General features: G+C 54.3%; 58 protein-coding genes, 12 pseudogenes and 1 other annotated feature (1 of these 71 only partly in view). Of the genes and pseudogenes, 31 read left to right on the top strand and 39 right to left on the bottom strand.

The window, feature by feature from the left end:
• Positions 1-160: 160 nt before the first annotated feature.
• From M2422_RS22555 to parM, 19 genes are all read right to left on the bottom strand, one after another.
• Positions 161-385 (bottom strand): hypothetical protein, encoded by a 225-nt coding sequence (locus M2422_RS22555; protein ID WP_004146150.1) that lies wholly within the window; start codon positions 383-385, stop codon positions 161-163.
• Positions 382-612, bottom strand: coding sequence for a hypothetical protein (locus M2422_RS22550; protein ID WP_032641239.1), 231 nt, complete (start codon positions 610-612; stop codon positions 382-384). The genes M2422_RS22555 and M2422_RS22550 overlap by 4 nt, the downstream gene beginning before the upstream one ends.
• On the bottom strand, positions 609-1340 hold the full coding sequence (locus M2422_RS22545) for a plasmid SOS inhibition protein A (protein ID WP_259142868.1): 732 nt from the start codon (positions 1338-1340) through the stop codon (positions 609-611). Before M2422_RS22545 ends, M2422_RS22550 begins: the two co-directional genes overlap by 4 nt.
• Positions 1337-1771, bottom strand: coding sequence for a conjugation system SOS inhibitor PsiB (gene psiB, locus M2422_RS22540; RefSeq protein ID WP_259142867.1), 435 nt, complete (start codon positions 1769-1771; stop codon positions 1337-1339). Before psiB ends, M2422_RS22545 begins: the two co-directional genes overlap by 4 nt.
• A gap of 37 nt (positions 1772-1808) precedes the next feature.
• Entirely contained in the window at positions 1809-3815 is a 2007-nt protein-coding gene (locus M2422_RS22535; protein WP_259142866.1) for a ParB N-terminal domain-containing protein, read from the bottom strand.
• 67 nt (positions 3816-3882) lie between these two features.
• Positions 3883-4248, bottom strand: a complete 366-nt coding sequence (locus M2422_RS22530) for a hypothetical protein (protein WP_127849891.1) — start codon at positions 4246-4248, stop codon at positions 3883-3885.
• Positions 4249-4291: 43 nt separating this feature from the next.
• A complete protein-coding gene (locus M2422_RS22525) occupies positions 4292-4564 on the bottom strand; it encodes a hypothetical protein (protein WP_023345468.1) in 273 nt (90 codons plus the stop codon).
• Between the two features lie 496 nt (positions 4565-5060).
• On the bottom strand, positions 5061-5234 hold the full coding sequence (locus tag M2422_RS22520) for a hypothetical protein (RefSeq protein WP_181008621.1): 174 nt from the start codon (positions 5232-5234) through the stop codon (positions 5061-5063).
• A gap of 133 nt (positions 5235-5367) precedes the next feature.
• Positions 5368-5565 carry a hypothetical protein gene (locus M2422_RS22515; RefSeq protein WP_023345621.1) on the bottom strand — a complete coding sequence of 66 codons (198 nt, stop codon included), beginning with the start codon at positions 5563-5565 and terminating at the stop codon, positions 5368-5370.
• A 50-nt stretch (positions 5566-5615) separates the two neighbouring features.
• The gene (locus M2422_RS22510; RefSeq protein ID WP_023327697.1) at positions 5616-6026 is read right to left on the bottom strand and encodes a DUF1380 family protein; all 411 of its coding nucleotides are present in this window, start codon (positions 6024-6026) and stop codon (positions 5616-5618) included.
• Between the two features lie 42 nt (positions 6027-6068).
• Positions 6069-6497, bottom strand: coding sequence for an antirestriction protein (locus tag M2422_RS22505; protein ID WP_259142857.1), 429 nt, complete (start codon positions 6495-6497; stop codon positions 6069-6071).
• 355 nt (positions 6498-6852) lie between these two features.
• The gene (locus M2422_RS22500; protein ID WP_259142856.1) at positions 6853-7275 is read right to left on the bottom strand and encodes a DUF1380 domain-containing protein; all 423 of its coding nucleotides are present in this window, start codon (positions 7273-7275) and stop codon (positions 6853-6855) included.
• A gap of 55 nt (positions 7276-7330) precedes the next feature.
• Positions 7331-7552 carry a hypothetical protein gene (locus M2422_RS22495; RefSeq protein ID WP_013087144.1) on the bottom strand — a complete coding sequence of 74 codons (222 nt, stop codon included), beginning with the start codon at positions 7550-7552 and terminating at the stop codon, positions 7331-7333.
• Positions 7549-8241 (bottom strand): DNA methylase, encoded by a 693-nt coding sequence (locus M2422_RS22490; protein WP_013087143.1) that lies wholly within the window; start codon positions 8239-8241, stop codon positions 7549-7551. Before M2422_RS22490 ends, M2422_RS22495 begins: the two co-directional genes overlap by 4 nt.
• Before the next feature lie 522 nt (positions 8242-8763).
• Positions 8764-8979: a hypothetical protein gene (locus tag M2422_RS22485; RefSeq protein WP_259142853.1), complete on the bottom strand. Its 216-nt coding sequence runs from the start codon at positions 8977-8979 to the stop codon at positions 8764-8766.
• Between the two features lie 615 nt (positions 8980-9594).
• Positions 9595-9798: a hypothetical protein gene (locus M2422_RS22480; RefSeq protein WP_013087140.1), complete on the bottom strand. Its 204-nt coding sequence runs from the start codon at positions 9796-9798 to the stop codon at positions 9595-9597.
• Positions 9799-9826: 28 nt separating this feature from the next.
• Positions 9827-10090, bottom strand: a complete 264-nt coding sequence (locus M2422_RS22475) for a hypothetical protein (protein ID WP_259142852.1) — start codon at positions 10088-10090, stop codon at positions 9827-9829.
• Positions 10091-10093: 3 nt separating this feature from the next.
• Entirely contained in the window at positions 10094-10756 is a 663-nt protein-coding gene (locus tag M2422_RS22470; RefSeq protein WP_259142850.1) for a plasmid partitioning/stability family protein, read from the bottom strand.
• 2 nt (positions 10757-10758) lie between these two features.
• Positions 10759-11730, bottom strand: a complete 972-nt coding sequence (parM, locus tag M2422_RS22465; protein WP_080336844.1) for a plasmid segregation protein ParM domain-containing protein — start codon at positions 11728-11730, stop codon at positions 10759-10761.
• Between the two features lie 231 nt (positions 11731-11961).
• Between parM and umuD the strand changes: the two genes are divergently transcribed.
• Positions 11962-12393 carry a translesion error-prone DNA polymerase V autoproteolytic subunit gene (gene umuD / locus M2422_RS22460; protein ID WP_259142848.1) on the top strand — a complete coding sequence of 144 codons (432 nt, stop codon included), beginning with the start codon at positions 11962-11964 and terminating at the stop codon, positions 12391-12393.
• Positions 12393-13664 (top strand): Y-family DNA polymerase, encoded by a 1272-nt coding sequence (locus M2422_RS22455; RefSeq protein WP_259142846.1) that lies wholly within the window; start codon positions 12393-12395, stop codon positions 13662-13664. The genes umuD and M2422_RS22455 overlap by 1 nt, the downstream gene beginning before the upstream one ends.
• A gap of 818 nt (positions 13665-14482) precedes the next feature.
• Here the strand turns inward: M2422_RS22455 and M2422_RS22450 are convergent.
• Both M2422_RS22450 and sopA read right to left on the bottom strand, forming a co-directional pair.
• The gene (locus M2422_RS22450; protein WP_095450892.1) at positions 14483-15457 is read right to left on the bottom strand and encodes a ParB/RepB/Spo0J family plasmid partition protein; all 975 of its coding nucleotides are present in this window, start codon (positions 15455-15457) and stop codon (positions 14483-14485) included.
• Positions 15457-16623 carry a plasmid-partitioning protein SopA gene (gene sopA, locus M2422_RS22445; protein WP_045325857.1) on the bottom strand — a complete coding sequence of 389 codons (1167 nt, stop codon included), beginning with the start codon at positions 16621-16623 and terminating at the stop codon, positions 15457-15459. The genes M2422_RS22450 and sopA overlap by 1 nt, the downstream gene beginning before the upstream one ends.
• A 739-nt stretch (positions 16624-17362) precedes the next feature.
• Here sopA and M2422_RS22440 point away from each other — a divergent pair.
• Positions 17363-18373, top strand: coding sequence for a RepB family plasmid replication initiator protein (locus tag M2422_RS22440; protein WP_063161595.1), 1011 nt, complete (start codon positions 17363-17365; stop codon positions 18371-18373).
• Positions 18374-18607: 234 nt separating this feature from the next.
• Here the strand turns inward: M2422_RS22440 and M2422_RS22435 are convergent.
• The 5 genes and pseudogenes from M2422_RS22435 to M2422_RS22415 form a co-directional block, all read right to left on the bottom strand.
• Positions 18608-18888: pseudogene (locus M2422_RS22435) on the bottom strand (site-specific integrase); the annotation flags it as partial.
• A 175-nt stretch (positions 18889-19063) separates the two neighbouring features.
• Entirely contained in the window at positions 19064-19840 is a 777-nt protein-coding gene (locus M2422_RS22430) for a site-specific integrase (protein WP_259142839.1), read from the bottom strand.
• Position 19841: 1 nt separating this feature from the next.
• The gene (locus tag M2422_RS22425) at positions 19842-19976 is read right to left on the bottom strand and encodes a hypothetical protein (RefSeq protein WP_255248831.1); all 135 of its coding nucleotides are present in this window, start codon (positions 19974-19976) and stop codon (positions 19842-19844) included.
• Between the two features lie 42 nt (positions 19977-20018).
• Positions 20019-20579, bottom strand: coding sequence for a hypothetical protein (locus tag M2422_RS22420; RefSeq protein WP_095450890.1), 561 nt, complete (start codon positions 20577-20579; stop codon positions 20019-20021).
• 115 nt (positions 20580-20694) lie between these two features.
• The gene (locus M2422_RS22415; protein WP_095450889.1) at positions 20695-21051 is read right to left on the bottom strand and encodes a hypothetical protein; all 357 of its coding nucleotides are present in this window, start codon (positions 21049-21051) and stop codon (positions 20695-20697) included.
• A 612-nt stretch (positions 21052-21663) separates the two neighbouring features.
• On the opposite strand from M2422_RS22415, the gene vapB reads away from it, so the two are divergent.
• Together vapB and M2422_RS22405 are read left to right on the top strand one after the other, a co-directional pair.
• On the top strand, positions 21664-21894 hold the full coding sequence (gene vapB / locus M2422_RS22410; RefSeq protein ID WP_259142833.1) for a type II toxin-antitoxin system VapB family antitoxin: 231 nt from the start codon (positions 21664-21666) through the stop codon (positions 21892-21894).
• On the top strand, positions 21891-22301 hold the full coding sequence (locus M2422_RS22405; RefSeq protein WP_259142831.1) for a PIN domain-containing protein: 411 nt from the start codon (positions 21891-21893) through the stop codon (positions 22299-22301). Before vapB ends, M2422_RS22405 begins: the two co-directional genes overlap by 4 nt.
• Positions 22302-22373: 72 nt before the next feature.
• Here the strand turns inward: M2422_RS22405 and M2422_RS22400 are convergent.
• A protein-coding gene (locus M2422_RS22400) for an IS3 family transposase (protein WP_404997319.1) occupies positions 22374-23587 on the bottom strand; the annotation gives its coding sequence in 2 pieces (ribosomal slippage) (positions 22374-23299 and positions 23299-23587; 1215 coding nt in all).
• Positions 23190-23306 (bottom strand) — a sequence feature (AL1L pseudoknot). It overlaps the preceding gene by 117 nt.
• 96 nt (positions 23588-23683) lie before the next feature.
• Between M2422_RS22400 and M2422_RS22395 the strand changes: the two are divergent.
• A pseudogene (locus tag M2422_RS22395) lies at positions 23684-23842 on the top strand (IS66 family transposase); the annotation flags it as partial.
• A 341-nt stretch (positions 23843-24183) separates the two neighbouring features.
• Here M2422_RS22395 and M2422_RS22390 read toward each other — a convergent pair.
• Together M2422_RS22390 and M2422_RS22385 are read right to left on the bottom strand one after the other, a co-directional pair.
• Positions 24184-24756 (bottom strand): annotated as a pseudogene (locus M2422_RS22390) (IS6 family transposase).
• Positions 24757-25313: 557 nt separating this feature from the next.
• Entirely contained in the window at positions 25314-26177 is an 864-nt protein-coding gene (locus M2422_RS22385) for a RepB family plasmid replication initiator protein (protein ID WP_259142907.1), read from the bottom strand.
• 733 nt (positions 26178-26910) lie between these two features.
• On the opposite strand from M2422_RS22385, the gene M2422_RS22380 reads away from it, so the two are divergent.
• From M2422_RS22380 to M2422_RS22345, 8 genes and pseudogenes are all read left to right on the top strand, one after another.
• Positions 26911-27618, top strand: a complete 708-nt coding sequence (locus M2422_RS22380) for a helix-turn-helix domain-containing protein (RefSeq protein ID WP_259142828.1) — start codon at positions 26911-26913, stop codon at positions 27616-27618.
• A gap of 140 nt (positions 27619-27758) precedes the next feature.
• A complete protein-coding gene (locus M2422_RS22375; protein WP_259142826.1) occupies positions 27759-28130 on the top strand; it encodes a hypothetical protein in 372 nt (123 codons plus the stop codon).
• Between the two features lie 610 nt (positions 28131-28740).
• Positions 28741-29403, top strand: coding sequence for a helix-turn-helix domain-containing protein (locus M2422_RS22370; protein WP_259142824.1), 663 nt, complete (start codon positions 28741-28743; stop codon positions 29401-29403).
• 83 nt (positions 29404-29486) lie between these two features.
• Positions 29487-29669: pseudogene (locus M2422_RS22365) on the top strand (molecular chaperone); the annotation flags it as partial.
• Between the two features lie 52 nt (positions 29670-29721).
• Entirely contained in the window at positions 29722-30324 is a 603-nt protein-coding gene (locus M2422_RS22360; protein WP_259142822.1) for a type 1 fimbrial protein, read from the top strand.
• Positions 30325-30334: 10 nt separating this feature from the next.
• Positions 30335-30736, top strand: a complete 402-nt coding sequence (locus tag M2422_RS22355) for a hypothetical protein (RefSeq protein ID WP_259142820.1) — start codon at positions 30335-30337, stop codon at positions 30734-30736.
• Positions 30737-32609: 1873 nt separating this feature from the next.
• A pseudogene (locus M2422_RS22350) lies at positions 32610-32853 on the top strand (hypothetical protein); the annotation flags it as partial.
• Positions 32849-33084: pseudogene (locus M2422_RS22345) on the top strand (transposase); the annotation flags it as partial. The pseudogenes M2422_RS22350 and M2422_RS22345, both read left to right, overlap by 5 nt.
• Positions 33085-33753: 669 nt before the next feature.
• Here the strand turns inward: M2422_RS22345 and M2422_RS22340 are convergent.
• A pseudogene (locus M2422_RS22340) lies at positions 33754-34177 on the bottom strand (transposase); the annotation flags it as partial.
• A gap of 332 nt (positions 34178-34509) precedes the next feature.
• Here M2422_RS22340 and M2422_RS22335 point away from each other — a divergent pair.
• From M2422_RS22335 to M2422_RS22310, 6 genes are all read left to right on the top strand, one after another.
• Positions 34510-35625 carry an Ig-like domain-containing protein gene (locus M2422_RS22335; protein WP_259142818.1) on the top strand — a complete coding sequence of 372 codons (1116 nt, stop codon included), beginning with the start codon at positions 34510-34512 and terminating at the stop codon, positions 35623-35625.
• Positions 35626-35710: 85 nt separating this feature from the next.
• Complete coding sequence (locus tag M2422_RS22330; RefSeq protein WP_259142816.1) at positions 35711-36202, top strand: hypothetical protein; 492 nt, start codon at positions 35711-35713, stop codon at positions 36200-36202.
• A 217-nt stretch (positions 36203-36419) separates the two neighbouring features.
• On the top strand, positions 36420-37025 hold the full coding sequence (tnpA, locus tag M2422_RS22325; protein ID WP_259142814.1) for an IS66-like element accessory protein TnpA: 606 nt from the start codon (positions 36420-36422) through the stop codon (positions 37023-37025).
• Complete coding sequence (gene tnpB / locus M2422_RS22320; protein WP_259142812.1) at positions 37022-37369, top strand: IS66 family insertion sequence element accessory protein TnpB; 348 nt, start codon at positions 37022-37024, stop codon at positions 37367-37369. The genes tnpA and tnpB overlap by 4 nt, the downstream gene beginning before the upstream one ends.
• 19 nt (positions 37370-37388) lie before the next feature.
• On the top strand, positions 37389-38711 hold the full coding sequence (tnpC, locus tag M2422_RS22315) for an IS66 family transposase (protein ID WP_259142811.1): 1323 nt from the start codon (positions 37389-37391) through the stop codon (positions 38709-38711).
• Position 38712: 1 nt separating this feature from the next.
• A complete protein-coding gene (locus tag M2422_RS22310) occupies positions 38713-38949 on the top strand; it encodes a hypothetical protein (RefSeq protein ID WP_259142808.1) in 237 nt (78 codons plus the stop codon).
• A 296-nt stretch (positions 38950-39245) separates the two neighbouring features.
• On the opposite strand, the gene M2422_RS22305 is transcribed toward M2422_RS22310, so the two are convergent.
• Positions 39246-39602: a DNA-binding protein gene (locus tag M2422_RS22305; protein ID WP_259142805.1), complete on the bottom strand. Its 357-nt coding sequence runs from the start codon at positions 39600-39602 to the stop codon at positions 39246-39248.
• Positions 39599-39934 (bottom strand): type II toxin-antitoxin system RelE/ParE family toxin, encoded by a 336-nt coding sequence (locus M2422_RS22300; protein WP_259142803.1) that lies wholly within the window; start codon positions 39932-39934, stop codon positions 39599-39601. Before M2422_RS22300 ends, M2422_RS22305 begins: the two co-directional genes overlap by 4 nt.
• Before the next feature lie 139 nt (positions 39935-40073).
• On the opposite strand from M2422_RS22300, the gene M2422_RS22295 reads away from it, so the two are divergent.
• The 3 genes and pseudogenes from M2422_RS22295 to M2422_RS22285 all read left to right on the top strand — a co-directional run bounded on the left by M2422_RS22295 (position 40074) and on the right by M2422_RS22285 (position 41463).
• Positions 40074-40253, top strand: a complete 180-nt coding sequence (locus M2422_RS22295) for a hypothetical protein (RefSeq protein WP_259142801.1) — start codon at positions 40074-40076, stop codon at positions 40251-40253.
• 8 nt (positions 40254-40261) lie between these two features.
• A pseudogene (locus tag M2422_RS22290) lies at positions 40262-40435 on the top strand (IS91 family transposase); the annotation flags it as partial.
• Between the two features lie 272 nt (positions 40436-40707).
• Complete coding sequence (locus M2422_RS22285; RefSeq protein ID WP_259142906.1) at positions 40708-41463, top strand: transporter substrate-binding domain-containing protein; 756 nt, start codon at positions 40708-40710, stop codon at positions 41461-41463.
• A gap of 232 nt (positions 41464-41695) precedes the next feature.
• Here the strand turns inward: M2422_RS22285 and M2422_RS22280 are convergent, their stop codons facing one another.
• Positions 41696-42910, bottom strand: a complete 1215-nt coding sequence (locus M2422_RS22280) for an IS91 family transposase (RefSeq protein WP_259142799.1) — start codon at positions 42908-42910, stop codon at positions 41696-41698.
• Between the two features lie 110 nt (positions 42911-43020).
• Between M2422_RS22280 and M2422_RS22275 the strand changes: the two genes are divergently transcribed.
• From M2422_RS22275 to M2422_RS22255, 5 genes and pseudogenes are all read left to right on the top strand, one after another.
• Entirely contained in the window at positions 43021-43293 is a 273-nt protein-coding gene (locus M2422_RS22275; RefSeq protein WP_259142722.1) for an arylsulfatase regulator, read from the top strand.
• A gap of 312 nt (positions 43294-43605) precedes the next feature.
• A complete protein-coding gene (locus M2422_RS22270; RefSeq protein ID WP_259142797.1) occupies positions 43606-46935 on the top strand; it encodes an inverse autotransporter beta domain-containing protein in 3330 nt (1109 codons plus the stop codon).
• Between the two features lie 87 nt (positions 46936-47022).
• Complete coding sequence (locus M2422_RS22265; protein ID WP_259142759.1) at positions 47023-47148, top strand: hypothetical protein; 126 nt, start codon at positions 47023-47025, stop codon at positions 47146-47148.
• Between the two features lie 42 nt (positions 47149-47190).
• Positions 47191-47552 (top strand): annotated as a pseudogene (locus tag M2422_RS22260) (IS1 family transposase).
• 115 nt (positions 47553-47667) lie between these two features.
• Positions 47668-48288 (top strand): hypothetical protein, encoded by a 621-nt coding sequence (locus tag M2422_RS22255; protein ID WP_259142795.1) that lies wholly within the window; start codon positions 47668-47670, stop codon positions 48286-48288.
• Between the two features lie 122 nt (positions 48289-48410).
• Here the strand turns inward: M2422_RS22255 and M2422_RS22250 are convergent.
• The 6 genes and pseudogenes from M2422_RS22250 to M2422_RS22225 all read right to left on the bottom strand — a co-directional run.
• Positions 48411-48647: pseudogene (locus M2422_RS22250) on the bottom strand (transposase domain-containing protein); the annotation flags it as partial.
• A 330-nt stretch (positions 48648-48977) separates the two neighbouring features.
• Positions 48978-50201 (bottom strand): annotated as a pseudogene (locus M2422_RS22245) (IS91 family transposase).
• A 91-nt stretch (positions 50202-50292) separates the two neighbouring features.
• Positions 50293-50649, bottom strand: a complete 357-nt coding sequence (locus M2422_RS22240; RefSeq protein ID WP_193405536.1) for a DNA-binding protein — start codon at positions 50647-50649, stop codon at positions 50293-50295.
• Positions 50646-50981: a type II toxin-antitoxin system RelE/ParE family toxin gene (locus tag M2422_RS22235; protein WP_001147119.1), complete on the bottom strand. Its 336-nt coding sequence runs from the start codon at positions 50979-50981 to the stop codon at positions 50646-50648. The genes M2422_RS22240 and M2422_RS22235 overlap by 4 nt, the downstream gene beginning before the upstream one ends.
• A 146-nt stretch (positions 50982-51127) precedes the next feature.
• Positions 51128-51307 (bottom strand): annotated as a pseudogene (locus M2422_RS22230) (IS21 family transposase); the annotation flags it as partial.
• A 207-nt stretch (positions 51308-51514) separates the two neighbouring features.
• The gene (locus M2422_RS22225) at positions 51515-51907 is read right to left on the bottom strand and encodes a hypothetical protein (protein WP_259142790.1); all 393 of its coding nucleotides are present in this window, start codon (positions 51905-51907) and stop codon (positions 51515-51517) included.
• A 92-nt stretch (positions 51908-51999) separates the two neighbouring features.
• Between M2422_RS22225 and M2422_RS22220 the strand changes: the two genes are divergently transcribed.
• The 3 genes from M2422_RS22220 to M2422_RS22210 all read left to right on the top strand — a co-directional run.
• Positions 52000-52863, top strand: a complete 864-nt coding sequence (locus M2422_RS22220; protein WP_259142787.1) for a transposase — start codon at positions 52000-52002, stop codon at positions 52861-52863.
• A gap of 523 nt (positions 52864-53386) precedes the next feature.
• Positions 53387-54127, top strand: a complete 741-nt coding sequence (gene rcsA / locus M2422_RS22215) for a transcriptional regulator RcsA (RefSeq protein ID WP_259142785.1) — start codon at positions 53387-53389, stop codon at positions 54125-54127.
• Between the two features lie 499 nt (positions 54128-54626).
• Positions 54627-56111, top strand: partial view of an inverse autotransporter beta domain-containing protein gene (locus tag M2422_RS22210; protein WP_259142780.1) — the 5' portion only. It continues 1236 nt past the right edge of the window; 1485 of the gene's 2721 nt are visible here — the first part of the coding sequence; its start codon is at positions 54627-54629; its stop codon lies beyond the right edge, outside the window.

Genomic DNA, 56111 nt, shown 5'->3' with positions numbered 1-56111 from the left:
CTACGGGGCTTTCTGCTTTCTGCCACACAACACGGTAACAAACCACCTTCACGTCATGAGGCAAAAAGCCTCAAGCGCCATCGCCATTATATCCCGTCGTCGATCATCTGCCCAGGAATAACAGTCTGAAAACTGTATAAATCCTCATCGTTTTTCTGCGTCATTCAGTTCCTGAAATCCCCAGAGCCTCACGAATTTCAGCGGCTCGCTGTTTGCTTCCGGCGGCCACGCCGGCGTTATAGACAAGGCTGATTATCGCCTGCACTATCTCCCAGTCATCCCGCTCCAGCCGGGCATCGAGACGATACATGATCTTCCCGCTTTCAGCATGGCGGAACACGGTTCCGGGTTCTTTTTTGTCGAACCTGCGACTGATGATGTTCAATATCCCTCCCGGTTATCCGTACCTTCTGACCATTCACGGATCTGGTCTTCGAGCGCCTCAAGGTGCCTGTCTATACTCTCAGCCAGCTGCTCGCTTTCGGTTTCCAGCCAGCCACTCAGTCCGTCCCACTCGCAACACATCTCTTTCAGCTTTGCGGACATGGTACGGAGCTTATTTCGCTGGCTGCGGGCGACCTTCAGCTCCGTTTTACAGGGGTTATTTCTCATTCTGCCCCCTGCTGATAACGCAGCTTGTTCGGTATCTGCCAGCGTTCAGCGACCCGGATGTGCTCAGGTGTTTCCCGGACAATAAACGGGATTTGGTACATGACTGAATACAGCGGGTCGCCGCTGATGCGAAGCCAGTCAAGTTCCTTCAGCGACGCGAACCGCGTCTGCCAGTTCCAGAACGGTGTGGCCAGCTCTGCCGCGTCAAACTCGTCGCTCCACCGGGTATACCAGGTGCAGACGGTTTCCGGTGACTGAAAATTCAGGTCGATTTTCGCCTGTTCCAGCAGGTTCTGGCGCAGTTTCCAGCGCTGTTCGTACTCACGGGACTGGCGGCGAAGCTGACGCGTAGTCTTAATGCCGGATCTGTGCAGCCGTCGACCCGTGCGGGTGTGCATGACTTCAGGGAATAGCTCGGCCTGAACGTCAATCGTGAGCGGCAGCGGGCAGGCTTCCCCTCCGGTGGCGATCATGGTGTTAAGCGTCTCCTCGACCTGTTTCAGGTTCGAATGGCGGTTGTTTGGCACCCAGTGCAGGCCAGGTATTTTATTGGCCACCGTGGCGTTGAGGCGACCGCTGCCCGTAAGAAGGCGCAGAAAGGTACGCACATACGGCATGGCGGGCAGTCGTGCGCCGCGTTCGCGGGCAGACTCAACATGGCTGATAGCCTGTATTGCTGCCTGACGGGCGGGCTTCAGGGAAACGAGCGCGTGTGAGGACGGGATCATGCTGTCACCTCCACATTCATCAGCTTCACCACGGTGCGGGCAGTGCAGTTAAAGCGGCGCATACCTGCCAGCTGCGCGATCAGCTGATTTATCCGGTCAGGCTGGAGCGTGTCGCTCTGGTAAAGGGTACGCACCACTTCACCGCCGGAGGAGAGCAGCACCAGAATCCAGTACGGCGAGACTTCGCCGGGGCTGCACACGCACAGATGCCAGTCATCGCTGCCGTCCGCGCTGAAGCGGCACTGGACGGGGAAGAAGCCGCCGAACTCGGTGCGGAACTCGGCGCAGACGCACCATCCTTCAGGTGTCGACAGAAGGCCGGTCACGGCATCGCTGAGGGCGCGGCGCGCGTCCTCGCCCTGCTGACGGATAAACTCCTGGTCGGATGCGGTCAGGGTGTTGATTCGGTTCAGGTCATATTGCATGGTCATGTCTGTTCCCGCCGCCCGAAGGCGGCGGCCTCCGGAATTAAGCAGCGTGGTCAGTGGTATCAGGGTCGGTTTCGGTGGCTTCTTCAGCCTCAGCGGCTGGCGCTGTGCGCACCATCCAGTCAGGCAGCCAGCCCTGAGCATTCAGATCCTGCTCGGCGGCCTTCGCCGCATCGCGGCGCTTGAGCTTCACAACTTCACCCGCACGGGCGCTGAGTCCGGCTTCTTCATAGGCTTTGCCAATCTGGGAAATCGTGAGCTTACCGAAGTAGCTCTCGGCATCCGGCTGCCACCATTTGCGCAGGTCAAAGTCCAGCGCTGCTTCCAGCCCGTCCAGTTCGCTTTTCTGCGTATGGTTGTACATACGCTCCTGAATACCGTTGATACCGTGCGCTGCACAGTATCCCAGCAGGGTGTTCACCTGCTCTGCTGACCATGACAGCAGCCAGGTGAAATCGAGATGCCAGTTTTCGGGCAGCGTTGCCTGAAGCGCCTCTTTCTGCGCTTTGAGCGCCGTCAGCGCCTTCCCTTCTTCACCGGATGGAGCCAGTGATGCAAGGTGATACTGATTCGAGGACACGGAGGCTTTCAGCGGTTCGCTGCGTTTACCGTAGCTGCGGTCAAACATACTGAGGCACAGTGTCCACGTCAGCAGCGCCACCGATACGTCGGGACGACCTGCCAGTTCGGCCTGAACGGCGAGAGTCCGTTCGGCTGACATAGCTTTTACCAGCGTTGCCGGATAGGCGTCGGCGGGAATTTCAGGCGTGGTGTGTCTGATCACATTGCTTTCACGCTCCTGACGCGCCTGTTCTTCAGCTACCCGGTCTTCGTCGGTCAGCTTGCGGATACCAGGCTGAACCTGAAAATTGCTACCGTCCCATGACACCCAGATTCCGTGCGCGGCGCGAAATTCCGGCGTGGCTTCGCGGTACTGCGCCTCGCAGTAAATGTCATCGATATCCTGCTGAAGCTCGTATTCGTCATCGTAGCTTTCAGTGGCTTCCATTTGTTCTTCCAGCTCACTGACGCGTTTCTGTTCTTCTTCCGTCAGGACAGCTTTCGGCATCGCAAAACGGTACTGTTCACCGTCCTCACCGCTGGCACGCAGTTCCGTCATACGGAACTCAGCCCAGCCCTGCTCCTGCTTAACGCGAGCGGCGAGCACGGTGAGCTTGCCAGCCAGCAGAGATTTCACCAGCGCCGCATCGGCAAAGGTGCTGTCCTTGTCGCTGAACAGGTCGGCGGTCAGCGTACCGCCAGCGGCGGTATAGGCTTCCTCACCCACATACTCAAACATCGGGTGACTGATGGCCATCTTGTCGTCGGTCACCATTTTGCGCAGAGTCTGTACAGCAGGATCGCGCCACTGTACAACAGCCTCTTTCCAGACCTGCTCCTGACGCTCATGGGTATCAGCAAGTGTCAGGACTTCACACTGTTCAAGGGAGATTTCATCCCGCGCCAGCGCATCCAGCAGGGAGGGGGCAAGATTCGCCAGCTTCAGGCAGCGCTGAACGTGGCGCGGGTGGTAGCCCATCAGTGCGCCGATCTGAGAGGCCGTTTTACCTTCCTGCTGAAGGGTACGAAAACCGATAATCTGCTCGGCGGGATGCATGTTTTTACGTCGACCGTTCTCGATCATCGAGGCCGCTACCGCCATCTCAACGGGCAGGACTTTCACCGGAACAAACGGCGTGTCCGCATCGAGCACACCGCGCATCACCAGAATGCCTGTGCCTCTGCGACGACCTTCCCCGCCGACAATGCCGATCGTACCGTCCGGCAGTTCTGCACCAATCAGGTTTTGCAGGATGCCCATTGCCTGAATGCTGTCTGCCATCTCTTCCACTTCCTGATCGGTATGCGGAATGATGCGCGTGTTTAAGTCAGTGCGTGACAGGCGGGAGTACGGGAAGATTTGCACGGGCGTATCAGCGAGCAGCTGGACGAGCTTCTGCTCGGTAGACTGCGCGATTTTTTCCGCAGATTTTGTCTGACGGGTGGTCTTGGCTGGTTTTTTTTCCGTAGAATTGGTGGCGACCATGATTTTTACCTCTCAGTGATAGTTGTGGTTAGCCGTGGCCGGATTGCCCTCCGGTCACGGCACTCGGTTAACCGGTAATGCGTTTCGGGTGTGCTGCCAGTGCTGCAAAGGACGGATAGGCATCAAGAACCTGCATCATGACTTTTGCCCCTTCCAGCATCGCTTTATCCGTTACGCTGCCGCTGTTTTCACACACGTTGATCGTTGCCACGATCCCCGATTTCACATCTGAAAAACGCTCATACATGCGGTTGCTGTACAGGACGCGTTTGCCTCCTGCCATCACCTGCCAGTTGTTGCAGTCATTAAATCGGGTGTCCACGTTGTCAAACTCGACCACGTGGGTGTCGCTGGCCTGAATGCGCAGCAGCTTCACGATTTCAGTGCTCTGCCCGACCTTACGGGTCGCCGGACGGGTGTTAAGGTTCTGCATGTTTCCTCCTTCTCTGGGTTAAGGCCGGACATCCGGCCTCCGGTTAAAGCTGCACGTATTGCAGATTGCGTTTCAGTTCCAAAAGAAAATCCGGGTCAAATGACCAGGCGCGCCAGTTAAGCGTTCCGTAGGTTCTGATCTCCACCTGAACGTCTCCGTATCGGGACACATCGGACAGGGTGACGGTGACACCATCTTTCAGCGAAGTGGCCTGAGCCACCCACTCCCGTGCGACAGAAACAGGGTTTTGTTCTTCCCCTATCTTCCTGGAAGATTCTTGAGCGGCGGTTTTGACGTTGACGTTTCGTGTGTGCATCCTGGTTTTCTCCTGTGGTGATGGTTGTCCATCTCCCTGGTGAGTTCTCTCGCGGCAAAGGGCAAAGGAGCAACGGCGAAGGGCGGAAGGAAAGGGGCGGAGACTAAAGTTTTTGCGGCACGCAAAAAGTTTTGGCGGAGTGCATTTCACCCCTTGGATGACGACCCGACGGTGCTACAAGCAGCCCTCCGCGTGAGGACACACGGGGGATGGCTTCACCGGGGGAACAGGATGCACACACCCGACACGTCGGAACGGCGTGGCGCCATTAAAGCGACGGCATCAGCCGGCGCGGTGAAGGCGTTCCGGACGGCACGGCCGGAGAAGCCGCAGCCTTTGACCTTCGCCATCAGACCCTAGCGTCAGCCCGAAACCCGCAGGGATTCGGCGGAGCCCGGCGGGTGCGCAGCAGCCGCCCTGGCGGAGTGGGGCTCGACGACCGGACAGCAGCGCTGGCCGGGAGCCGAAGGGGGCCAGAAGTAGGATTCAGGTGCTTTCAGAGGATTTGCTGATCGGGTTTCAGAGCCGGCAACTGCACCACGCCACGCCACGCCACGCCACGCCACGCCACGCCACGCCACGCCACGCCACGCCACGCCACGCCACGCCACGCCACGCCACGCCACGCAGGACCGTATCCGTGACAATTTGCCCTCACAATGCCTTTCATCTGCATCTCTCCGGGCTTACATCTGGGCGGTAGGGGGCAGCGCCGCAGGCGCTGGTCTTGCCGTACGTCAGCCCGAAGGGATGACAGGGTTTTCGCGCGCGAACAGGCGGCGCCTATGCCCCGCCCGGATTATTTACTTTCCATCCCCCTGACCGCCCTGGAGAATGAAGTGGCCGCAAAGATAGACGGCGCACTGGCGGGTAGCCGATTCGCAGATCTCATCCAGCACTTTCGCTGTGGTTACGGGGCTGAGTCCTGATTCGCGACGTCGCTCGTTGATGAGCGTTTTATACTGGCGCAGGATGCTGCGGGTTTCCGGTGACAGTTGCATGGTGTTCTCCTTTTGTTCTGTTTCCGGAGGCAATGCCTCCGGCTTTTCTGTCAGGCATCGAGCGCCTCGCGCAGGCGCATCATGACGTCGTTTTCTTCTTTCAGGGTTTCTTCAGCTGATCCGCCGCCATCCTCCGCGCATACTGCGATACGTTGCATCTCCCGTCCTGCAAGCTGCATGACTAAGGCCAGCGATTTCGCGGGAATAGTCACGGTTCGCTTCTCGCGTCGCTCATCGAGCATGGTTTCGACAATCGCCCGTATCTGGCCGATATCCGCGCCACTTTCAAGGCATGAACTTAGCCGACGCAGGACTTCATCCAGTTCCTCATCGGTTAAATCCCAGTCAAGGCAGACGCAACGAATGTCATTTCGATTCCAGCAGGCGAAAACGTATTTCTCGCCATCGAGGTCGGAATGTCTGAACATTTCAAGGGCAATTTCTCTTGCTGTACCAATCATGTTTTTCTCCTTTTATCGGGCGGCATCGCCGCCCGTGGTCAGTCAGTCAAGGGCACGCCAGATGGTGGCGCTTTCCGGATGGGTGTCAGCAAATGCCATAAGCTGCTCATAGCGACGGCAGAAGTGGCGGCACAGCTCTTCATGGTCATGGTTGCTGTGGTGCCAGCTCCGGTGATTCAGTACCAGCGCCGTGAGAATGATCCCCGCCACTTCCCCGCTGACAGTCTGCTCAAACCAGTTGTCCGGATTGCACAGGGTCAGGCTCTCCACGTCAGGCGCCATATATCCGCCACCTTCCGGCAGCCGGTAAAACTGCCAGAATCCCCCCTGATACTCAGGGCAGTAACGCTGGGCATAGGCGTACGCGGATGCCTCGGACGTCATAAAATCGCCGCCAAACAAATCAGGCAGGAAAGTCAGGCGCTGCGCACCCTCAAGACGAACAGCATCACAGGTCACGGTCTGGTTCATAGATCCTCCACGGTTAACATATTCTCGGTTCCGGCATCGCCGTGACGACACGACAGACCGGCGAAAAGCGGAGGACACAGGGGCGACGCCGCAAGCCGCAGCGCAAAGCCTTCACGGGCTGAATGCACCGTGAAGGGTGCGAACGGGTGAGGACGGAGGCGTCAGCGAACCCTTGTGGCCGATGCGGCCGGGCTACAGTGAAGTCACGGCGCATGCCGTCACCGCACGGAGCTTCAGGGGAGTTTCATTGTCCCGACGTTGCCCGGAGGGCAGCGGCGGATAGAAGCGGAAGGCACTGACATCCTTATTCGCAGTGGATGGCCACCGGTTGCCGGGGCGTTACCCCGGCGTTCTCTCAGGCGGCCAGCGCGTCCTGTAGGGCGCGAACGTTATTCAGCTCATCCCTGACAGATTCAGGCTCCTGCCGCCCGGCTTCCCAGGCCATACCGATCCGGTTTTCCAGCTCGCATTCATAGTTACGCAGGACGCGGGACAGGAGTACCGCCGGAACACTCACCTGACGGTTTGCCGCTTCGCGCTGACGGGCCAGGAGATCGCTGACAGTCTGATTATTTACCCCCTCCTGACGGTATTGCGTCATTTTCATTTCGCCGATCGCCTTCATCAGATTCCGGATTTCAGTCCCGTCCGGTTCTGGCCGGGCTTCACGGCAGGCCACGCTAATCCCCTCTTCCGTCCAGACCAGCAGGACCAGGGGTTCGTCAAAGGTGAACATGTTTTCAAGCTGTACACAAAGTTCTTCGCGGGTTCCGTACATCGTTTTTTCTCTCTTGTAAGGGGTTACATGCCGGGCATCAGCCCGGCAGGGTCAGTCAGTCCTGAAAGGTTTCGTCCAGCACCAGGGCTTCGCGGTAGGCTTCAAGAAGCAGGGTGTTGATCCGGCGCAGGGTCTGCGCTGCCATACGTTCGGTAAGCGTTGCCGCGTCGTGCCGGTGCTGCGATTCGAGGCGGTTCAGCAGCATCCGCACGTCACACATGGCATTGCTGAGCGCGGCCACGTCCGCGCGCAGGTGTTCAAGGCCCGGGTAGTTCATGCCGCCTCCGGCCAGTCAGGGTAAAACGCGCCGTCATTGGCCGCCGGCATCCTTCTCGCCCGTTCAACCTGTGCCAGACGTCGGACGCCGGCGGCGTGGTACTGCTCAAGCATCTCGATCCCGATATAGCGGCGGCTGGCTTCGGCGGCGGCCACGCAGGTGGAGCCGCTGCCGGCGAACGGGTCAAGGACTATGGCCCCCGGGCGCGTGAGCGATTCAATCAGCGGCCGCAGACTCTGCACCGGCTTCTCCGTCGGGTGATGTCGGTTGCCCGTGTATTTCCAGGGGATCACGTCCGGGATGGGACGGTCCGGGGTTTGCGGCCTTCCCTTCGCCAGCAGGTAGGCGCTCTCATGGGTGTAACCCACGAACGTCGATTTTGAGGCGTAGCTCTTGGCAAAGACGATATGGCCAACCACCCGGAAACCGGCCGTTTTCCACGCATTCAGAAACAGATCCGCGCGGTTCCAGGCATAGAAACTCACCATCAGGCTGTCATTTTTCAGCACGCGGTACATTTCATGACAGGCGGGCTGGAGCCATTCGGCAGAGTTGTCCCCGGCCAGGGTGCGGCCGGTACGGTCCTTATAGCCAACCAGGTACGGTGGATCGGTAAGAATAAAATCGACGGCACGCGCCGGAAAACGGGACATCACCTGCACGCAGTCACCCAGAATAAAACGGGACATAGACACACTCCTCTCTGATATGCGGCACCCTGTTGCGCCGTGCCGCCACAAAAACCCGGCGAAAAGCGGAGGGCGCAGGGGCGACGCCGCAAGCCGCAGCGCAAGCCTTTCACGGGCTGAATGCACCGTGAAAGGTGCGAACGGGTGAGGACGGAGACAACGTGAACCCTTGCGACCACAGCGGCCGGGTTAGCGTGAAGGCACGGCGTTGAACACGCCGCCGGCAGGCGGCAATAAGGCGGAGGGAACCGACATCCTTCGGTACCGGTTCTGGTAGCTGATGAGTACGTGAGTGTATGGCAGAATGCACACTGATAATGGATTCGCGCCGTTATCTGACATGTGTGCCTTTGATTTCAGGACGTCCCCGACCGGAGACGTTTTTTTTTTGAGTCGGATATATGGCAGGTGAAAGTGCGAAGTGATTATGTGATTATCAGCGCCGAAAACATCTTAAGGGTTTTCACCTGTAACGAATTGCATGGCTTCAGGACACCCCCTCCCCGGATGGTGTCCTTTTTTTCAGCGCCCCTTCACGTGGTCGATAGCGAACTGCAGCGTGTCCCAGTTAAAACCGATGCCTGCATCGTGGCGGTGGTCGCAGATACGCATGGCTTCTGCAATTTCCTCCTCCGACAGACTGCCATCGAGCGACAGAAAATCATCTTCCAGCCAGAACGTCCCCATACACAGTGCATCCGGTGGGTACTGCTTCAGCCTGGCGATGAGCCCTGCCACCGTCACATCATCACGACATGCAGGACGCGATCGGCGATGTCATTCCAGCACCAGTCATCGCACTCCGGTACGGGTTCCAGCAGGGTCTGTAATTCCACGCCCGGCAGCAGGGAGAGCAGCTCCAGAACCTCCCCCAGAGAAAGTCGCTCTCCGCTGGCATCTTCACTCCTCAGGTAATGGTGATTGATTTAGACGGCAAACTCGCCGTTATCGAGTTCAATACAGGTCAGTCTGAACATGTTGTGTCCTCAGCATCCGGCACTCTCTTGCGCCGTGCCGCCACAAAAACACGGCGTAAAGCGGAGGACGCCAGGGCGACGCCGAAGCCGCAGCGCAAGCCCTTCACGGGCTGAATGCACCGTGCAGGGCGCGAACGGGTGAGGACGGAGACAACGTGAACCCTTGCGACCGCAGCGGCCGGGTTAGCGTGAAGGCACGGCGGGTAATTTTTTACGGGAGATATAAAGCGGAGGAAAAATTTCACATTAAATTAAAATGTGATTTACATCACAAAATAATACATTATAATCGCCGAAAAATTAAGCGTTTAGTTTTGACGGCAGGGATGAGATGTCACCCTGCCGTTTTTTTCTGAAGTGTACGACGAGACCGGATTTAACGCGCAGGAGCTGCACCAATACGTCTCAGCGCATCCTCTACTTCACGCAGCCCAAAAATATCTTCCGGCGGCTGCTCTTTTCCGGACAGGCTACATACCGTGAAGACGGCATTTGATGCGGATAATCTCTCGCGGAACAACGCCTGCAGTGCCACAACGACCAGCGTACGTTCGTCTCCAGTCAGTTCTTCAAGCTGCATACTGTTTCCTTCCGGTTAATGTTCATATTCATCCCCGCCCCTCTGGTTTTTTCTCGTCAAACGCCAGGAGAACCCCGAGGCCGATCAGTGAGGCATAGCAGACCTGCATCGCGATTGTCACCGGTAGTGAGATGTTATCAACCAGAACGCCAGGAACCACGACGGCCACGCCTGCCAGTATCATTCCCCTGCCGGTCTTTTTGACCCGTTCCGGCCACTGAGATTCAGGCACGTTCCGGGCGCGCAGAAAGTTATGAATGTACTGCTCTGCCTTCTGTTTAATCACTGACATGTTTTAGTCTCCGAATGCCCGTCGCATATTTTTCTTTATGCTGGTCGCTTCAGCGGATACCGGTGCGGCAGGCTCCGCTGGTTTCTCCGGCACTGCAGCCATACTCACGTCAGCCGTACCAGCCATCTGCTGAACCAGAACCTGCAATTCGCTGACCGTGCCGGGCGGTACCGGCATGCTGGCCAGCAGACGCGGCAGCTCCGGTGCGGTCGTATGCAGGGCCAGACCGGTGATAATCAGGTTTCTCAGCAGCTCTCCGCGCAGGCGGGATGACACGCCCGTCAGCACACGCTCAACCCGTTCACTGCTCCGGTCATCCTGAAGCGTCAGGGTGTAACGCCGGCGCTGGTATTCCGTCTCCGGTGACATGGCCAGAGCCGCCACGCCACCGTCAGGCTCATCAGGAAGCCCTGAGAGTGAAGACCAGGTGCCGGATACCAGCGCCATCACGGCACAAAGCCGGATGGCGCTCAGATGTCCGTCAAAGAACACCGGGATCAGCGCCGGTAAACGGACATCCGTCTGGTACATCACCGCCCCGGCGGTGGCGGCGGTCCGGATGAAGTCACCGCGCAGGGGCTGTGAGATGGTGCTGATGGTCGCCATCGCCGCGATGTCGGTGCGATCGTCGCTGTGCAGATAGAAAGAATACTGGCCGTCCGGCACGTTTAGTCCTCTTTATTGTAAAGGGCAATCTCTCTGGCCAGCGCCAGCTGCGGATCGCCGATAACCTCGATACGGTCAGGAGCCAGAGGCCAGGCCTGACGGATAGCCTCTTCAATGAGGGATGCCCCTCCCCCGACCAGGAATACCCGGTTAACGTTCCTGAAGGCCGTCAGCTCACTGGTGACACGCGCCCCCAGGGAAGTGATTGCCTCTGTAATTTTGTTCAGAACATCGTCAATTTTTCCGGCATCGTTGATCACTCGCTGCAGATACTGACGATCATTGCGGTTGCGGATGACCGTGTCAGCAATAAGCGCGCTGGTTTCGCTGTCTGCAGCCCGCAGCGCGCCTGCAGCTGCGCGGGTGACCTGTGACACGCCGACAGACGGATTGCCGTGTACCGCACTGATATCATCAAACTGTCCGACAATCACGCCGGCATCGAGCGTGGTTCCGCCGAGATCGATAATCAGGGTGGTCTCAGCGGGTCCGGGCTTCAGCTCCGCGAGACGGGAGAACGCCGCCGGCAGTGATTCCGGCATCACCTTCACGTCCGTTACGGTAAATGCCCTGCCCTTATTCAGAACCAGCTCACGCATCAGGTTTTCTCGTTTGCGTCGGATGTTCTCCTCGTTCCGCTGGCAGTCCCCGTCATAATACTCGCTCAGGGGCAGCGTCACGGTCAGGCTCACCGGCTGCGGCTCAAGTCCGCTGTTCAGCAGGGCATGATGCACGGCCAGCAGGTTGAGATCACCGTACTGGTATTCCACGTTTGTTGTCGGGATGGCATCCCGGCTGACGCTGTCCCAGGTGTATTTCAGCGTGCCCACCTGATAGTTGAACGTTGCGGCACTGAATTCCGCCACTTTCCAGCCATGCCGGAAGGAGTTAGCTGAAACCCGGGTCTGCAGCTCGTTTCCTTCAAACCATGCCAGCTTAACATTAGTTGAACCATCATCGCAGTAAATATTCATCATTATGCTCCGTCAATCAAACTCAATTTGATACATATTATAAGAGCAAAATGACAAAATAAAAGCCATATTTCTCATTATGAGTAATTTAAATATCCCAGAATGATATTAAATAGCATTTTGAGTAACTTAGGTTACTCACCCTGTTCATGAAGCAGGTGATCTGGATTATCCTCACGCTGTTAAATATACTGTATGCATAACCAGTATATTTAGACGTCAGGAGGAAAGATGAAACTGCAGCTTTTCAGCACCGGGAAAGAATTCCCGCCACAGGCCCGTCCGTTGTTTGCAGACCTGGCCAGCTGCGGTTTTCCCAGCCCTGCAGCTGACTATGTCGAGTCCGACCTGGATCTGCATGATTACTGCATACGGCATCCGAGCGCGACTTACTATCTGCGTGCCAGCGGTGACAGTATGTCCGACGGCAGCCTTTACAATGGTGATCTGCTGGTTGTGGACAGTGCAGAGAAGCCCCGGCACGGCGATATTGTTGTGGCCAGCGTGCAGGGGGAGTTTATGGTTAAACGGCTCCTGCTGACGCCACGACTGACGCTGCAGCCCATGAACGCCGCCTGGTCGCCGATTTATCCCGACCCGGACGATCTGGATATCTTTGGCGTCGTCACGCACATCATCCACCGCCCGAGGGAGATGTACTGATGTTTGCCCTGGCCGATGTGAACAGCTTTTATGCCAGCTGCGAACGTGTTTTCCGCCCGGATTTGAAAGGAAAGCCGGTTGTGGTGCTCAGTAATAACGATGGCTGCGTCATCGCAAGAAGTGCCGAGGCAAAGCCCTGGATCAAAATGGGCACGCCGTGGTTTCAGATGAAAAACGAAACGTACCCGGAAAAAATATACGCGTTCTCAAGCAACTATGAACTTTATGCCTCGATGTCAGCGCGCGTGATGAGCTGCCTGGAGGAGCTGGCCCCAAGGGTGGAACAGTATTCGATTGACGAGATGTTCCTCGACCTGACCGGCGTTGAGCACTGCATGGACCTGGAGGACTTCGGCCGGCAGCTGCGTCAGCACGTGTATGACTGTACCCGTCTGACCATCGGCGTGGGTGCCGGGCCGACGAAAACTCTGGCAAAATCAGCCCAGTGGGCCTCAAAGGAGTGGAAACAGTTTCGTGGCGTGCTCGCCCTGACCCGGGGGAATCCTCAGCGAACGCGGAAACTGCTTTCACTGCAGCCGGTCGAAGAGATCTGGGGCGTGGGAAACCGTATTGCACGCAAGCTCAATGTCCTTGGCATCAGGACCGCGCTCGATCTGGCCCTGACGAACCCGGCCTTTATCCGGAAAAATTTCTCCGTCGTTCTCGAGCGAACAGTACGCGAACTGAACGGAGAAAGCTGCATGTCACTTGAGGAAGCCCCACCAACGAAACAGCAGATTGTCTGCAGCCGCAGTTTTGGAGAGAAAATCACGGAGTACGATTCGCTCCGCCAGGCTGTCTGTCAGTACGCAGAACTGGCCTCCGAAAAGCTGCGGAAAGAGCGCCAGTATTGCCGACATATTTCCGTTTTCATCAAAACGTCTCCGTTCGCCGTTAAAGAGCCTTACTACGGCAACGTGGCCACGGAGAAACTGCTTACCCCTACTCAGGACACCCGGGACATTATTGCAGCCGCCACAACGGCTCTGGAGCGTATCTGGAAGGACGGGCACCGGTATGCCAAAGCCGGTGTGATGCTGAATGACTTCACCGCCTCCGGCGTTTCGCAGCTGCAGCTGTTCGACGAACGTCCGCCACGTCCTCACAGCGCCGAGCTGATGAAGGTTCTCGATGGCATTAATCATTCCGGGCTGGGACAGGTCTGGTTTGCCGGACGAGGGATAGCGCCATCATGGCAAATGAAACGCAATATGCTCTCCCCTGCGTACACCACCCGCTGGAAAGATATTCCCGTTGCGAGGATCAGATAAATTCTGATTTTCAGAGAGAGCCAGTAGTGCTCGCCGCAGCCGAACGACAGGGCGAAGCCCGCGAGTGAACGAGGAAGCACCAGGGGAACAAAACAAACATAATCTTCTTACGCACCGAATACAGGAATCACTGTAACAATCTCAAAATCGGTAATGTGATAGAAACTACTGAACAGAGTGGGACCATGGTCCCAATTAAATCCGGCGTGTGGAATCGATATTCCCGGTGGGGTTTGACGGGTGAGTTCTGACACGCAAGCAGGAGGTGGGACCGTGGTCCCAGTTAAATCCGATGTGTGGAATCGACATTCCGGGCGGGGTTGACGCATGAGTTCTGACACGCAAGCAGGAGGTGGGACCGTGGTCCCAGTTAAATCCGATGTGTGGAATCGACATTCCGGGCGGGGTTGACGGGTGAGTTCTGACACGCAAGCAGGAGGTGGGACCGCGGTCCCAGTTAAATCCGATGTGTGGAATCGACATTCCGGGCGGGGTTGACGGGTGAGTTCTGACACGCAAGCAGGAGGTGGGACCGCGGTCCCAGTTAAATTCGATGTGTGAAATCAGTATTCCGGGATGGGGTTACCGTCTGAGTTCTGATATGCAGGTTGAGGGGTGAACCATGGAACAAGTTAAGAAAAAGTAGCAGGAACTAGATCTTAGATTGTGGTAACAATCAGGTTGGGAGAAGAAATCAGACCTTTTTTAACAACACAGGGCAATAGTGCAGAGAATAGCTGCTCCGGATGTATATATTCCGAAGCAGCATGTAACGCATTAAGGATATTGGAAATTAATGATAACGCTCGCTTGTATCATTAAACAGGCAGAACTTTCTGTAAGTCGCGCAATATGCTTTCTATCTTCTCGATACACCCGGCAGGCAAACGAGATTTATCGAGATTAAAAATCACCTTATCGCCTTTGTATAGGGCTGTAGCACCAGGTACAAATTGATGGCGGGTATTAAGGTTAACTTTTTTACCTGATGGCTCTTTCAAAATATCCGTCAGTAAGCCAATAACTTCCTCGGATTCAAAGATTACTCCCGCTTTCTTTTGCTCATGAAGCTGTTGTGTCCGTTGCAACAATAAAGCTTCTTTTCCCGAAAATGCTTTGTACAACGCCTCCCCAGAGCGGGCGGAAAGTTCACCAGGGTGAGTAAACAGGGCAACCACTGATTTTGGCAAATGGGACGTGTTGATGCAACGCGTGATGATTTTACGGGAAATATTCTCGGCTTCTGCCAGGGCGGAGACATTGCCGCTAAATTCATTTTCCAGCCGTAGTGAATAGCGCTTGCCCCGTTCATAAGCACTGACTGGGCGGTAATCATTACCTAACCTAGATAACGACATCATCTGTTCGTCATCGAGATCGCCCACGAGAACGCGATAATCCGATGATGTCATTATGGCAGCTTTACGGCGACGACTGCCATCTGCAATCTCAATTACACCTTCTACCCGTCGTCCGAACGCAGGCGTCTGCTGACCACTCAGGAGAAAAGAGGGGATCAGATCATCAAGCGCGTCTTCGGTCAGTAGTTCCTGGTCACGTTCATTACCTGACCAGACTCTTGATGCCGTTTCAACACTCTCGCCCGGGATGGCTTCTAGAACAAATTTCACTTCCCGGCCACAAACCGGAAGCAGAATGGTATTCCCGCGGGCCATAGCTCCCACCCGTGCAATTAATGAATCAACCATCGGTGCAGCGGGTGCCGCTGACGGTTCAGTTTCGGGGCGGATATCTTTTACGGTATGTTTTGGAATGACTGGTGCACGTTTCATTATCTGATCTCCCAGCGAGGTTTAATCAGACGATCAAAAATTTCATTACAGACAGGCTCCCAGATAGACAGCGCATTTCGCCAGGCTCCTGTAGATGAGCGCTGATCGATAGCCTGCTCAAACACCGTTCGCATACGGATCTGACCTTTACCGACTTCGTCGGTCTCGCGAACAACGTTTTTCAGTACCATGCTTCCCCAGGCATCGCGGATCTGTTCTTCCATCCAGGGTGACTGTGAGCCATTGTTATTGCTGTACTTGGTCAGAAGAATTCTGACGTCAGGTTCAAAACCCTGCAGGTCCACGTTTTTTAACAGATCGCGCAGCATGTCAAAAAACTGAAGGGCAGAGGTGTAATCAAATAACTCTGCTGGCGTTGGCACGATGAGTACATCAGCAGCACAGACTACATTGATGGTACCAATACCGAGGTTCGGTGCACTGTCGATAACAATGACATCATAATCATGAGCCACCGTTTCGATGGCCAGACGAAGCATCATATGAGGTTCTGTCGGCAGTTTCCCGTTGTCAAACCTTCCCATGAGCTCTGTCTCAATGCGATGCAGGGCCAAGCATGACGGAATGATGTCGAGACCCGGCCAGCAGGTAGGTTTGACAGCATAGGCTGCATCATCGCGCTCACCAAGATAAAATGGTAGCAGTGTGTCTTCGGCATGGATATGCAAATCAGGGACCCAACCGTGGTACATGGAGGCTGTGCCCTGTGGATCGTTCCCTTCGACAAGCAGTACCCGCAGCCCTTTCAGCGCCAGATCCTGTGCCAGGTGGACAGATACCGATGTCTTATAGACGCCCCCTTTATGTGCTGCCACTGCGATGACGGGCGGAACGCTGTCATCAGGACGGCGCAGACGGGTGCCAAATACATCCCGCATATGGTTAATTTGTTCAATGGTGTAGCCCACCCGCTGCTCCACACGTCCACGCATTTCCATATCAGGATGGGGAAGGCGTCCTGCTTTTTCTGCATCACGGATTGCCTGAGAAGAAACGCCAATCAGATCGGCGGCTTCACCCACACGCCAGCGACGGGTAATTTTCCTGGCTTCCGGGCTATCATCGTTAAACTGTGCAATCGCGATAGCTTTCGTCATTTCATGACCGGCCGTAATGCACTGGTCAAGAGTTTCCATCAGTCCCATTCTCAGTTCCTTGTTATCATCTTTGCATTAATCTATTAAATCTTGGTGAAAGGCGCAAAGCAACATTAAAATTGCAAACCATCTTAAAAATTGCAAAGCTGATCAAAATGTAGCCGCATTCAGTTTAGCATCCGCCTGAAGATTGCCGCATGCTTCAGTCAATATCATCCGCTCGCCGCAGAAGGCGTGCGCACGCAGGCGCATGCGTCGAGGAAGCGGAATTACTGCATACTAACAGGGTATGGCTGACGTTCTGAAGCTAACGAAGATTCACCGGATGGATCTGAATGGTGAGGAATTGACTACAGTATGCAGATTATTGACTGCGGTATGAAGCAGAACAGGAATAGAGAAGGGTAATGAAATGTATTTTTCTGCATATCACAGTCAAGATTATTGCCTTTCAGTGTGTTGTATTACCTGGTTGTTGTACCAAGATTCATATCGTGTCATGTCAGTCGTCAATATGTACGGGGTGCTGGCAGTTATTCCATATTTCGATCCAGTAATTGATCCTTAAGGAGATCATGGTGAGATCAAAAAGAGATCCCCGGATCGTGCAGCGCCCCGCTACGCCTGAGCCCGGAGACTGTCTTCATTAACTGTGGTGTGTGGTATGTTGACTGTTGTGTGCAGGATCACCTATTGCGGTATGCAATTGTATTAACTGGGGTATGTATTTCCGTTGACTGTGATATGCGTATATACTTTCCTTTGTGGATAACCGCGGGTTAATAAAATGGCTATGGAAAATAATGAGTTACCCCTGAATCTTCAGGAGGTCAACAAGACAACGGGCGAAGTTGTTAAGCTGGATGTCAACAGCGCCAGTACTGTTCAGCCTGTTGCACTCATGAGGCTTGGTCTGTTCGTTCCTACACTGAAATCGACCTCCAGGAGTAAGACGAACCGCAAAAACGTCACGGATGCGACTGAGGAGCTCGTACAGCTGTCTATTGCCCGGAGTGAAGGGTATACCGATGTCAGGATCACCGGATCGCGCCTCGATATGGATACGGACTTCAAAGTCTGGCTTGGGATCATCCGTTCAATGTATGATTTTGGCGTCAAGGATGACACGCTCAAGCTGTCTTTTGTTGAGTTCGTTAAAATGTGTGGCTTTGACTCCCGGCGCTCTAACAAGAAAATGCGCGACAGGATCAGCAACTCCCTGTTCAAGCTGGCATCCGTAACCCTCAAGTTTCAGAGTGAAACGAAAGGGTGGACTACGCACCTAGTTCAGTCTGCCTATTACGACATCACTGCTGATGTCGTGGAGATCAGGGCAGAGCCCAAGCTATTTGAGCTTTATCAGATGGATAGACGAGTCCTGTTGCGTCTGAAGGCCATCGATGCCCTGCAGCGCAAGGAGTCCGCACAGGCACTCTATACCTACATCGAAAGCCTGCCGCAGAATCCGGCCCCAATCTCCATGAAGCGTATGCGAGACAGACTCAACCTGACGTCTAACATCTACACGCAGAACCACACGGTGCGCAAAGCTATGGCGCAGTTGAAGGATATCGGCTATCTGGATTACACCGAATTCAAACGCGGCCGGGCCACCTACTTCAGCGTTCATTACCGTAATCCGAAACTCATCAGTAGCAAGGTCGTTGTTCCCCGTGAGCCGGAAGAAGAAGTTCCTGAGCAGAACTATGACGAAGTGATTAAAGCCTTGAAGGCTGCAGGTATTGATCCTCAGAAACTGGCAAAAGCGCTCGGCAGCGTGAAACCGGAAAATGACTGAGGTATGCCGTTTTAGGGTTTGTTGACTGTGGTATGCGTTCTGCATACCACAGTCAATTTATACTGATTCATCATCTCATTTATGTTTTGCCTGCCTTGACTGCGATATGCGGATACGCCTACCGGGGTATTGATATTGACTGCGGTGTGTGAAAGAGCGGGCAGTCTGATGAACATCTTCACTGCGATATGTGTCCCTTCATCACTCAGTCAATATTGTGCGTCAGGCCGGATGCCTTGAGCCCAGTACTTTCACAAAGGGTCTTAACCCGTCGAGATCAAAGGATTCCGGGGTCAGCGTCCGGAATTCACCGATCCGCACACCAGTGTTCCAGAAAGTGGAGAACAGCATGTAATGGCGCAGATCCGGCATATAGAAGAGCAGGGCTTTTACTTCGGAGGAGAGGAGGTACGCCGGGTGTCGCCGGTAAAGGTGGCCATCCTTCTGAGTGCGACCGCGGTCGCAAAGTTGGCCCCATGGGTTCTCGGCAACAGTGAAATGCGTTCTGGTGAAATGGGGTAATGCCAGGATGAACAGGATCGGAACGAAAAGGTAAATAATGAAGAAGAGGTAAAGTGCGCTACGTGAATTCCGGCCTAGTACCCTGCCAGTTTTCATGTAACGCAAGATTAATTTATTATTGAATAAGTGGGTTTCGTTACAACTGTCTGTAAATATAGAAAAATAAAGTTATCTGATTTTCAGCATTGCAACAGCATCAGCCCCTGCCATTGAAAATTGCACACGATGCCTTGCAGTAACATCGAGCGCAAATACCTTCGTATAGACTTCCGTCGAGCTGATCGACTTGTGTCCCATCAGGCTCTGCAGCACCTTCAGCGGAATTCCGGCATACAGCATGTGCATGGCGTAGGAGTGGCGGAACGTGTGTGGCGTTACCGGTACCGAAAACGTCACCCTGTCGGCGACTGCCGCTTCAACAGCTTCATTTATCCAGGTCCTCACCGTTCTGTCTGTGATTTCCCAGATGCGTGCCTTCTCGGTTCTGCCGGTGCGCTTATTCCGGCGTTCCTGCGGTATTTTCAGCGTGGCCACCATCATCTCCAGCTGGCTGACGTACTGGGGATCGGACAGAGGGACGAGTCGGTGAGGCTGATTTCCAGCGGGTGTCCGGCCTGCAGTTCTGGCCACTTTCTCCGTGCGCTGCTTGAGGGTTGCCAGCTGCACGAACGGGTAGGGCGGTGCCAGCGAAAAATCTCCCCTTGTCAGCGCCAGCGCTTCGTTAATACGGGCGCCGGTGTTCCACAGGGTGGCCAGCAGCATCTTGCGGTGAAGATCGGGCACGTAGTGGAGCAGGGCGCTCACTTCCGGCGCCAGCAGGTATTTCGGCAGTTCGTCCTGAACGAGTGCCATCTGGCGCAGTGCCAGCGCGGCCGGATAATCGATGGCCACCGGCAGCTGAGCAGAGGAAAAGGCCCCGGTCTGGCCTGGCATTGCTGGCATCATGTTATGTCACCATGGTCAGGTAAATACTTCGCGAGCAGATACTCCAGTTCGGTGCCGATTGCTGGCACAGATTGGTATCCTGTTCAGCCGTGGTGGTGACAAACGTCCCCGTATCAAACTGAAACGAATTTTCCATTCCTGATGTTCCTGTGTTGCTGGAAAAATGTGCCGTGCTGCGCTACTGCCATACCGGATGCTTTGCACAGGTCATCACATCCCGGATAGACTGTGGTCCTGTCACCGGTGTGACCGCCCCGTTCTGCTGATCCACTTTCCAGGTGCGCACATAGCATTGTCTGCCGTCGGGAGTGAGCTGGCTGCGCACCTCGTAGAGCACGCCTTTTTCCGGTTTAAACCACGGCGTCATCACGGAGCAAATCTGATGATCTGTGGTGAAAATGGCCGGACGGAGCTGAATATAATGGCCGGCCGGCAGTGTGACCTCCATGTAATCCAGGGGCGCGTTATCTTCCGGCACGTCGGCCTTTTTGTAACCCCGGTCTGACGCCTTTGATGGGTTCCGTTCCGGATGGTCAGGATCGCGGAGGCTGCCCAGGAAAAAGGCCTGCTCGCAGCTGTCGACGCGATACACCGTCGTGCTGTCGGTAAATCCACGCACCCTGAGTTTTGCGGTGTTTTCACCTGCAGATGGCTCCTGATAAAGATGAGCCGGTTGCGGTTTCGGCAGACAGCCGCTTAGCAGTACGGCGACGACAACCATCCCGGTACGTTTAATCATAATCTTTTCCCTTACGTTAAATTATACTTCCAGCGAAATGCCCCCCGCTGAATGACTGCCGCCGCACAGCTTACCGGTCTGACCGTTTTTCTTTACTGAGAAATCCCGCCCTTAGTTACCGTTGTTCGATTGCAGCAGCTTTGGCGATCTCATCCACCGCTTCTCTGACCGAAAAGGACAGTCTGTCCTTTGGTGAAAACTGGACCCAGTAGCACATATATGAGCCATAGTTCTGGTCGGTATGACGGGGGTCATAATCTACGCTGAAGGCGTAAATCTCCCGGTTACCTAGCTCCCATTTTGTAAGCTCACAATAGCGGGTATAGAGCTCTCTGAGATCTTCAAATAAATCCCCTTCGCGGATCGGGCCAGATTCCTTCACGACCCCGCACTGATCCATAAAATGACTGACGGCGGCTTTTTTGGATTTGAATTCCTTCTGACCAATCTTCACCGGTATTGAACGTCCCATCCTGATCTCCTTTCTGGTTTGCTGGTAAATAGTCACCAAGGGTAATCATGACGCGCAGCACAATGCGCTGCGCACAGGCCTGCGTCTGTCACAAGGATGATTTTTACGTGCCGTAATTATTAACATGATGATAATAAGTAGGCATATAGAAACTCCGTTAAATTACCGGACGACCGTATCGCTGAGATCCGACTTTCTGCATATTCACAGATTTCCGGAAGTGTACCACGGCGGAGAAATAAGCGCAGCGGCAGTAACCCCGGGGCGGGCCTGGCCGGATCCCCAGTGGCAGACTGCCGTTAAGCCCTCGTCATTCCTCAATATAGGTCATAAAACCGTTTCGTTTCACGGAAATTTTCGGGGGGATTTCTGAAGATCCGGAACTACCTTTTTTCGGATCTCCGCTGAAAAAGAGAGAACTGTGGATATGTGTGACATATCCATATGTCCGGCATCTGCATAGGCCTGACATACACATATCCGCACCATCTGCATATGTTGCATCTATACATATGCTGAGCATCTGCCTATACTGAACACATGCACACACCCGGTGCAATGAACAACATTCCAGATATGCATTACATATCCACACTTACCCGGGAGAGGATCATGAGAACCGTTTCCATTTTTAAAAACGGCAATAACCGCGCCATCCGTCTGCCCCGCGATCTGGATTTTGAGGGGGTGAGCGAGCTGGAGATCGTCCGGGAAGGGGACCGCATCATCCTGCGTCCCGTCCGGCCGACCTGGGGCTCGTTCGCACAGCCCGAAAAAGCCGATCCGGACTTTATGGCGGAGCGCGGGGACGTTGTCAGCGACGAAGGACGGGTTAACCTGTGAACAGGATCTATATGCTCGACACGAACATCTGCTCGTTCATCATGCGCGAGCAGCCTGAAGCGGTGCTGAAGCGCCTGGAGCAGGCGGTGCTTGCCGGCGATCGGATTGTGGTCCCGGCCATCACCTGGGCCGAGATTTCTCTGGCCGCCCGGGAGTCAGGACCAGCTGCTCAGCAGCTGGTGGATGCCTTCGCTGCCCGCCTCGATGCCATCCTGCCCTGGGACCGTGCCGCGGTGGACGCCACCACGGAGATTAGGGTGGCGCTGCACCTCGCCGGCACGCCGATCGGCCCGAATGACGCGGCGATCGCCGGGCACGCTATCGCGGCCGGCGCCGTGCTGGTGACGAATAATACAAGAGAGTTTGAGCGGGTGCCGGATCTGGTGCTTGAAGACTGGATGAAGTAACGGAGTCAGGCCATTATCCGGCGGCCTGACTGAACCGCCCCGGTTTTCCGGGAGAGTATTTTGGTTGGGAACTCAGGCTGCCAGATCCTTATTCCCGATGGAAGCATAATATGCCTGTTCGGCTTCTGCCGGTGGGATATGCCCCAGCCTTTCCAGCAACCGGCGATTGTTGTACCAGTCCACCCACGCCAGCGTCGCCAGCTCAACCTCTGCACGGCTTTTCCCGCTTTGCCTGTGTATCACCTCCGCTTTGTACAGGCCGTTGATGCTTTCGGCCATCGCGTTATCATAAGAGTCACCCGTGCTTCCCGTTGAAGCCAGAAGCTCCGCCTCCTGCAACCGCTGTGTGTATGCCAGCGACACGTACTGTGAACCTTTGTCGCTGTGATGGATGGTGCCTGATGGCCGGCGGGCCCACAGCGCCTGCTCCAGCGCATCCAGCACGAACGTGGTTTCCATCGATGACGACACCCGCCAGCCCACGATGGCTCCGGCGAACACGTCGATGATGAACGCCACATACGCGAAGCCCTGCCAGGTACTCACGTATGTGAAGTCTGCTACCCAAAGCTGATTGGGACGCTCTGCCACGAACTGACGGTTGACCCGGTCGCCTGCCGCAGCTTCTTTCCGGCTGACGGTGGTCCGGACCTTTTTGCCCCGGCGCACCCCGGCAAGCCCCATGGTTTTCATCAGTCGCGCGATGGTGCATCGGGCCACGCTGAAGCCCTCCCGCAGCAGCTGGCGCCAGACCTTGCGAACACTATAGACGCTGTGGTTTTCGTCGTACACGCGCTGTATCTCCTGCTTCAGTTGTTCATCACGCTGGTCGCGATGGCTGCGTCTGTCAGGATGCAGCTGATATCCACGGTGGCGGTAGTATGAAGACGGGGCGATATCCAGCTCATGGCATACCGGTCCGACCCCGTATTCATCGCTCAGGGTATCCACCAGGAGGGCTATTTTTTCCAGAGGCGGTCGAACTCCGCCTTCGCAAAATAAGCTGAGGCCTGTCGCAGGATATCATTGCTGCGCCGTAGCTCGCGGTTCTCCCGCTCCAGCTCTTTCAGACGCTGACGCTCAGTGGTGGTGAGGCCACCATCACCGCCACCGGCATCACGTTCATACTGACGCAGCCAGATACGCAGGGTCTCCGGCGTACAGCCGATTTTAGGGGCGATGGAACTGATGGCCGCCCACTGCGAGTCATAGTCATTCTGGCTTTCAATAACCATACGAACGGCCCGCTGACGAATCTCAGGGGAAAAGCGAGTATTTTTAGTCATCCTGTTTACCTCTCTCAAGGAGATTAGTCTCCAGGATTCCCGGGGCGGTTCAGACAGTAATTAAGCGATGTTATGCATATTCCTTCTGGTGCTAACAGTGATGCTTACCTCAACGAAGACGGGCGCATCATGGAAGCGGCCTGCATGGCGCGTGCCCGGCGAAAAATCCACGTCGTGGATGCCCGCACGCCGACCGACATCACAACCGAAGCCCTGAAGCGTACAGTAAAGCTGTCTACCATCGAGGCGGAGATATAACCGCAGCCGGTAGCCGGCACCTCTCTGCTCCGCTGACAGAACGCAAAAAGTATACGGGGACTCTCTGCTCCCCCGGACACCTGCGTCGTTCTTCAGGGAACACGCAGACAATGACAGAGAATATGTCGGTCTGTGGAGAGCGTTCTTAATGCCATTTCCAGGGAAAAAAAGAACCCCATTCGCCGGTATTTTGTTATATAGCTGTTTCTCAGTTTCTCGCAATCAAACGCATGGATAACGGGCAATGGACTATTTTCTTTTGTGATATAATACACAGACATCACCACTCCTTATGATTCAGGCTCAGCAGAGGGTTCTGCCGGTGGCAATCCATCCCCTTACTGATACTGTTCTTTGCGTATTATGTGGATTAACTCAATACCTGCCAGTATCGTCTGCAACCGGCGAAATAACGTAAATCCCGGCATCAGCTTTATCCGGCGTTTGATATTCCGGAGGTTCTGCTAAACCAGATTGTTCAGATATTTGCTTTGCCTGACGGTGAACATTTCTTCATCAGATTTACCGGCATTAAGTGTGACCAGCGCCGCCGTGTTGGCGCCGCTTTTATCAATGGTCACCACTTCAGGCTCATCGTGGTGTCGGATAGCCTTGCGAAAGAAACGCAGGCTGCTGCGACATCCCGCTTAGCCGTCAGCAGAAAGTCGATGGTCTGGCCTGCCGTATCGACTGCCCGGTACAGATATTTCCGCAGGCCTTTGATTTTGATACAGGTTTCGTCCATTAGCCAGCACCGTACGTGGAATACTCAACGATAATCTCACTCTCTGCGCCATTATCTTCTCCAGATTTTGCAGGCTGAGTGAGTAAGCCAGATACCAGCGAATATCCTGAGCAATAATATCAACAGGATAGTGCAGACGTTTGAAGGCTTTTCGGATCAGCTGCATAGTCAGGTAACCTCGAAAAAAGCAGCATGTTATCTGACGACTTCTTAATGCAGCAGAGCCGTTTCCGGATGACGACAACACACACCTTATCAGTCACAGCCCTGGCTATACTTCGCCACAACAGATGCTGGATCCAGACGTTTATCAAAGCGTTCAAACCGCGCAGCCCCAGCCAGAGTGAACTGAAGCCGAGATCCACTGCCGGTTTCCCTTTCCCCCCAGCGGGCGTGATTGTACCAATTAAATATCCGGCCTTCCCGACAATCAGTATCCACAAAAGGACACTCATTACAATCGGCATATTTCTGATGACTCAGACGCGTTTTCCATCCCGGGCCACTCGGGCATCCACCTCCTACGGAACAGGCTCAGACAGACGAGTGAGAGCGGCGAACCATGCCGGGAGCATGACGATAAAGGGTGCTGCGGCGGGATGTTCCCCCCAGAACAGGCCCCTCATACACGGTCGCGACCAGGGTCCTGTCAGGGGGGGAGAACCCTGCTCACACCCGCCGGGATATTTCTGTAAACGTCTGTCATATCATGGGCTGTGGTACTCATGGCTTCAGGTTCGGATTACGATGGAGTATCCGCAAAAAGGTTTCATATCCTTCTTTTTTAAGAAGATAATCAAGATATCCAATGGCTTTCAGCTTACTCAGAGCCCCTCTGATGACTTTATTCTGATCACTTATCCGGTTCGTTAACATCAGCCGGGCTCGCAGGCGGCTGAAAGAGACATCGGCGGGTTTTTCCGGCAGACTTGCCAGGTATGTATATAGCGCCTGTGCAGCTTCCTGCCGGGGGAGCGCATTGAGGGGTTTTTTGCGTAACAGCGTGAGATAGTCTGCCCGGTACAGCTCCCATAATTTACTGTCAGCCTCTAGCTCTACAGTATCGTCCCCGGCATTGAACCGGCCGGTTTTGAGCAGACCGGTCACATACACACTTTCTGAACCTATCGTGCTGAGCGTAATTGTCTTTCCGCGGATCCTGGTGAGCGAATCCCGGACGCTGACGCGCAGGCGGGAGTCGATGCGCTTCGACGAAATCTGGCAAAACGCGGCGAACTCCCGGAATGACAGCTGAACGGTATTGCCGACAAGACCATAACGGGAAAAGGCATGAATGACCCCCATCCAGACCTTCAGGTCTGTCGAAATATTCAGCCGGGGTCCCGTAATCATGATGTTTGTGTAACCCTCGGATCGGGACAGCTCCAGAGAAGATAATATCTCACTGGCATCAACGACTTCCTCTGGCTGACCGCATTTGTTTGCAGGCACGAAGATCCCCAGTCGCATTAATGCGGCAGGCTGAACACTTGAGCTTCCTGTTACTGTTAGTACTTTTCCATCACCCGTATCAGAACCAGAAATAACATCAGGCAGTAATAAATTGGTTTTATTCGTCTTTTTCATTTTATCCACAGTCATTTCTGTTGGTTTCCCGGGGCAACGGTTTTTCCCGCTACAGCTCCCTTTTCTGCCCGTTACAGCTCCCTTTTTCCCCGTTACAGCTCCCTTTTTTCCCGCTACAGCTCCCTTTTTTCCCGCTACAGCTCCCCGCGACCCGGTTCCAGGCCAGAGATGGCGCGGGCTGTAGCCGACGGGGATCTGTTGGGTTCTATAGGGATCTGTATGGGATCTCTCTGGGATCGGTTAAGCGTATATGTGGATAACTGTGTCTGTCGCCTTCATACCAGACAACAGACTGACGGGACCATATACCGGCGGTGAACAGACATAGCGATGAGTCTGCGCAGACTGAAAAAGGAGCCGGCGGGACGAGTTGATACAAATCAATTTTAATTAACCTTTAAAGAATGAAAATGGTTGATGCAGATCATGATAAACGGATAGATACGGGAATATTTCCGCACTTACTGATATTAGCCTGATATTTCTGTCATCCGGGGCTTTCACACAGACAGTCATATTTCCTGAAAGTCAGGCTACGGTCAGCATGCATAACGGTTCATTCACATTTTATGTTACAAGGGGGAAACAGTGTAAGTAAAAACAAAATCCGGAATAAAAATTATTGCGTATAGTAAAAAGATTATGGATAATTACGATCGCGTCCGTCAAGACCAAGACAGGTCCTTTATATAGGTTTCAGCACACCATGATTTTTATCATTAATGACATACTAATGTTTAATAGTGATACCGGGACACTGTCAACATCAGCCCCGGACAATGACGCCTCCCCGATTGTCCTGACGCTGACGGCATCTCGGCTATTACAACTACTGCTGACACATCAGGGAGAAATACTTTCCAGAGATTTTTTAATGGAAAATGCATGGACAAAATATAACTTTAAACCATCAAACGCCAGTCTGAACAATAACATCGCGATTTTACGAAAATCACTCAACAGCCTTGGTGCCGAAGATGATTTAATTATCACGCACCCTAAAATGGGTATAGAGTTACAGTGCAACATCAGTGTTATTGATGATACCCTCTGTCCCCCTGAAAGATCGAGCATTGCAGGAAGGATAACCCCGAGCGTTATCGTTATTTTTTGTCTTATCACTTTGCTTGCCATTGCAACCCTGTTCATCCGCAGCAAGCCCGGAGACGTCAGCCCTTACAAATCAATCGGAAGGATTGACAGTTGCTCGTTATATCTAATAAGAACATCCAGAGCAGTTTCTCTTGATTTTGTTAAAAAAAACATAGCGAATCTAAACATAAACTGTAAAAACACGATAAAAGATCTTTATTTCGATGTGGATGGCGTGGACCGGGCCAGAGCAAAAAACCTGTTTGTCTTTGCCTGCGTAAGAGCAGAAAAGGATAAGTATGTTTCATGTGAGAATTTTATTCTCTATACCGAGAGATCATCATTATGAAGCAGTTATTCAGAATCAGAAAATTTGCGGTGACGAACCTTATTTTAATCTTGGCATCAGTGTTATCAATCGTACTGTTCATTTACCTGTCTTTTTTTAGGATATTGCCCTCACATATTAAATGTGAGGGCAATGTCACTATGTCTGTGGACTATGAAAATGTAAATGCTTCTGTTGATGCAGCTGTTCAGTTTATCCCGAGGGATAAGCATGAAGGGGTATTAAAAATTACCGGCACCCTGTCCAGAGGAGGGAACACCACAGATATTCATCGTACCTATGCCGTCTGGTTTAACAACATAGATAAATTTAACTATGAAGTAAAAGTAAAAAACGAAATAATTCATCAGGCGGACGGTGTTGCTGACGATTTCTTTTACCATGCTTTTTTCCCTGAAAAGATAGGCGAGCTGTTTATGGTGTCAGTGACAAAAGTGAACGCGAATTCAGTACTGGTTGAAGGACTTGCTTATCCCTATTTTATTTGTGTTCTCGACCGTAACCTTTCCTGACGACAAGCACGTACCTGCTCCCCCTTCCGGAAATCTTCTGCAGGTAACGGCTGTCCGGGCTTCATTATTTTCAGTCTCAGTGTATGCCGGCGTTTACCTCCCCCTCATCAAAACCTTCTGACAGAAACGCTGGCAGTCTGGTATACCGGACTGCTCGTGGCGAAAGTCCCTGGCCAAAAAATCAGACATCCTTCCCTTCCGGTGAGCAGGACTTTCTGAAAACCCTGTCGTCGACGGAACGTGTCGTTACCGTCAGGAAGGCGCCAGCGCCTCTCTGACACATGAATGATCCTGAAACTTACAGCAGCCTGGTGGATAAAATAATTCAATATCAGTCTGCATATTTCCAGGGGGGTATATAACCTGAATTATAATTTTTTATAATTCAATGCATGCACCCACTGGACTGTATTGCGTCCCTTATTTTGCCCTGTGTATTATAGCAGGCATGCAGGTAAGTTTGTGTAATGCAGCCAAAGAGAATTCATATATTATCCAGGGCTGCACAAGTAAAAGATCACGTTCTCCATTCGTTGGAACCGGCTTTATTTTCTGTTAACGTCAACCGGGTCCGGATACGCCTGGGGAGCTTAAATACAGGAATAGTACCATGTCTGTGATGAAATTTTGCTCTTTGACCTTTCCGCTTGATGCTTATGAGACGCTGTACCTCCGCTTTTTACCCTATTTAATCAGAAAGCCTTTAAGCAGGAATGAACGGTGTAAGTTCAGAAGCTCTGAAAACCTGTTCTTTCTGGTTTCCGGGGGGGTTTGTGTGGTCAGTCACGGCTTTTCCAGCGTACTGAAAAGCCCGTTTATCTATGGGCTGGTCGGCTGCCTTGGTTTCAGTTCCGAGCTGCATATCCGGGCATGTCATGACACCGCGTTGTATAGTATTGGCACCCGACAGGCATTGCACATTATCCAGTCAGAAGGATTATGGAGAGAGGTATGCTGTGTTATTACCTACAACAAGATGCTGCTTGATTTTGTTCATTCCAGTATGAGAAATCCTTCTGTATCCGCCCGCTTTCGGATCGCCAAAGCCATTGAAACTATTTTCCATCTTCAAAATAAGCATAATATGAAACCCTTTCTTGCCAAGGAAATTATGTCCCTGACGCTCCTGTCCCGGAGTGTGGTGATGAAAAATTTATCCTTTCTGAAGGAAAGTAATATTATTGATATCAGCAAAGGACACTTAACATGCCTGAATGAAGAAAAACTTAATGATCTTCTCTGGCATCCTGAACCAAAAAATAGATCCTTCTGATAATATTGTGTTTTTCACTACACTGTCGGTTGTCAGTGTAGTGGCTCCTCCCGGACACTGGGCGCCACTCTTTTTAGGAGAGTGGGGTCCGTGACTTTCAACCTCTGATGGTGCCACCAAAGGATAGTTTGCCCCTGGCTGTCACTGTTGCTGAGGCGGGCAGCACCCCTGTCCTGACTTACATCAACGATTACGGGGGACGGGTACCGTTAAGTTTCCGCTGTGGAGGGGGGCACTGCACCGTGGTTCCAGATAAGAAGGCGTAACAGGCCTGGCGCTGCTGGCGCGAATCCGTTTGCGGAGGAGGAAGAGGGGGGAATGAGCATGACACAGACCACAGAAAATGACAGACAACAGCTATTCCGGCAGAAAAATGACGGTACGCGACAACTTTTGATGTTGATCATACATCAGATGTTTATGCTGTGGCGGTCTCCGGTTGTACTGGCTGCATGGCCTGGTAACCTGGATATAGAGGGCGCTCCTGGCATGTTGTATGTCCACGGCACCTTAACGGAAAGTGCCTGCCGGTTGGGGATGAACAGCCTGTACCAGGATATTGTCCTGGAGGACACCGGTAAAGGACAGTTGCAGTATGTCGGGATGCAGGGGACACCGGTCAGGTTTACATTGCGGCTTGAAGACTGCCTGTACAGCCTGGCCGGAAGTAAGGATCCACGCACAGGCTGGCGGATCCGGGATGACTCCACTCCGGCGCTTGTAAAAGCGTCGGGGTTCTCCGGACTGGGGCTGACCACCGCACAGGGCGAGCATGTCCGACCGGGCGACCAGGAGAGGCCGTTATTACTGACACCGGGGCAGAATGTACTGAACTATGTTATCACGCCGGAACAGACATCTGCCGCTCTGGGGGCCGGCAGCTACCGGGCTGTCATTGATTTTTATCTGAGCTATGACTGAGATGATCTCCATGTGGAAAACCACAGTCTGTGGGCGAATGATCCTCGCCTGGTGTGCAGCACTGGCTGCCCTGCCTTTGGTGGCAACCGGTGCCAGCTTCCCTTCCACAAACGTCAGGGTAACGGTGACCGTTGTGACCGCCGCATGCATTCTGGACCCGAATGATACGACGATTTCACTGGATTTAAAAAACATCATAAGCCGGGATTTGCAGACAGGTCGTAAACAACAGAGACAGCCGTTTGTCCTTCACCTGAAGGACTGTGATCCCAGAGTCAAAAACACTGTTGTCGTTACCATGAAGACAGAGAACGAAATTAATGGGCTGATACTCTCATCAGCCAGGGGGATCGCTGTGGGTCTGGAGACGATGGAGGGGACTCCGGTGTCTGTTGACGATCATTTGCTTTAACAACGGGTGATAACGATATCTCGCTGATGGCGTATGTGACCGCCACCAGTAAAGACTTTAGCCTGGGCCCGTTCAGGGCTTCTGCAAGTTTCACACTGAGCTATCCATGACCAGGTGACCGGGATGCTGTCTTTCGCAGGCTCAGCCTGCAAGCTGCCGAAGGCCAGGGAGTGGTTTAGTTCTGGTTACGGCAGACAAACGCTGGTGCAGGTGTCTGGCCTGTATTAAAACGGGTACGTCCGGAAGGTTGCGAGTGTGTCAACCCGGCGGAAGGCCTCTCTGTGGCATATTGCTGACCGCGATACCGGTGAGCGTGATTATTTTCCCCAAACGTGATGATGCTTACGACAGGTGGCGAGAGCATCGCCCCGATTTTTGACCTGGGCGGCTCTGAGACTCATCTGGATAACATCATACTGACGGGAAGAATGGCGCTGCGTTTTGACTGCCCGGGAACAGGTTATCCCTCTGAAGGGCCACGGCGGTCCAGGACTGAGAACAACCATCAGGAAGAAGCGGACCGATGACTCCCGTCAGTGATCAGGTTTGTTCAGGATCAGCATCCATGTTCTGGCGGGCATCAAAGCGCTACGGGATACCGGAAAAACGTCACAGGGAAGCCATCCGGCGATCAGCCGTGGAGATCCCGTTGCCAGGATATTAAATCATTGATCAAAACTGGGAGAAATAAATGCTGTTTCGAAATCGACTGGTTCAGGGGAGGCGAATTCTGACGATGATGCCTCTGCTGATTACAACGGGACTTGTTGTACCGACAGGGGGGCGAATGCAAATGGAGGCAGTGGGGTATGGAATAAAATATCCCGTTCAAGCGTTCAGGGGAAATACCATGGGCCGTCAGGGGGAAGGGTAAATATTACGATCCCTGATATGCCCCTGGGCTGTCTATGGTGGGGCGATTTGTTATGGTTCTGGTCAGTACGTCCCACGCTTTCGGGCCCATCGCGCATTTTATCTTCTGGGGAATGTAACGATAGAGAATTATAACATAAGTCATGGAGATATCAGTAATGACAATGACTGGAGTGCTGTTGGGGGTTATGACGGACTGCGGGTGCTACAGCGCGACATTGCTTCTGATCGGCTGTTAGGGTACGGACCTATGACGTGCAATGAGACGGGGGGGCAACGATGTTTTACGAGGGATATCCGGCGCCAGCACTGCAACTGTCTTTCATGTTACCTCCCCTGACGCCCGGACTTCACACGGGGACTCTTGCCCTGCGTCTTGGGATAGCCTCAGCTGATGATGACACCAATTTTCATTTTATGGAGCCGACTACCAGGGTACTGGGAGGAATTTCAGGGAATGTTTTGGTGGATCTAAACGTGACTGTCACGTCCTCCTGTGGCCTGACCCAGCCTGATATCGTCCTTGATCACGGAACTGTATCATCCAGGGACATCACGACGTCTGTCGCGTCAGCCAGACTCAGCGTCCAGTGTGATGCCGATACGACAGTTTACCTGACAATCAAAGAGCCTGTTGTGAAGATGACCAACGGGCTTGAAAGCAGGCTGACATGGCCCGATGGTATAACCAGACAAGAGATAAAGGCTGTAGCAGGGGTGCCGACGAGTGTGCCACTCCAGTCGGCTCTCCAGACAACGGGAACCATCGCTGCCGGCACTTACTCTGGGTCAACGGTGGTAGAGTTATCGTTTCAGTAATGGAATTCTGATGACAGGTATGCCATGGACAGTGCGGGGGTACTGAAGTACGGACGTGATGATAGCACATGCCTGAACGGGAATTTTGTTTTCAGAAATAGCTTTGCGACACAGAGCCTGCACATAAATTTGTGTAATCGCCTGATTTTGATATGTTCAGTCCAACATTAAAAGCAGATTAATTTATGGACGAAAACAGTTGCAGGCTCTGGCTAATGAACTGGCCAAAAATCTTAAAATACCCGAAGATCTCAGCCTGTTCGTCGCCTGCTGAAAAAAATCAGCGTTGAGACGGCTCTCAACGCCGAAATGACGCACCATCCTGGCTACGATAAAAATCAGTCTATTGCACAAAGACCGTTAGCACAGGCGATGGTGCGCGGGAACTTCGTACCCCACGCGATCGGGACGGCTCCTTCGACCCCCTGTTTCGGCCCGCTGGCTACGAGTCTTCTTTCCACCCAACCGGGTGACGGAAAACAATATGGTAGCAGCCGGGATTTTGCTGTCTCAACAGGTCTGGTTCCGCATCAGTACAACTCTGGAGGGAGGGCTATCCTGCAGGGCAACAGTAAGCGGGGAAATAAAAGGCTGCGGGCTTGCTGGTTCAGTGCGACCGTGTATATTTGAGAATGCCGGAGAATCGGACTGGCAAACAAACTTCCCAGAACAGCCCGGGCGATGGCAACCCGACAGCTGTCCTTTGAGGTATAATTAACGTATCTGTTTACATTTATGAGCAGCGGCTTACTTTGTTTTTGCGAATGCTGGTCACTGATGATATTAACGTCTAACCGGCCTGACGAAAAACCTGTGGTCAGGAATTGCAGTTAAAATGCCGCTCAAATTTTATAAGGTTCGTCAGGTGCGGAACTCATCGGGCGCAGGCATACAGCCTATTCAGACGCCGGATAGATTCATTCAGGCCACAATAACTTCAACATCAGTGTCGCAAAACGGGAATGACCATCGATTCCTAACCATGAAAAGCTGCGCCTGTACGCGAGCCTGGAAATTGTTCCCTGGTGTATCCGGGGAGACGGTGATCGTTCTGGATTATCATCCATTTCCCGCTACTATAGTTGTATAGTAGGACCCCATGCTGTTGTTATCCATTGTGATTGTTTATGGAGCTTCCGCCTCCCTGAGGCGGTTTTTTTTTGACACAAAGGATCGCGGTCCCGGGTTGTAAAGGTCGTCCGGGAAGTATTAATGGCATCCCATAACCAGGATGCCGGACAGCATTTTTTATTCCCTGAAAGGGGGGCGAGTCCGTCAAGGTGGTGTAAATTCAGTTACAGCCTTCCGGTCCGGTAACGGGCCTGTTATGCACTGAGTGGCAGCGCGTCGATTACTTCGGTTTCAGCGGGCTGGTCTATCTCCGCCATGCTGTGTTGCGGCATGGTAGCGGTTCTGCAGCGGCCATTCTTCGTTCTGCTCCGTCAGTACCGCACCCAGTAGCCGCATGATGCTCTCTTCGTTGGGGAAGGTATCCACCACGTCGGCACGACGCTTCACCTCTTTGTTCAGGCGCTCCAGCGTGTTGGTCGAGTGGATTTTCACCCGGTGCGCTTTCGGGAAGCCGAAGTATGCCAGCACGTCAGCCTCCGCTTCATCCATCATCACCGTGACCGCCGGGTTGCTCTTCTCCAGCTGGCCGGCAACTTCACGCCAGGTGGCATGGGCGCTTTTCTCGTCGGTCTGCACGAACACCTGCTGCAGTGCGGCACGGACCACCGACTGGTTCGCCCATGCTGACAGCAGGTACTGGCGCACGTTCACGTCGCCCCCGCGCCTGCTGGTAATTACCGCTAACGCAGGGGGTAATTCGCGCTCATTTCCGGGTAATTATTAATATATAACAGTAAGTTGGCGCCGCTGTTATTGAACTTTCCGCTGATGGCCTTCAGACTGCGCCCCGGCCCGGCACTTGTAATATTGGTTCATCTCTTTGTCCTGATATTCGCTGCCGGGCACCTCCCGTGAGGGTGCGGTCATTCCGCCCCGGGCAGGGCTTTTTTCTGCTTTTATCTCACCTCCCTCGCGCACCGGTCTGCTGACCGGTGCGTCCTGCAGGGCCGGTGACCGATGCGAAGGGTAACCCGGTGCCGGGCGTGAAGGTGACCTTCAGCGCCGGTAACGACGTGCCCGTCACGGCCGTGAACGACGGCACGACGGACGGTAACGGTCTTGCCACCGCGACGCTGACGAACACGAAGGCGGGCGTGACGACGGTCTCCGCGACCATCGGGGACAGCAGCCAGACCGTGGACACCACCTTCGTGGCGGATACCCCGGACAGCGGAAGGTCGTCGCTGACAGCGACCCCGGACACCATCACGGCGAACGGTACCGATGTGTCAGCGGTCACCCTGACCCTGAAGGACGCGCACGACAACGCGGTGAGCGGTCAGACGGTGACCTTTGCCAGCAGCCTGGCGGGGACCAGGGTGGGGGACGTGACCGACAACGGTAACGGCACCTACACGGCGGACCTGACCGGGACCGCGGCGGGCGAGACCAGCGTGACGGCCACCGTGGGCGGCAGCGCCTTCGGCGTGGCCGCGGCGAAGGTCACCCTGACGTCGCCATCACCCGAGCCGGTACCGGAATCCACCACGCTTGCCGTTAACGGTGCAACATTTGCTGCTAGCAGTCACTTCCCGACTACAGGCTTTACCGGGGCTAAATTCCAGGTGCTGCTGAGCGGGAGTGCATCGAATAACAGTAATTACAACTGGAGTGCTGACCAGGGGTGGGTGAGCGTGGATGCCAGTGGTAACGTATCCTTTACCGGGACGGCAACAAGCGGAACCAAAACAGTGACGATTACTGCCACACCGAAGGCGGGCGGAGCACCTCTGACCTATACCTTTACCGTCAGTAAGTGGTTTGTGAATAACAGGAACAACACCATGAACTGGGGTACAGCTGATGAATATTGCTCTTTCCGCGGTGGCCTGCCAACAGTAGCGGACTTAACTTCTGTTGGTTCAACAAGAGGTGTTGGTTCGTTGTGGGCTGAGTGGGGACGTTTAGATACGGCCTATTCAGGCTCGGGGTTCCTCGGCAGCCTCTACTGGACGTCGGCCGACAACGGTGCCGGCTACTACTACTACGTCAACCTGGGCAATGGCGGCGTCGGCTACAGCTACGATACGTCCGGCATCTATGTTGTGTGTCGTCAGGATCTTTAACCTTTAGCTTTTAATCTTTAAATTTGTTTTTTGTCGTTCAGGTCAGCGCCTTCGGGCGCTGACCAAAAAACGCAAAGGAGTTATCATGAACATTCAGGATAAAATTATTTTAAGTGAACGCTCCGGTAAGCTTTCATTGATACGTGAAGGAATGTTTTTACGCTGTTATGAGCAGTCTTTATTTTTATTTATAACTAACTACCGGGGCGATTTACATGTTTCTTTAAGGCAATTTAAAAATCTTGATGGGCGCCTTGTGGTTTATGGCGGATTCCCTGCCTCACAATTAAAAAAATATTTACCTGAAGCACAGGAAACTGACTGGGGGTATGAAATTGATTGTGAAATCGTCTGCAGCGAGCGCTATCAGGCCTGGTTCAAAAAAACCACACAGAGCCTACCCGCACCTGAAGAAAAGGATGATCAGTTTAATAAGACAGAAGTAAGCGAAAAGGTTTTTTATTTTAATTGTGAGCTGTGTCAGTTTCTTGAATCCTGGAGCCCAGGGAAATTTCCTCGTTCTGTAGATGATGGCTTTATAATGACTGTGAAGAAAGCACTAAATGAGATGGAGTAAATCTGCTGTAATTTGGACTGTATTGCGCAGCAGTACAGGGGGGCGTGATGGCCTGTACAGCCACGGCAGTACAGAAAAACGCTACGAAAGAAGACCGACCCACTCCACGGCTTTATTAAAAAAGGCGTTACAAAGGGGGTAAGCGTCACATTCATACCGTCTTTTATTTTTGCCCGCGTTTCCTACCATGGACACTTTCGCGAACATGGACACTACCGTGGACAAAAATACGCCTTACAACAGAAGACCCTGGATCTTCACTGCGCTGAGCCTTCGGTTTAATGAGGCTCTGACTTACCGTGAAATTGCGGAGCAACTGAACATTAGCTCATCAGCCATACATAAGATGTTTACTCGCTTCCGACGCACCGGTATTAACTGGCCATTGCCGGAGGAATATACCCCTGAACGTCTGGAGGAAGAGCTTTATGCCTTCAATCTTGAGACAAATCTTCCTGTAAAAAAACGCCGCCCGGACTGGCCTCTGGAATTTAAAATTCGGATGGCGGATCTGACCCTGCAACCAGACGCCCGTGTGGCTCAGATTGCGCGTGAGCATGGTATTAACGATAACCTGCTGTTTAACTGGCGCAATCTGCATCGTCAGGGGCTGCTGGATCCTGCCAACAGAGCGGCGCTTATTCCGATTACGATGGAGCCTGTTCCCCCTCCGCCCAGGCAAAACGGTGTCGTATCAGCAGATATACCACCGGTTATCAGTTGCAGACTGACGTTGCCAGGTGGAAGCCTCAACCTGACCGGCCCGTTGACTCCTGAACTTCTGCGCGCCCTGATCATCGAGCTCAGGGATGGTGAGTCATGATTAGCTTTCCGGCAGGCTCGCGCATCTGGCTGGTTGCTGGCGTGACAGATATGCGCTGTAGCTTCAACGGGCTGGCAGCGAAAGTACAGAACACACTGCGCACCGACCCGTTCAGCGGCCATCTGTTTATCTTCCGCGGGCGGCGGGGCGACATGATAAAGGTTCTGTGGGCGGACCGGGACGGCCTGTGCCTGTTTACCAAACGTCTGGAACGTGGCCGCTTCGTCTGGCCGGTGACCCGTGACGGCAAAATCCACCTGACGCCTGCACAGCTGTCCATGTTGCTGGAAGGTATTAACTGGAAGCGCCCGCAGCGTACGGAACGCGCTGGCTTGCGTATATAACCTGCTGTAAAGTGGGGCTATGGACGCCTCATATCCCGATGAAAACGCCCGGCTCAGGGCGCTGCTGCAGGAGCAGCAAACGACTATCCGCAAAATGGCGGAGTATAACCGCCTGCTCTCACAGCGGGTGGCGGCGTACGCCAGCGAAATTAACAGGCTGAAGGCGCTGGTCGCTAAGCTTCAGCGTATGCAGTTCGGCAAGAGCTCCGAAAAACTGCGAGAGAAAACACAGCGCCAGGTGCGCGAGGCAGAGGAGCGCATCAGCGCCCTGCAGGAGGAGATGGCAGAGGTGCTGGGCGAGCAGCACGACCCGGTACTCCCGCAGCCGCTGCGCCAGTCATCTTCCCGCAAACCGCTGCCGGCATCGCTTCCCCGCGAAACCCGCACGCTGCCGCCGGCAGAAACCGACTGCCCGGAATGCGGCGGCGAGCTCACTGCTCTGGGCTGCGACGTGTCGGAGCAGCTGGAACTCATCAGCAGCGCCTTTAAGGTTATCGAAACGCAGCGGCCGAAGCTGGCCTGCTACAGCTGTGACCACATCGCACAGGCCCCCATGCCTTCAAAACCCATCGAGCGCAGCTATGCAGGTCCCGGTCTGCTGGCGCGCATCGTCACGGCGAAGTTCGCCGAACATACACCTCACTATCGTCAGTCAGAGATATACCGTCGCCAGGGCGTGGAGCTGAGCCGTGCCACGCTGGGGCGCTGGTCCGGCGCGGTCAGTGAGCTGCTGGAGCCGCTGTACGACCTGCTGCGCCAGTACGTGCTGATGCCGGGCAAGGTGCATACCGACGATATCCCGGTACCGGTTCAGGAGCCGGGCAGCGGTAAAACCCGCACGGCCCGGCTGTGGGTCTACGTACGGGATGACCGTAATGCGGGGTCACAGCTCCCGGCGGCGGTATGGTTCGCGTACTCGCCGGACCGGAAAGGTGTGCATCCGCAGCAACATCTTGCCGGGTACAGCGGCATCCTGCAGGCGGACGCATACGGTGGCTACAACGCACTGTACAAAGACGGGCGCATCACGGAAGCGGCCTGCATGGCCCATGCGCGGCGAAAAATCCACGACGTGCATGTCCGAACCCCGACCGATATCACAACCGAAGCGCTGAAGCGCATCGGGGAACTGTATGCAATCGAGGCGGAGATACGCGGCAGCCCTGCACAGGAGCGGCTGGCGGTACGAAAAGAGCAGACGGTTCTGCTGATGCAGTCGCTGTATGGCTGGAAAACAGGCTGCGTGACCTGCTGCCGTGGAAAACCGATCTCACATCTGCATAGGCGTCAATACGGTCTCGATGTGACGCTTACGTTTTTTATCAAACCGCAAACGAGGTAGCTTGCTGCAGAAGGTGTATGAGATCCTGGAAATGGAAGCGCGGAAAAAACCGGAGCAGCCTGGCTTCGCGGCGCTGATGAAGGAATTTCTGCGCACAGACCCGTACAAATGCATTCTGTGCGGCAACCGGCTGCGCTTTGTCAGCGCTCAGGCCGGCAGACACGCGTCGGAATTAGTGGCAGAAAGGCAGCATCACATTGACCGGAAACGATGGCTTCTGGCACAGGCTGCAGGATAGGTTCGCCTGAAAAATGGGTTTCAGGTTAAAAGTGCACCGAAAACCGCATTTTATCGGCATAAGTGGCATTAGTACACGCCATCAGTACACTCCCGAAGACTATGTTCATTGTCAGGAAATTTTTAAAACGATGATTCATTTTCCTAACCATGTACGGTACGCCGTGACACGGTGCGTAGCATCGGCGCGGGGCGCTGTATCTGCGCGTTTGAGCGGCTGAAGCCGCGAATTACGGGGCGGGTAACTGAAACGGTCAGTGACAAAAATCCCCCCGCTTATGGGGGGAACCTGAGAAATTAGTGGCTGGATTTGCTGAGAGTGAACTGTAACCCGGCCACTGCTGCAAGTTGTGCCAGTGTTGTGATGGTCGGGTTTCCGCCCGGGGACAATGCACGGTAGATACTCTGACGGGCAAGGCCAGATTTTTTAGCGGCTTCGGAAATCCCCCCTCGCGCCTCGATTACCTGACGTAACGCAACAAGAAAACCGCCTAAGCCACCAGACTCATTAATTTCTTCCAGGGCATTAGCAAGATATGCGTTTGCATAATCAGGATCAGCGCGTAGTTCTTCAATCATGGCGGCGTTGTGATCAACTGCTGCCGGATAATCATTTTTGCTAATCAGCGACTTCACATTTTTGGTGGCTGTCATTTTTTTGGCCTCTTTTTAAAATCTTGCAGATAACTAACGGCTTTATCTAAATCGGCTGTTTGCGTTTTTTTGTTCCCGCCAATTAGCAGGAGAATTATTTCACCATCTTCGATTGAATAATAAACCCTGTAGCCGGGACCATAATCAACTCGTAATTCCCAGACATCATCCCTTTCGAATTTATGATCTCCAAAATTACCGCCCATAGCGCGGGCAATTCTGGAATCCACTTTTAACGCAGCGGTCTGATCTTTACGTCTTAATTTTTTCATCCAGTCGGTGTATGGAACCTCACCGTTTTCTGTCTGGTATCGTTTCGCCGTGTAAGGCATCTTGCCGCCCTCGCTCCCTTAACCTGTGCATATTGTCTCTTATAAGAGACAAGTGGTCAATATAAATCGTCTCTTATAAGTGACGGTTTATATTGTGGCTGTGTGCCTTCCCCGAACAGGGCAGCCTGGCGGCTGCAAATTGAAAACCCCGCCATCGGTCATCCCCGTCGTTGCCGCTGATAAGCTTTCACAGCGTGAATGGGACTGGATTAAGCTGATGAAGCCCATGGACCCGCCGCCGGCAATGGTCGCCAGCGCTATACTGGAGCACCGCCACGATGCTGCAGCTCTCAGCCGCCTGCAGGACACCGGGAATTAATCTGCCCCGTGGTTTCCGGTTTCAGCCCCCGTCCGCTCAAAAAACTGTCCACGGCTAACCAGTGCTGGACGTCTTTCCTCGACGCCGGTGGTCTGCGCGATATCGAAGTCGAAGCCGTCACCAAAATGCTCGCCTGCGGTAACCGCATCAGCGGCGTGAAGGAATATGGCTGCGATAATCCCGGCTACCGGACCGGAAGGCTGTAACTGAATTTACACCACCTTGACGGACTCGACCCCTCCAGCAGCTGAAAAAATGGTTCTTCCTGACAGAGACCCAGCTCCCGTCGCAACCGAATGAAAAATAACTAGATGTTTGGAAATAATTTAAATACAGCTTAAAAAAGAAGAGAAATCCAATTCTCCGGGGGATCGAACAATGGCAAACACCAAACGACTCCCTTTGTGATAACATGTTTATTCAGCACGGAATACGCATATGTATGGATAAAAGGATGGCACTAAGGGCTGGAGTTGTACTGTTGTTGCTGGCGTTCAGCAGCCAGGCTCGTGATATGCAGAACATTACCCATAGCGGTGTGCTGAAGGTTGGGGTCCCGGGGGACTACGCACCACTGGCCTTTCATAACAAGGCCGGGGAACTGCTTGGCTATGATATTGATATGGCCAGAGATCTCGGTAAAACACTGGGGCTCAGAGTGAATTTCGTCCAGACCAGTTGGCCGACACTCTCTGCCGATTTGAAAGCTGATAGATTTGATATTGCCATGGGCGGCGTCACCCGCACACAAGAGCGGGAAAAGACGTTCGCTCTGAGCCAGCCCGTAGTCGCCAATGGGAAAATTGCCCTGTCTAACTGCCAGGTCGCACCGTTGCTCAGAAGCCTGAAGCAAATTGACCGTCCTGAGGTAAAGGTGGTGGTCAACCCTGGGGGAACTAATCAGAGCTATGTGGATAAGTATATTAAGCATGCGCAGATTATTCGGGTGAAGAACAACGTGGATAATCTGCAGGCACTGAGGGATAAAACTGCCGACATGATGGTTACCGACCTTATTGAAGGCATCTGGTATCAGGAGCAGGAGTCGGGAGTATTCTGCGTGGCAACGAAACAGACGCTACCAGGTACGGAGAGCTATAAGGTTTATATGATGAGTAAGGGTAATCCGCAGTTGCTGGATAAAACTAATCAGTGGCTGATGAAACGGGATCACACCGTACTCAAGCACAAGTGGAAAATAGCAGAGTAAGTTAACTACACCTTCGCTGAGGCTACCTGGACGCAGTCGCTGCAGGACTGGCTGCTCAGCCACGTCAGGATGCTGGAGTTCATGGTTAGGAAAATGAATCATCGTTTTAAAAATATCCTGACCATGAAAACCGCTATCAGAAACGCAGTGATGACGTGAGGCCGTGTGAGTTATGGCAATAAAATGCTGTTTCCGTCGCATTTTTAACCTGAAGCCCGTTTTTCAGGCGAACCTATCCTGCAGTCTGGGCCAGAAGCCATCGTTTCCGGTCAATGTGATGCTGCCTTTCAGCCACTAAATCCGTGGCGTGTCTTCCGACCTGCGCGCCGGTAAAACGCAGCCGGTTACCGCACAGGATGCATTTGTACGGGTCCGTACGCAGGAACGCTTTCATCAGCGCGGCGAAGCCCGGCTGCTCCGGTTTTTTCCGCGCCTCCATCTGCAGGGCTTCGTACACCTTCGGCAGCAGCTCTCCCCGCTTCCGGTTGGACAAAAAGCCATAGTGGCGCACCATTTTAAAATGCCTGGCCGGCACGTGGCTGATATAGCGCCCGATCATCTCCTCCTGGGTCAGCGTCTGCTGCCGGTGCTGCTGCGTACGGTGGTCGTAAGAGTGGTGCACCACGGCGCCGCCGCCGTAGTGCCTGAGCTTCGCCGCCGACACCGGCGGCCGCTTCAGGTAGCGACCCAGGTATTTGACGCTCCGCCAGGCGCCGCGGGTCTTCTTCGCGAAGTGGACCTTCCAGCGGCGTCCGTACTGTGACTGCAGATACCGCTCCCACTGCTTTTTGTCGCGGATGTGCCCCAGCCCGGGCAGACCGCCGGGATTTATCAGGTCATAGCTGTGGCGCAGCAGCCGGATGACCGCCCCGCGCCAGATTTCCTCCACGGGCTGCTTCTTAAAGAAAAGTCTGCGCCAGACGCCGTGCTTAACATCCAGCCCGCCGCGGGTGACGGACAGATGAATATGCGGATGCTGGTTGAGCTGGCGGCCGTACGTATGCAGGGCGCAGAAGATGCCGACCTCCACGCCCTGTTTACGGGCCCACCGGAGCATGGCGCGGGTGGCGGCGCGGAACAGCGCGTTGAGCAGGGGCCAGTTGTTGTTAAAAAAGGGCCACAGCAGGTGGGGCATGGTGAAGGTGATGTGCTGCCAGTCGCAGTCGGGCAGAATGTGGCTCTGCTGCGAGACCCACTGCTCGGTGGCTTTAAAACCGCAGGAGCTGCACGCTTTTGACTTGCAACTCTGGCAGAAGAAGCGGGAGTGGGTGCAGTCTGCCGATGCGCAACAGTAGCGGCGAACGCCCATGCTGGCGGTGCCGCAGGCGAGCATGCGCTCAACGCAGAGACGGGTCCACGGGGTCACGCTGTCGCCGAACTTATTGATGAACAAATTCCAGCCGTCATCGACGGTGAAAAGCAGTCTGGCAGGGCGCGGAATATACATACCGCAGAGTATAAAGCCGGGCTCAGGGCATGCAAACCCTCGGAACCGCGAAGCGGTGACGCTCGCCCTGTAAGGGCGCTATGTTCGGCGCCACAAATTCGGGGATAAAAATGATCGACCTGACAGCAGAACAGCGACAATTAGCGAAAATAGTCCATGACTACGCCAGCCGGTTTCCTCTGACAGAGGACGGGGATGCACAATTATTACAGGGTTGTTATGACTACCTGGAGGCGTTTAAACGAGTGATGGACAGCGCATCAAAGGTGCAGATGGACTACATCTGCCAGCAATATCCTGGATATTTTCGCTTTGCGAAATGGATGGAGCGACTGGCTCAGGGTATTGCGGATGGAGTTATCGAGGTTCCGAAAGATCACTAAAAATGGTAGGTCGGAAATTTCGGCGGTTCCGGCGGAGAACCCCATGATCCGGGGGGGGGGGGCCCGCCCGCAGCCCGGTACACCGGCGGCAGTTTTCCCCTGCACACCCGGTTAGCCAGAAAGCCAATGTTTCAATTTCCTGTGCGTCAGGTCCGCTGTCCCTGTGGACACACACCTTTTCATTGAACCTTTTGCCCCCGCCCCTACCATTAACCTCATGCATTAAAGGGATTTATACCTCAAACCCTGGTGGCACGGGCGTCCTTCCCGGTGCTGACATTCTCCGTAAAATACTCTGCCGGACACTATGTAATGAATACAGGCTTGATTAAAACCGCCGCCAGACTCTGCCTGGTGGCCCAGCTGACCAGCGTCTCCCCCGGGGTCATATTGCCCCTGTCAGCCATGGCTGCCCCCCCCTCTTCTCCCTCTGTCCGGGGGGATGCTCAGACACTGGTATACACCCTGCAGCCCGGGGAGTCCGTTTCCTCCGTGGCCGCACGCCACGGCCTGACCGTGGCGGCGCTGAAAAAACTCAACCAGCTCCGCACCTTCAGCAGGCCCTTTGAGCAGCTCGCTACCGGGGACGAGATTGACGTTCCTGCCATGAAGGCCGGTCCCGGGCGTGAGCCGGCCACTGCCGCCGCGCAGGATGACCCTGCCGCCTTCTGGGCCGGCACTGCCTCCACCGCCGGACAGATGCTGCAGGGCGGGGACACCACCCGCGCCGCCGCCGGCATGGCCCGCAGCATGGCCACCGGCGCTGCCACAACGGAGATAGAGAAGTGGCTCAGCCGCGCCGGCTCCGCCCGGGTCAGCCTGGCAGCGGACGAAAAATTCTCCCTCAGCGAGGCGTCCGCTGACGCCCTGGTGTCGCTGTATGACACCCCTGACTGGCTGGCGTTCACCCAGCTCGGGTACCGGCACAGGGATGACCGCCACACCGTTAACCTCGGGGCCGGATTGCGCACCTTCCGGGGTGGCTGGATGTACGGGGTGAACGCCTTCCTCGACAACGACCTGACCGGGCGCAACCGCCGCCTCGGGCTGGGTGCCGAGGCGTGGACCGACTACCTGCGGCTCTCCGCCAACGGCTACCGCGGATTAACGGGCTGGCATCAGTCCCGTGACCTGGCCGACTATGACGAGCGGCCGGCAGACGGTTTTGACATGCGGATGGAGGGCTGGCTGCCGGCGTACCCGCAGCTGGGCGGGAAGCTGATGTATGAGCAGTACCGCGGCAACGAGGTGGCGCTGTTCGGTAAGGACGAGCGTCAGAAGGACCCGAAAGCCGTCACTGCGGGGGTGAGCTACACCCCGGTGCCGCTGGTCACCCTGGGGGCGGAGCACCGGCAGGGCCAGGGCGGACACAGCGACGCGCGGTTCAGCGTGGGCTTCAGCTGGCGTCCGGGCACGCCGTGGGCAGACCAGGTCAACCCGGCTGCGGTGGGGCTGAGCCGGACGCTGGCGTCGGGCCGCTATGACCTGGTGGAGCGCAACAACAACATTGTGCTGGAGTACAAAAAGCAGACGCTTATCCGCCTGTCGCTGCCGGAGACCCTGGCGGGTAAGGCGGGGAGTACGGACACGCTGACCGCGACGGTGACGTCACGTTATGGGGTGAGCGGGATTGACTGGGAGTACGGCGAAGTGCTGGCCGCGGGCGGCCGGGTGAGCGAGGTGAATAAAAACAGCCTGCAGATAACCTACCCGCCGTACCAGGCGGCGGCACGCGGGGCGGAAAGCAACGTGTACCGCATCAGCGCGGTGGCCCGTGACGGGCAGGGTAACGCCTCGGCGCGCCGGACGACGACGATAACGGTCCGGGAGCCGGAGGCGGCCATCGCCCGGGGCGACCTGGCGGTGACGCGGGACAACGCGGCGGCGAACGGAACGGACGCCAACGCCGTGCAGGCGAAGGTGACCGATGCGAAGGGTAACCCGGTGCCGGGCGTGAAGGTGACCTTCAGCGCCGGTAACGGGGCTGCCATCACGGCGGTCAGCGACGGCGCGACGGACGGTAACGGTCTTGCCACCGCGACGCTGACGAACACGAAGGCGGGCGTGACGACGGTCTCCGCGACCATCGGGGACAGCAGCCAGACCGTGAACACCACCTTTAAGGCGGACAGCGGCACGGCGACCATCAGCGCCGGTAACCTGACGGTGACCACCGATAACGCGAAAGCCAACGGCACGGCCACCAACGCGGTGAAAGCTATCGTAACGGATGCCAGCGGCAACCTGGTTTCCGGTGTGGCAGTGACCTTTACCGCCACCAACGGCGCCACCATTACCACCGCTTCCGCCACCACTGACGCCGACGGTATCGCCACCACCACGCTGACCAACACCACGGCCGGCAAGGCGAAAGTGACCGCCACGGTGAACGGTAACAGCCAGACGGTCGACACCACCTTTGTGGCCGACGGCGGCACGGCAACCATCAGCGCCGATAACCTGACGGCGACCACTGATAACGCGAAAGCCAACGGCACGGCCACCAACGCGGTGAAAGCTATCGTAACGGATGCCAGCGGCAACCTGGTTTCCGGTGTGGCAGTGACCTTTACCGCCACCAATGGCGCCACCATTACCACCGCTTCCGCCACCACTGATGCCGACGGTATCGCCACCACCACGCTGACCAACACCACGGCCGGCAAGGCGAAAGTGACCGCCACGGTGAACGGTAACAGCCAGACGGTCGACACCACCTTCGTGGCGGATACCCCGGACAGCGGAAGGTCGTCGCTGACAGCGACCCCGGACACCATCACGGCGGACGGCACCAGCGTGTCGGTCATCACTCTGACCCTGAAGGATGCGCAGGGCAACCTGATTAAGGACCGCAGCGACGTGGAGTTTGTCAGCAGCCTGGCAAACAGCGCCGTGGGTACCGTCACGAACAAGGCGGACGGCACCTACACCGCGAACCTGACCGGGACCGCGGCGGGCGAGACCAGCGTGACGGTCACCCTGGACGGCAGCGCCTTCGGCGTGGCAGCGGCGAAGGTCACCCTGACGTCGCCACCACCCGAGCCGGTACCGGAATCCACCAAGCTTGCCGTTAACGGTGCAACATTTGCTGCTAGCAGTCACTTCCCGACTACAGGCTTTACCAGGGCAAAATTCCAGGTGTTGCTGAGCGGGGATTCATCGCATAACGGTGATTACACCTGGAGTGCTGACCAGGGGTGGGTGAGCGTGGATGCCAGTGGTAACGTATCCTTTACCGGGACGGCAACAAGCGGAACCAAAACAGTGACGATTACTGCCACACCGAAGGCGGGCGGAGCACCTCTGACCTATACCTTTACCGTCAGTAAGTGGTTTGTGAATAACGGGAGCAACATCATGAACTGGGGTACAGCTGATGAATATTGCTCTTCCCGCGGTGGCCTGCCAACAAGAGCGGACTTAACTTTTGGTTATTCAACAAGAGGTGTTGGTTCGTTGTGGCCTGAGTGGGGACGTCCAACAGCAGGGGCCTATTCAGGCTCGGGGTTCATCCTCGGCCCCTACTGGACGTCGACCGACGGCGGTGTCGGCAACCACTACTTCGTCCACCTGCACGATGGCACCGCCTACAGCTACAGCGATACGAACAGCTACAATGTTGTGTGTCGTCAGGGTCTTTAACCTTTAGCTTTTAATCTTTAAATTTGTTTTTTGTCGTTCAGTTCAGCGCCTTCGGGCGCTGAACTGAAAAAACGCAAAGGAGTTATCATGAATATTCAGGATAAAATTATTTTAAGTGAACGCCCCGGTAAGCTTTCATTGATACGTGAAGGAATGTTTTTGCGATGTTATGAGGAGTCTTTGTTTGTGCTGTTGCGGGATGAATACCGGTGATGCCTCTAATTGGTTGAATCTGCTATACAGTGCGGTTCTCTCATGGCCAGCGTTAACGCCCGTTGTCAGTCTGCTCAGGTTTACCGCCATGATCAGAACCCTAAAGGCTATGACAGATTTCGCTGCCGTGACTGCCATCGCGTGTTTCAGCTCACTTACGCTTGTGGAGCCCGTAAGCCGGGCGTTAAAGAGCAAATCACCGAAACTGGGGCAGTTATGACCGGGAGGTGCCGAAGGATAAACATCTGACCGGCAAAATATTCACCCAGCGCATTGAGCGTAATAACCTGACGCTCTGCACCCGCATTAAGCGTCTGGCTCGTAACATGATCTGCTTCTCGCACCCGGTTGAGCTCCACGAAAAAGTCATCGGCGCGTTTATCGAAAAATACATGTTCTACTGATTGGAAATCATTACCATTTCTATCTCATATTTTACATGATGGATTTTTAATAATCTAATGGTAAAATATAAAAGTTGAACTTAAAAAGCAGCCAGCTCCTGATAGGAACATAAATATGTTGGTACGTAATACCTTGATTGAAGCATTGCCGTTACGTGCAAAAAGTGGTTCCGTAGGCTTAGTACTTAGTCTTGAAGGTGCACGTTACTATGTATTTCATAGTCGTCAATCCAGAGACCAGATTGTTAGTAATAACCTCCAAAAGAAAATTGCATTACATCATGAGTTATTACATGGCAATACACCTTATAATGATGCACAGGGTCAGAAGAAATACCAGGAACTTTTTCCTTTCGCCAGGGATATTGCTGCTCAAACATATATAGATCCTGAAGGACGGCATGCAGAGGAGTCAATGATTGAAGACTGGAATAAAATTGTGCAAGATTTTTATCTTGTACGGGGTCGTCTCCCCAGAAAAGCAGATGTCTTTCTGAATTTTTGTCCATGCCAAACCCGTAATAGAAATCCAAGCCCTGCCAGGGCTTTAGACAATATTAACTATCCTATTTCTTGTCATGAAAAACTAAAGCAATTTTGCCTCACAGGAAACCGCTTAAAAATGAAATGGTCAATATACTATGAGCAGCAGTTCCAAGATGCTCCGATCCTAAATATTAATTTCTGTAACCTTAAGGTTATGAGATTACCGCCGGGAATTGCTATGCCTGTCTAAATAAATGTCGCCCGGCCTGGGTTCTGTGCATGGTTTCACAACCTGCTCTCGGTGCATGATAAAGATAGCCGGCCTTTTGTTAGTAAGCGTCGTTAAATCCCCACAGTGTTCGGTCGTGGGGTTTAAGGTAGGGTGATTTTCCAGGGCAGCAGCGTGTCCCAGTCGATGACGTCGTCCGGCGATTTCAGCGCCGTCAGCAACGCATGCAGATAGTCGTACGGATTCAGCCCATTGATGCGGTCGCTTTCTACCAGGCTGAACAGCAGGGCGCTCGCATGAGCGCCAGCTTCCGTATTGGCAAACATCCAGTTCTTACGCCCGATGACGAACGGCTTTATGGCGCACTCCGCCCGGTTGTTGTGTGTGCCTTGCAAGGCACGATCTTTCCGTCGGTGAAAGTCCGACCCGGCTAACTATCGCCCCGGCCGGAAGTACAGGGGGCGGTCCAGGAGGTAACAAATGGGCTGAAGCTCTCCCTTAAACGGCTTCTTAAGGAAGTCAACGGGTTATGCGGGCCGTAACGTGAGTGAACACAGAGCAGGCCTCGATGGTTAGGAATCTGAATCGCTTCTTTTCGGATGACTTAGCCATGGAAGGCGATACGACCCATACCTGTTACGGCGCGGATCAACATGAGTTTTGTGATAAAAATGCCATCTTCGCCGGATTTCTAACCTGAAACCCATTTTTCAGGCGCACCGATCCAGCTCAGGCATCCGCAACCATCGTTTTTTCGCCATCTGATGCAGCCTGTCTGAGAGCATTTTTGCGGCGTGCTCACCCGCCATGGCGCCGGCAAAACGCAGCCGACCTTTGCAGAGGATGCACTGGTACGGATCCGTGCCCAGGAAGCCTTTCATCAGCACCGCGAACCCGGGGTGTTTCGGTTTCTCCCGTACCGTCATTTCCAGCGCTTCGTAAACCTTCGGCAGCAGCGAGCCCCGCTTGCGGTTGGCCAGAAAGCCGGAGTAGCGCACCATCTTAAAATGCTGCGCCGGAACGTGGCTGATATAGCGCCCGATCATCTCTTCCTGGCTCAGCGTCTGGCGCTTATGCTTTCCCGTGCGGTGATCGAGGTAGTGGTGGACCACCGCGCCGCCGGCGTAGTGTCGCAGCCGTGAAGCCGACACCGGCGGTCGTTTCAGGTAGCGTCCGAGGTATTTAACGCTGTGCCAGGCTCCCCGGGTCTTCTTCGCGAAGTGTACCTTCTAGTGCCGGCCATACTGTGCCTTCAGGTAGCGCCGCCACTGGGGCTCATCGCGGATGTGGCCCAGGCCCGGCAGGGTGCCGGGACTGACACGCTCATAGCTGCCGCGCAGCAGGCGGATAACGGCACCCCGCCAGATTTCCTCAACGGCCTTCTTTTTGAAGAAAAGGCTGCGCCAGGCGCCGTGCTTAACGTCAAGTCCACCGCGAGTGACGGAAACGTGGATATGTGGGTGCTGATTCAGCTGCCGACCATAGGTGTGAAGGGCGCAGAAGATACCCACTTCGATGCCCTGCCGGCGCGCCCACTTAAGCATGGCCCGGGTGGCACAGCGGAACAGCTCGTTGAGCAGGGGCCAGTTATTGCTGAAAAAGGGCCACAGCAGGTGTGGCATGGTAAAGGTGATGTGCTGCCATTCGCAGTCGGGCAGGACGTGCTGTTGCTCAGCGATCCACTGCTCGGTGGACTTCATGCCGCAGGCACTGCAGGCCTTTGACTTGCAGCTCTGGCAGAAGAAGCGGGAGTGTGTGCAGTCCGGCGAGGCGCAGCAGTAGCGGCGTAAGCCCATGGCGCAGGTCCCGCAGGCGAGTATGCGCTCAACGCAGAGGCGGGTCCACTGGCTGATGCTGTCGCCGTGTTTTTCGAGGTAGCGGTTCCAGCCGTCATCGACGGTGAAAAGAAGTTTAGCGGGACGGGGGATATGCATGGAGCAGAGTATAAAGCGGAGCTGCGGTCATGCAAATACCCGAAGCTGCGCAGCAGCGCCGCTCACGCCACAGGCGTGCTACGTTCAGAAATTAGTGGCTGGATTTGCTGAGAGTGAACTGTAACCCGGCCACTGCTGCAAGTTGTGCCAGTGTTGTGATGGTCGGGTTCCCGTTCGGGGACAATGCACGGTAGATACTCTGACGGGCAAGGCCAGATTTTTTAGCGGCTTCGGAAATCCCCCCTCGCGCCTCAATTACCTGACGTAACGCAACAAGAAAACCGCCTAAGCCACCAGACTCATTAATTTCTTCCAGGGCATTAGCAAGATAAGCGTTTGCATAATCAGGATCAGCGCGTAGTTCTTTAATCATGGCGGCGTTGTGATCAACTGCTGCCGGATAATCATTTTTGCTAATCAGCGACTTCACATTTTTGGTGGCTGTCATTTTTTTGACCTCTTTTTAAAATCTTGCAGATAACTAACGGCTTTATCTAAATCGGCTGTTTGCGTTTTTTTGTTCCCGCCAATCAGCAGGAGAATTATTTCACCATCTTCGATTGAGTAATAAACCCTGTAGCCGGGACCATAATCAACTCGTAATTCCCAGACACCATCCCTTTCGAATTTATGATCTCCAAAATTACCGCCCATAGCGCGGGCAATTCTGGAATCCACTTTTAACGCAGCGGTCTGATCTTTACGTCTTAATTTTTTCATCCAGTCGGTGTATGGAACCTCACCGTTTTCTGTCTGATATCGTTTCGCCGTGTAAGGCATCTTGCCGCCCTCGCTCCCTTAACCTGTGTACATTGTCTCCTATAAGTGACGGGCAGTCAATATAAACTGTCTCTTATAAGTGACGGTTTATATTGTGGCTATGTGCCTTCCCCGAACCATCGAAACAAGTACTGTATAAGTATGCATCACAGCAACTCCTCATACGCACTCAGTGGGCGATGCTCCACCATGCTGACCTGCTGCCAGAGCGGGGCATGATGTTCCGGCACCGTTTGCCAGCCAGATGATGCTGAACAGAGGCGGTGTGATGCCATCTGCTGCTCATTACTGTAGATCCGCAACTCATCATCCAGCGATATGCGTATTGGAGAGCATGAAAACCTTGGGGCAATCATCGAATAAGCCGCCGGCTGGGGTTAAAATCACCAGCATTCTTTCATAACCATCCTCGTTATCCAGCAATGAAGAGCTATGTCATCCAGGATTTTTCATGCTCTCGATTGCGTATTACCACTCACAGAGACCGCCTAATAACATTATCAAAGACCGGCTGATAACATTTTGCTGGATCGTCAAATAAATGACGTTCTACATGATGGTAGTTGCTCGCGGAGTGCCGGATTCAGACTGATATGCCCATGTTTCTCCATCGCCGGAATAAGCTGGGGCAGTAACGCTCTGAGCCGCTTGCCGCATAAGCGATCTGAAGCTTCCCAGAGGACAATCAGAGCCTGTTGAGAGGCTGCGCCATAAATCGAACGAGCCGTGGCTAAGCGACTCTGTTGGCTACTGTTAGTGACAGCCCCATTCAGTAACCGGATTGCTGATTTACGATGGTACCCGCTGATCAGAATGAACTCTTCGAGGATCCTTGTTTTCTCTGCCTTACTGGCTGCCTGATAACGTGTTTTCAGCGCCCGCAGCAGTTGGCGACAGGTATCCATAGGCAACAATACATTGCTCATAGGTGCACCTTTAGCTGATTATTTATCACTCAACCAAAGTAACAATTTTGGTGAGGCAACAGTGCGCGTTAGGTAACAAAAATGCTGAGTCAATGCGCCGCTGGCTCCTGGGCTATCTGTTTGCTCTGGCGGCCGACAATCTGCTGTACGCCGCAGGGAAGCGCGGACTCACCATCGGTATTTTCGGCGCCCTGCACACCTACGGTCGCCAGCTTAACTGGAACTGCCATCTGCACCTGTCGTGGACCACGGGAGGAATAAACCCGCACGGGGACTGGAAAAAGATGTCGTTCGTGCTGCCGAAGGTAAGGGAACGGTGGATATGGAACGTACGTCAGTTCCTGCTGTCGGCCTGGGGGTCCCTGTCCCTGCCACCGTCGCTGGCCCACATCCGTGATTATGATGAATGGAAACGCCTGATACTCAGCCTGGGGAAAAATGAGCAGGGAGAGGATTACTGGCACGTCTATTTTGCGAAACCGACGAAAAATGCGCGTCAGACGGCAAAGTATCTGGGCCGTTATCTGAAGAAACCGCCGGTGGCGGGTGCCAGGCTGGCACACTATGACGGAGGCAGTCGCATCAGCCTTCGTTTCCTGGATCACCGGACGGTGCACTACGACACGCTGGAGTTAAATCAGCAGGAGATGATATTGCGGCTGATACAGCACATCCCGGAGAAGCATTTCAGGATGATACAGTATTTTGGCTTTCTGGCGAACCGTGTGGTGGGAAAGTTGCTGCCGTTAGTGAAAAAAGCACTGGGACAGGAAGAAAGCCCGGCGGTGAAACAAATCACCTTCGCGGCTCTGAGTCAGGGTCTGCTGAATGTGGATCCGTTCAGGTGCATCCTGTGCGGAGGTCGGATGGTATACAGTCGGGCACTGGCGGCGGTGCTACTGGCGGTCCTGGTGGATAATGCCAGGGATATCGCGCGAATGCGGTTTGTGGGCTGATGCAGGGAAGATCCGTCCGGTGGCAGATGTTCCGGGCAAAAAACCGCCAGTCAGCTCAATAAACAACCACTGAATTTCGTCCCCGAAACAGGAAAGGTCAGTTTTTTCACCTCTGAGCCCCTGGTGTTATGAGGCCTCAAAAAGTTTGAAATTTCTAGACGTTAAATATCACGTCCAGTATGATTTTATGTGTATTTATTAATTATGATATTCCTTGACGGTTTTCCGGCGCACAGATCCGATTTTGGCTATGTCGGATCTTAAGGTTAGAGCCGGGTTAGGTAGTAATTCCTCGCATTCTTTCGATCGACAATGTCTTCTAAAGGACATTAATTTTTAAGCAACCCGCCCCACCCTCGATTAAAATGAAAGCCTCATTAATACCATCGCTTGATGTTATTTTTGAATTCTCTTCCGCAGGAGGAACAGACCTGCATAAATTCATTTTCGCCTTATTACACCCGAGCAAAATGACCGTTAAAGAAATAATGTGCCCCACTGGTTTTTATAAAGAGAGTAACTCATGGCTGCAATAATAATGGATTCATGCAATTATACCCGGCGGGGGCTGGCAGGTTATCTTTCATCATGGGGATGGGAAGAAAAAGAGATTTATGCCATTGACAATGTGAATGACCTAATACTGCCTTTTGCAGGCAGTCAGCCATCTGTCGTATTCCTTAATGAAGATTTTTTTGTTCATAGCCAGGAGCAATGCCTGAAAATAAAAAATATAATTATTCAGAACCCCGGAGTGCTGTTTATTGTGTTTATAACCCATGAAAATATTCACTGGAATAACTGTCTGCGCATAAAAACCAACTTACTGGCATGCTCGAAAATAATTAAAATAGCATCTCTTGATGCTGTCTACCGATTATTCTTAAGAGGAAAAAGACAACATTTTAATGACATTAATATACCAATCCTTTCCCTGAAAAGGGACGAATTGTTTCTACTGAAAAAATGGATGGCCGGTTTTGATGTTAATCAGATAGCTGCTCACATGGCTGTTACACCTAAAGCGGTATATACGCACAAGTACGGCATTAGAGCAAAATTTGAGACACACAGCACCCAGGTAGTGTATCACATTTATCGATTAATAGAGCGCATCGTTTACTCATCAGCAAACTCATCTCATTCGGTGGTCAGAACAGGAACGATATCGTCACTGAAAATGGCCGGCACAGGTGGGATGGTACATCAACAAGATGACGATAACGCTGACGCCTGGTGGGTTGAGTTCATTAAGGTGGTGTAAACTCAGTTACTGCCTTCCGGTCTGGTAATGGGCCTGTTATACGCTGAGTGACAGCGCTTTGTTCACTTCTGTTTCAACGCTCTGGTCTATCTCCGCCATGCTGTGCTGAGGCAGGTAGCTGTTCTGCAGCAGTATTCTTCGTTCTGCTCTGCCCCCGTTACTTTATTCGTACCCCTTATACCAGGGGGGTTAGCCAGCCAGACCCGGCATGATTACTGCCCCCAGTCGTCCATGATCCGGGGGGGATGCCCCCCCCGCAGCCCGGTACACCGGCGGCAGTTTTCCCCTGCACACCCGGTTAGCCAGAAAGCCAATGTTTCAATTTCCTGTGCGTCAGGTCCGCTGTCCCTGTGGACACACACCTTTTCATTGAACCTTTTGCCCCCGCCCCTACCATTAACCTCATGCGTTAAAGGGATTTATACCTCAAACCCTGGTGGCACGGGCGTCCTTCCCGGTGCTGACATTCTCCGTAAAATACTCTGCCGGACACTATGTAATGAATACAGGCTTGATTAAAACCGCCGCCAGACTCTGTCTGGTGGCCCAGTTGACGGGGATACTGACCGGGACACTGGTGCCGGTGGCGTCCCTGGCAAAAGGCACCGTGCCGGCCCACACGCTGACCGCCCCGCGGACCACTCCCCACACTCTCGGGGAAGGTGAGAGCGTTTCCTCCGTGGCCGCACGCCACGGCCTGACCGTGGCGGCGCTGAAAAAACTCAACCAGCTCCGCACCTTCAGCAGGCCCTTTGAGCAGCTCGCTACCGGGGACGAGATTGACGTGCCCGTGATGAAGGCCGGTCCCGGGCGTGAGCCGGCCACTGCCGCCGCGCAGGATGACCCTGCCGCCTTCTGGGCCGGCACTGCCTCCACCGCCGGACAGATGCTGCAGGGCGGGGACACCACCCGCGCCGCCGCCGGCATGGCCCGCAGCATGGCCACCGGCGCTGCCTCGACGGAGATAGAGAAGTGGCTCAGCCGCGCCGGCTCCGCACGGGTCAGTCTGGCAGCGGACGAAAAATTCTCCCTCAGCGAGGCGTCCGCTGACGCCCTGGTGTCGCTGTATGACACCCCTGACTGGCTGGCGTTCACCCAGCTCGGGTACCGGCACAGGGATGACCGCCACACCGTTAACCTCGGGGCCGGATTGCGCACCTTCCGGGGTGGCTGGATGTACGGGGTGAACGCCTTCCTCGACAACGACCTGACCGGGCGCAACCGCCGCCTCGGGCTGGGTGCCGAGGCGTGGACCGACTACCTGCGGCTCTCCGCCAACGGCTACCGCGGATTAACGGGCTGGCATCAGTCCCGTGACCTGGCCGACTATGACGAGCGGCCGGCAGACGGTTTTGACATGCGGATGGAGGGCTGGCTGCCGGCGTACCCGCAGCTGGGCGGGAAGCTGATGTATGAGCAGTACCGCGGCAACGAGGTGGCGCTGTTCGGTAAGGACGAGCGTCAGAAGGACCCGAAAGCCGTCACTGCGGGGGTGAGCTACACCCCGGTGCCGCTGGTCACCCTGGGGGCGGAGCACCGGCAGGGCCAGGGCGGACACAGCGACGCGCGGTTCAGCGTGGGCTTCAGCTGGCGTCCGGGCACGCCGTGGGCAGACCAGGTCAACCCGGCTGCGGTGGGGCTGAGCCGGACGCTGGCGTCGGGCCGCTATGACCTGGTGGAGCGCAACAACAACATTGTGCTGGAGTACAAAAAGCAGACGCTTATCCGCCTGTCGCTGCCGGAGACCCTGGCGGGTAAGGCGGGGAGTACGGACACGCTGACCGCGACGGTGACGTCACGTTACGGGGTGAGCGGGATTGACTGGGAGTACGGCGAAGTGCTGGCCGCGGGCGGCCGGGTGAGCGAGGTGAATAAAAACAGCCTGCAGATAACCTACCCGCCGTACCAGGCGGCGGCACGCGGGGCGGAAAGCAACGTGTACCGCATCAGCGCGGTGGCCCGTGACGGGCAGGGTAACGTCTCG

This window comes from Enterobacter sp. SLBN-59, assembly GCF_024807915.1.
In the GTDB taxonomy this organism is placed as follows: Bacteria; Pseudomonadota; Gammaproteobacteria; order Enterobacterales; family Enterobacteriaceae; genus Enterobacter; species Enterobacter asburiae_B.
Note: the sequence above shows the minus strand (reverse complement) of the source record. Positions and strands in the feature narration are given on the sequence as shown.

Bases quoted from the DNA above. Each gene is read 5' to 3' on its own strand.
- M2422_RS22385 (WP_259142907.1), bottom strand. From the start codon at position 26,177: ATGAAAAAGACGAATAAAACCAATTTATTACTGCCTGATGTTATTTCT.
- psiB (WP_259142867.1), bottom strand. From the start codon at position 1,771: ATGACCATGCAATATGACCTGAACCGAATCAACACCCTGACCGCATCC.
- vapB (WP_259142833.1), top strand. From the start codon at position 21,664: ATGAGAACCGTTTCCATTTTTAAAAACGGCAATAACCGCGCCATCCGT.
- M2422_RS22330 (WP_259142816.1), top strand. From the start codon at position 35,711: ATGAACATTCAGGATAAAATTATTTTAAGTGAACGCTCCGGTAAGCTT.
- M2422_RS22440 (WP_063161595.1), top strand. From the start codon at position 17,363: ATGGCTATGGAAAATAATGAGTTACCCCTGAATCTTCAGGAGGTCAAC.
- M2422_RS22360 (WP_259142822.1), top strand. From the start codon at position 29,722: ATGAGCATGACACAGACCACAGAAAATGACAGACAACAGCTATTCCGG.
- M2422_RS22225 (WP_259142790.1), bottom strand. From the start codon at position 51,907: ATGAGCAATGTATTGTTGCCTATGGATACCTGTCGCCAACTGCTGCGG.
- M2422_RS22370 (WP_259142824.1), top strand. From the start codon at position 28,741: ATGTCTGTGATGAAATTTTGCTCTTTGACCTTTCCGCTTGATGCTTAT.
- M2422_RS22525 (WP_023345468.1), bottom strand. From the start codon at position 4,564: ATGCACACACGAAACGTCAACGTCAAAACCGCCGCTCAAGAATCTTCC.
- M2422_RS22300 (WP_259142803.1), bottom strand. From the start codon at position 39,934: ATGCCTTACACGGCGAAACGATACCAGACAGAAAACGGTGAGGTTCCA.
- M2422_RS22475 (WP_259142852.1), bottom strand. From the start codon at position 10,090: ATGTCAGTGATTAAACAGAAGGCAGAGCAGTACATTCATAACTTTCTG.
- M2422_RS22495 (WP_013087144.1), bottom strand. From the start codon at position 7,552: ATGAACTACCCGGGCCTTGAACACCTGCGCGCGGACGTGGCCGCGCTC.
- M2422_RS22520 (WP_181008621.1), bottom strand. From the start codon at position 5,234: ATGAAAGGCATTGTGAGGGCAAATTGTCACGGATACGGTCCTGCGTGG.
- M2422_RS22480 (WP_013087140.1), bottom strand. From the start codon at position 9,798: ATGCAGCTTGAAGAACTGACTGGAGACGAACGTACGCTGGTCGTTGTG.
- M2422_RS22280 (WP_259142799.1), bottom strand. From the start codon at position 42,910: ATGTATATTCCGCGCCCTGCCAGACTGCTTTTCACCGTCGATGACGGC.
- M2422_RS22305 (WP_259142805.1), bottom strand. From the start codon at position 39,602: ATGACAGCCACCAAAAATGTGAAGTCGCTGATTAGCAAAAATGATTAT.
- M2422_RS22220 (WP_259142787.1), top strand. From the start codon at position 52,000: ATGCGCCGCTGGCTCCTGGGCTATCTGTTTGCTCTGGCGGCCGACAAT.
- parM (WP_080336844.1), bottom strand. From the start codon at position 11,730: ATGAATATTTACTGCGATGATGGTTCAACTAATGTTAAGCTGGCATGG.
- M2422_RS22375 (WP_259142826.1), top strand. From the start codon at position 27,759: ATGTCTGTGGACTATGAAAATGTAAATGCTTCTGTTGATGCAGCTGTT.
- M2422_RS22420 (WP_095450890.1), bottom strand. From the start codon at position 20,579: ATGATTAAACGTACCGGGATGGTTGTCGTCGCCGTACTGCTAAGCGGC.
- tnpB (WP_259142812.1), top strand. From the start codon at position 37,022: ATGATTAGCTTTCCGGCAGGCTCGCGCATCTGGCTGGTTGCTGGCGTG.
- M2422_RS22285 (WP_259142906.1), top strand. From the start codon at position 40,708: ATGGCACTAAGGGCTGGAGTTGTACTGTTGTTGCTGGCGTTCAGCAGC.
- M2422_RS22515 (WP_023345621.1), bottom strand. From the start codon at position 5,565: ATGCAACTGTCACCGGAAACCCGCAGCATCCTGCGCCAGTATAAAACG.
- sopA (WP_045325857.1), bottom strand. From the start codon at position 16,623: ATGGGACTGATGGAAACTCTTGACCAGTGCATTACGGCCGGTCATGAA.
- M2422_RS22490 (WP_013087143.1), bottom strand. From the start codon at position 8,241: ATGTCCCGTTTTATTCTGGGTGACTGCGTGCAGGTGATGTCCCGTTTT.
- M2422_RS22430 (WP_259142839.1), bottom strand. From the start codon at position 19,840: ATGATGCCAGCAATGCCAGGCCAGACCGGGGCCTTTTCCTCTGCTCAG.
- M2422_RS22505 (WP_259142857.1), bottom strand. From the start codon at position 6,497: ATGAACCAGACCGTGACCTGTGATGCTGTTCGTCTTGAGGGTGCGCAG.
- M2422_RS22415 (WP_095450889.1), bottom strand. From the start codon at position 21,051: ATGGGACGTTCAATACCGGTGAAGATTGGTCAGAAGGAATTCAAATCC.
- M2422_RS22235 (WP_001147119.1), bottom strand. From the start codon at position 50,981: ATGCCTTACACGGCGAAACGATATCAGACAGAAAACGGTGAGGTTCCA.
- M2422_RS22550 (WP_032641239.1), bottom strand. From the start codon at position 612: ATGAGAAATAACCCCTGTAAAACGGAGCTGAAGGTCGCCCGCAGCCAG.
- M2422_RS22355 (WP_259142820.1), top strand. From the start codon at position 30,335: ATGTGGAAAACCACAGTCTGTGGGCGAATGATCCTCGCCTGGTGTGCA.
- M2422_RS22530 (WP_127849891.1), bottom strand. From the start codon at position 4,248: ATGCAGAACCTTAACACCCGTCCGGCGACCCGTAAGGTCGGGCAGAGC.
- M2422_RS22275 (WP_259142722.1), top strand. From the start codon at position 43,021: ATGATCGACCTGACAGCAGAACAGCGACAATTAGCGAAAATAGTCCAT.
- rcsA (WP_259142785.1), top strand. From the start codon at position 53,387: ATGGCTGCAATAATAATGGATTCATGCAATTATACCCGGCGGGGGCTG.
- M2422_RS22265 (WP_259142759.1), top strand. From the start codon at position 47,023: ATGAATATTCAGGATAAAATTATTTTAAGTGAACGCCCCGGTAAGCTT.
- tnpC (WP_259142811.1), top strand. From the start codon at position 37,389: ATGGACGCCTCATATCCCGATGAAAACGCCCGGCTCAGGGCGCTGCTG.
- M2422_RS22255 (WP_259142795.1), top strand. From the start codon at position 47,668: ATGTTGGTACGTAATACCTTGATTGAAGCATTGCCGTTACGTGCAAAA.
- umuD (WP_259142848.1), top strand. From the start codon at position 11,962: ATGAAACTGCAGCTTTTCAGCACCGGGAAAGAATTCCCGCCACAGGCC.
- M2422_RS22510 (WP_023327697.1), bottom strand. From the start codon at position 6,026: ATGATTGGTACAGCAAGAGAAATTGCCCTTGAAATGTTCAGACATTCC.
- M2422_RS22270 (WP_259142797.1), top strand. From the start codon at position 43,606: ATGAATACAGGCTTGATTAAAACCGCCGCCAGACTCTGCCTGGTGGCC.
- M2422_RS22545 (WP_259142868.1), bottom strand. From the start codon at position 1,340: ATGATCCCGTCCTCACACGCGCTCGTTTCCCTGAAGCCCGCCCGTCAG.
- M2422_RS22240 (WP_193405536.1), bottom strand. From the start codon at position 50,649: ATGACAGCCACCAAAAATGTGAAGTCGCTGATTAGCAAAAATGATTAT.
- M2422_RS22535 (WP_259142866.1), bottom strand. From the start codon at position 3,815: ATGGTCGCCACCAATTCTACGGAAAAAAAACCAGCCAAGACCACCCGT.
- M2422_RS22380 (WP_259142828.1), top strand. From the start codon at position 26,911: ATGTTTAATAGTGATACCGGGACACTGTCAACATCAGCCCCGGACAAT.
- M2422_RS22455 (WP_259142846.1), top strand. From the start codon at position 12,393: ATGTTTGCCCTGGCCGATGTGAACAGCTTTTATGCCAGCTGCGAACGT.
- M2422_RS22500 (WP_259142856.1), bottom strand. From the start codon at position 7,275: ATGTACGGAACCCGCGAAGAACTTTGTGTACAGCTTGAAAACATGTTC.
- M2422_RS22425 (WP_255248831.1), bottom strand. From the start codon at position 19,976: ATGGAAAATTCGTTTCAGTTTGATACGGGGACGTTTGTCACCACCACG.
- M2422_RS22450 (WP_095450892.1), bottom strand. From the start codon at position 15,457: ATGAAACGTGCACCAGTCATTCCAAAACATACCGTAAAAGATATCCGC.